General features: G+C 59.3%; 50 protein-coding genes and 2 tRNA genes (1 of these 52 running past the window's edge). 30 read left to right on the top strand and 22 right to left on the bottom strand.

The genetic code is table 11. The features are described from left to right. Nucleotides 1–109 precede the first annotated feature (109 nt). Nucleotides 110–196 (bottom strand) — tRNA-Leu (locus KORLAC_RS16480). A 214-nt stretch (nt 197–410) separates the two neighbouring features. Here KORLAC_RS16480 and KORLAC_RS16475 point away from each other — a divergent pair. Continuing rightward, nucleotides 411–1,367, top strand: a complete 957-nt coding sequence (locus tag KORLAC_RS16475) for a complex I NDUFA9 subunit family protein (protein ID WP_068308572.1) — start codon at nt 411–413, stop codon at nt 1,365–1,367. On the opposite strand, the gene KORLAC_RS16470 is transcribed toward KORLAC_RS16475, so the two are convergent. Continuing rightward, nucleotides 1,364–1,813 (bottom strand): MarR family winged helix-turn-helix transcriptional regulator, encoded by a 450-nt coding sequence (locus KORLAC_RS16470; RefSeq protein ID WP_068308570.1) that lies wholly within the window; start codon nt 1,811–1,813, stop codon nt 1,364–1,366. The genes KORLAC_RS16475 and KORLAC_RS16470 overlap by 4 nt on opposite strands. 87 nt (nt 1,814–1,900) lie before the next feature. Between KORLAC_RS16470 and KORLAC_RS16465 the strand changes: the two genes are divergently transcribed. Next, on the top strand, nt 1,901–2,551 hold the full coding sequence (locus KORLAC_RS16465; protein WP_068308569.1) for a glutathione S-transferase family protein: 651 nt from the start codon (nt 1,901–1,903) through the stop codon (nt 2,549–2,551). On the opposite strand, the gene KORLAC_RS16460 is transcribed toward KORLAC_RS16465, so the two are convergent. Then, nucleotides 2,548–3,378 carry an undecaprenyl-diphosphate phosphatase gene (locus KORLAC_RS16460; protein ID WP_068308568.1) on the bottom strand — a complete coding sequence of 277 codons (831 nt, stop codon included), beginning with the start codon at nt 3,376–3,378 and terminating at the stop codon, nt 2,548–2,550. The two genes, KORLAC_RS16465 and KORLAC_RS16460, sit on opposite strands and share 4 nt — an antisense overlap. A gap of 377 nt (nt 3,379–3,755) precedes the next feature. On the opposite strand from KORLAC_RS16460, the gene KORLAC_RS16455 reads away from it, so the two are divergent. From KORLAC_RS16455 to KORLAC_RS16435, 5 genes are all read left to right on the top strand, one after another. Then, nucleotides 3,756–5,183, top strand: coding sequence for an NAD(P)-dependent oxidoreductase (locus KORLAC_RS16455; RefSeq protein WP_068308567.1), 1,428 nt, complete (start codon nt 3,756–3,758; stop codon nt 5,181–5,183). A gap of 18 nt (nt 5,184–5,201) precedes the next feature. After that, complete coding sequence (gene gltB / locus KORLAC_RS16450) at nt 5,202–9,710, top strand: glutamate synthase large subunit (protein WP_068308565.1); 4,509 nt, start codon at nt 5,202–5,204, stop codon at nt 9,708–9,710. A 152-nt stretch (nt 9,711–9,862) separates the two neighbouring features. Continuing rightward, entirely contained in the window at nt 9,863–10,531 is a 669-nt protein-coding gene (locus KORLAC_RS16445; protein WP_068308563.1) for a glutathione S-transferase family protein, read from the top strand. Beyond that, complete coding sequence (gene queG, locus KORLAC_RS16440; protein WP_068308561.1) at nt 10,532–11,596, top strand: tRNA epoxyqueuosine(34) reductase QueG; 1,065 nt, start codon at nt 10,532–10,534, stop codon at nt 11,594–11,596. Nucleotide 11,597: 1 nt separating this feature from the next. Further along, nucleotides 11,598–11,900, top strand: a complete 303-nt coding sequence (locus KORLAC_RS16435) for a hypothetical protein (protein ID WP_068308559.1) — start codon at nt 11,598–11,600, stop codon at nt 11,898–11,900. A gap of 6 nt (nt 11,901–11,906) precedes the next feature. Here KORLAC_RS16435 and KORLAC_RS16430 read toward each other — a convergent pair whose 3' ends face one another. From KORLAC_RS16430 to KORLAC_RS16420, 3 genes are all read right to left on the bottom strand, one after another. Then, the gene (locus tag KORLAC_RS16430) at nt 11,907–13,181 is read right to left on the bottom strand and encodes a hypothetical protein (protein WP_068308558.1); all 1,275 of its coding nucleotides are present in this window, start codon (nt 13,179–13,181) and stop codon (nt 11,907–11,909) included. A 62-nt stretch (nt 13,182–13,243) separates the two neighbouring features. Next, nucleotides 13,244–14,809, bottom strand: a complete 1,566-nt coding sequence (locus KORLAC_RS16425) for a DEAD/DEAH box helicase (protein ID WP_068308557.1) — start codon at nt 14,807–14,809, stop codon at nt 13,244–13,246. 288 nt (nt 14,810–15,097) lie between these two features. After that, nucleotides 15,098–15,871, bottom strand: coding sequence for a DUF1223 domain-containing protein (locus KORLAC_RS16420; protein ID WP_068308555.1), 774 nt, complete (start codon nt 15,869–15,871; stop codon nt 15,098–15,100). Between the two features lie 177 nt (nt 15,872–16,048). On the opposite strand from KORLAC_RS16420, the gene KORLAC_RS16415 reads away from it, so the two are divergent. Further along, nucleotides 16,049–16,570 (top strand): hypothetical protein, encoded by a 522-nt coding sequence (locus tag KORLAC_RS16415; RefSeq protein ID WP_068308553.1) that lies wholly within the window; start codon nt 16,049–16,051, stop codon nt 16,568–16,570. Nucleotides 16,571–16,628: 58 nt separating this feature from the next. On the opposite strand, the gene acnA is transcribed toward KORLAC_RS16415, so the two are convergent. Beyond that, nucleotides 16,629–19,310 (bottom strand): aconitate hydratase AcnA, encoded by a 2,682-nt coding sequence (gene acnA / locus KORLAC_RS16410; RefSeq protein ID WP_068308551.1) that lies wholly within the window; start codon nt 19,308–19,310, stop codon nt 16,629–16,631. A 218-nt stretch (nt 19,311–19,528) separates the two neighbouring features. On the opposite strand from acnA, the gene KORLAC_RS16405 reads away from it, so the two are divergent. From KORLAC_RS16405 to KORLAC_RS16390, 5 genes are all read left to right on the top strand, one after another. Next, nucleotides 19,529–22,309 (top strand): bifunctional aconitate hydratase 2/2-methylisocitrate dehydratase, encoded by a 2,781-nt coding sequence (locus KORLAC_RS16405; RefSeq protein WP_068308549.1) that lies wholly within the window; start codon nt 19,529–19,531, stop codon nt 22,307–22,309. Between the two features lie 160 nt (nt 22,310–22,469). Next, the gene (locus tag KORLAC_RS19205) at nt 22,470–22,604 is read left to right on the top strand and encodes a hypothetical protein (protein WP_277620384.1); all 135 of its coding nucleotides are present in this window, start codon (nt 22,470–22,472) and stop codon (nt 22,602–22,604) included. Beyond that, on the top strand, nt 22,601–23,437 hold the full coding sequence (locus tag KORLAC_RS16400; protein ID WP_068308547.1) for a DUF4846 domain-containing protein: 837 nt from the start codon (nt 22,601–22,603) through the stop codon (nt 23,435–23,437). Before KORLAC_RS19205 ends, KORLAC_RS16400 begins: the two co-directional genes overlap by 4 nt. Then, nucleotides 23,398–24,315, top strand: a complete 918-nt coding sequence (locus tag KORLAC_RS16395; RefSeq protein WP_139167394.1) for a hypothetical protein — start codon at nt 23,398–23,400, stop codon at nt 24,313–24,315. The genes KORLAC_RS16400 and KORLAC_RS16395 overlap by 40 nt, the downstream gene beginning before the upstream one ends. Then, nucleotides 24,312–24,563: a DUF3303 domain-containing protein gene (locus tag KORLAC_RS16390; protein WP_206594993.1), complete on the top strand. Its 252-nt coding sequence runs from the start codon at nt 24,312–24,314 to the stop codon at nt 24,561–24,563. The genes KORLAC_RS16395 and KORLAC_RS16390 overlap by 4 nt, the downstream gene beginning before the upstream one ends. Here the strand turns inward: KORLAC_RS16390 and KORLAC_RS16385 are convergent. Then, nucleotides 24,560–25,321, bottom strand: a complete 762-nt coding sequence (locus KORLAC_RS16385; RefSeq protein WP_068308543.1) for an ABC transporter substrate-binding protein — start codon at nt 25,319–25,321, stop codon at nt 24,560–24,562. The genes KORLAC_RS16390 and KORLAC_RS16385 overlap by 4 nt on opposite strands. A gap of 16 nt (nt 25,322–25,337) precedes the next feature. Continuing rightward, nucleotides 25,338–25,607 carry a BolA family protein gene (locus tag KORLAC_RS16380; protein ID WP_068308541.1) on the bottom strand — a complete coding sequence of 90 codons (270 nt, stop codon included), beginning with the start codon at nt 25,605–25,607 and terminating at the stop codon, nt 25,338–25,340. Between the two features lie 155 nt (nt 25,608–25,762). Between KORLAC_RS16380 and cobS the strand changes: the two genes are divergently transcribed. From cobS to KORLAC_RS16365, 3 genes are read left to right on the top strand one after another with little or no spacing between them, the layout of a single operon-like run. Beyond that, nucleotides 25,763–26,770: a cobaltochelatase subunit CobS gene (cobS, locus tag KORLAC_RS16375; RefSeq protein ID WP_068308539.1), complete on the top strand. Its 1,008-nt coding sequence runs from the start codon at nt 25,763–25,765 to the stop codon at nt 26,768–26,770. A gap of 21 nt (nt 26,771–26,791) precedes the next feature. Next, nucleotides 26,792–28,651 carry a cobaltochelatase subunit CobT gene (gene cobT / locus KORLAC_RS16370; RefSeq protein WP_068308537.1) on the top strand — a complete coding sequence of 620 codons (1,860 nt, stop codon included), beginning with the start codon at nt 26,792–26,794 and terminating at the stop codon, nt 28,649–28,651. Nucleotides 28,652–28,657: 6 nt separating this feature from the next. Next, nucleotides 28,658–29,653: an esterase-like activity of phytase family protein gene (locus tag KORLAC_RS16365; RefSeq protein ID WP_068308535.1), complete on the top strand. Its 996-nt coding sequence runs from the start codon at nt 28,658–28,660 to the stop codon at nt 29,651–29,653. Between the two features lie 90 nt (nt 29,654–29,743). Here KORLAC_RS16365 and rpmB read toward each other — a convergent pair whose 3' ends face one another. Together rpmB and KORLAC_RS16355 are read right to left on the bottom strand one after the other, a co-directional pair. Further along, complete coding sequence (rpmB, locus tag KORLAC_RS16360; RefSeq protein WP_068308533.1) at nt 29,744–30,031, bottom strand: 50S ribosomal protein L28; 288 nt, start codon at nt 30,029–30,031, stop codon at nt 29,744–29,746. A 187-nt stretch (nt 30,032–30,218) separates the two neighbouring features. Beyond that, a complete protein-coding gene (locus KORLAC_RS16355; protein ID WP_068308529.1) occupies nt 30,219–31,970 on the bottom strand; it encodes an amidase in 1,752 nt (583 codons plus the stop codon). A 187-nt stretch (nt 31,971–32,157) separates the two neighbouring features. Between KORLAC_RS16355 and KORLAC_RS16350 the strand changes: the two genes are divergently transcribed. From KORLAC_RS16350 to KORLAC_RS16340, 3 genes are all read left to right on the top strand, one after another. After that, entirely contained in the window at nt 32,158–35,115 is a 2,958-nt protein-coding gene (locus KORLAC_RS16350; RefSeq protein ID WP_068308527.1) for a helicase-related protein, read from the top strand. 120 nt (nt 35,116–35,235) lie between these two features. Next, on the top strand, nt 35,236–35,628 hold the full coding sequence (locus KORLAC_RS16345; RefSeq protein WP_068308525.1) for an RNA-binding S4 domain-containing protein: 393 nt from the start codon (nt 35,236–35,238) through the stop codon (nt 35,626–35,628). 130 nt (nt 35,629–35,758) lie between these two features. Continuing rightward, nucleotides 35,759–36,196: a universal stress protein gene (locus KORLAC_RS16340; RefSeq protein ID WP_068308523.1), complete on the top strand. Its 438-nt coding sequence runs from the start codon at nt 35,759–35,761 to the stop codon at nt 36,194–36,196. Nucleotides 36,197–36,281: 85 nt separating this feature from the next. Here KORLAC_RS16340 and KORLAC_RS16335 read toward each other — a convergent pair whose 3' ends face one another. Beyond that, complete coding sequence (locus tag KORLAC_RS16335; protein WP_139167395.1) at nt 36,282–36,749, bottom strand: hypothetical protein; 468 nt, start codon at nt 36,747–36,749, stop codon at nt 36,282–36,284. A 242-nt stretch (nt 36,750–36,991) separates the two neighbouring features. Here KORLAC_RS16335 and fdxA point away from each other — a divergent pair, with 242 nt between their 5' ends. From fdxA to KORLAC_RS16320, 3 genes are all read left to right on the top strand, one after another. Next, on the top strand, nt 36,992–37,327 hold the full coding sequence (gene fdxA / locus KORLAC_RS16330; protein WP_068308518.1) for a ferredoxin FdxA: 336 nt from the start codon (nt 36,992–36,994) through the stop codon (nt 37,325–37,327). Nucleotides 37,328–37,750: 423 nt separating this feature from the next. Then, entirely contained in the window at nt 37,751–38,251 is a 501-nt protein-coding gene (locus tag KORLAC_RS16325) for a CarD family transcriptional regulator (RefSeq protein ID WP_068308516.1), read from the top strand. A gap of 193 nt (nt 38,252–38,444) precedes the next feature. Beyond that, the gene (locus KORLAC_RS16320) at nt 38,445–39,323 is read left to right on the top strand and encodes an RNA polymerase factor sigma-32 (protein WP_068308514.1); all 879 of its coding nucleotides are present in this window, start codon (nt 38,445–38,447) and stop codon (nt 39,321–39,323) included. A gap of 65 nt (nt 39,324–39,388) precedes the next feature. Here KORLAC_RS16320 and KORLAC_RS16315 read toward each other — a convergent pair whose 3' ends face one another. Then, nucleotides 39,389–40,192 carry a thermonuclease family protein gene (locus tag KORLAC_RS16315; protein ID WP_068308512.1) on the bottom strand — a complete coding sequence of 268 codons (804 nt, stop codon included), beginning with the start codon at nt 40,190–40,192 and terminating at the stop codon, nt 39,389–39,391. A 90-nt stretch (nt 40,193–40,282) separates the two neighbouring features. Here KORLAC_RS16315 and KORLAC_RS16310 point away from each other — a divergent pair, with 90 nt between their 5' ends. Beyond that, nucleotides 40,283–41,215, top strand: a complete 933-nt coding sequence (locus KORLAC_RS16310; RefSeq protein ID WP_068308510.1) for an aminotransferase class IV — start codon at nt 40,283–40,285, stop codon at nt 41,213–41,215. Further along, nucleotides 41,215–41,973, top strand: coding sequence for a sulfotransferase-like domain-containing protein (locus tag KORLAC_RS16305; RefSeq protein ID WP_241493442.1), 759 nt, complete (start codon nt 41,215–41,217; stop codon nt 41,971–41,973). Before KORLAC_RS16310 ends, KORLAC_RS16305 begins: the two co-directional genes overlap by 1 nt. Before the next feature lie 6 nt (nt 41,974–41,979). Here KORLAC_RS16305 and KORLAC_RS16300 read toward each other — a convergent pair whose 3' ends face one another. Next, entirely contained in the window at nt 41,980–43,512 is a 1,533-nt protein-coding gene (locus tag KORLAC_RS16300; RefSeq protein ID WP_068308508.1) for a sensor histidine kinase, read from the bottom strand. A 167-nt stretch (nt 43,513–43,679) separates the two neighbouring features. Here KORLAC_RS16300 and KORLAC_RS16295 point away from each other — a divergent pair. Next, nucleotides 43,680–43,756: transfer RNA gene (locus KORLAC_RS16295), tRNA-Arg, on the top strand. A 53-nt stretch (nt 43,757–43,809) separates the two neighbouring features. Here KORLAC_RS16295 and KORLAC_RS16290 read toward each other — a convergent pair. The 6 genes from KORLAC_RS16290 to KORLAC_RS16265 all read right to left on the bottom strand — a co-directional run bounded on the left by KORLAC_RS16290 (nt 43,810) and on the right by KORLAC_RS16265 (nt 50,492). Next, nucleotides 43,810–45,225: a Dyp-type peroxidase gene (locus KORLAC_RS16290; protein WP_068308506.1), complete on the bottom strand. Its 1,416-nt coding sequence runs from the start codon at nt 45,223–45,225 to the stop codon at nt 43,810–43,812. Next, on the bottom strand, nt 45,225–45,800 hold the full coding sequence (locus KORLAC_RS16285; protein WP_068308504.1) for a hypothetical protein: 576 nt from the start codon (nt 45,798–45,800) through the stop codon (nt 45,225–45,227). The genes KORLAC_RS16290 and KORLAC_RS16285 overlap by 1 nt, the downstream gene beginning before the upstream one ends. Next, complete coding sequence (locus KORLAC_RS16280) at nt 45,797–46,453, bottom strand: hypothetical protein (protein ID WP_068308502.1); 657 nt, start codon at nt 46,451–46,453, stop codon at nt 45,797–45,799. The genes KORLAC_RS16285 and KORLAC_RS16280 overlap by 4 nt, the downstream gene beginning before the upstream one ends. Before the next feature lie 12 nt (nt 46,454–46,465). After that, nucleotides 46,466–47,704, bottom strand: coding sequence for a cytochrome P450 (locus KORLAC_RS16275; RefSeq protein ID WP_068308500.1), 1,239 nt, complete (start codon nt 47,702–47,704; stop codon nt 46,466–46,468). A gap of 123 nt (nt 47,705–47,827) precedes the next feature. Further along, nucleotides 47,828–48,730 carry a patatin-like phospholipase family protein gene (locus KORLAC_RS16270; protein ID WP_068308498.1) on the bottom strand — a complete coding sequence of 301 codons (903 nt, stop codon included), beginning with the start codon at nt 48,728–48,730 and terminating at the stop codon, nt 47,828–47,830. 34 nt (nt 48,731–48,764) lie between these two features. Beyond that, on the bottom strand, nt 48,765–50,492 hold the full coding sequence (locus tag KORLAC_RS16265; protein WP_074519282.1) for a diguanylate cyclase: 1,728 nt from the start codon (nt 50,490–50,492) through the stop codon (nt 48,765–48,767). Between the two features lie 383 nt (nt 50,493–50,875). Here KORLAC_RS16265 and KORLAC_RS16260 point away from each other — a divergent pair, with 383 nt between their 5' ends. Then, entirely contained in the window at nt 50,876–51,493 is a 618-nt protein-coding gene (locus KORLAC_RS16260) for a hypothetical protein (RefSeq protein WP_068308494.1), read from the top strand. On the opposite strand, the gene KORLAC_RS16255 is transcribed toward KORLAC_RS16260, so the two are convergent. Then, the gene (locus tag KORLAC_RS16255; RefSeq protein ID WP_068308492.1) at nt 51,448–52,431 is read right to left on the bottom strand and encodes a hydrogen peroxide-inducible genes activator; all 984 of its coding nucleotides are present in this window, start codon (nt 52,429–52,431) and stop codon (nt 51,448–51,450) included. The two genes, KORLAC_RS16260 and KORLAC_RS16255, sit on opposite strands and share 46 nt — an antisense overlap. 156 nt (nt 52,432–52,587) lie before the next feature. Between KORLAC_RS16255 and KORLAC_RS16250 the strand changes: the two genes are divergently transcribed. Together KORLAC_RS16250 and KORLAC_RS16245 are read left to right on the top strand one after the other, a co-directional pair. After that, on the top strand, nt 52,588–53,220 hold the full coding sequence (locus KORLAC_RS16250) for a carbonic anhydrase (RefSeq protein ID WP_068308490.1): 633 nt from the start codon (nt 52,588–52,590) through the stop codon (nt 53,218–53,220). 37 nt (nt 53,221–53,257) lie between these two features. Then, nucleotides 53,258–54,907 carry a SulP family inorganic anion transporter gene (locus KORLAC_RS16245; protein ID WP_068308488.1) on the top strand — a complete coding sequence of 550 codons (1,650 nt, stop codon included), beginning with the start codon at nt 53,258–53,260 and terminating at the stop codon, nt 54,905–54,907. Nucleotides 54,908–54,987: 80 nt separating this feature from the next. Here the strand turns inward: KORLAC_RS16245 and KORLAC_RS16240 are convergent, their stop codons facing one another. Beyond that, a complete protein-coding gene (locus tag KORLAC_RS16240; RefSeq protein ID WP_068308487.1) occupies nt 54,988–55,851 on the bottom strand; it encodes a crotonase/enoyl-CoA hydratase family protein in 864 nt (287 codons plus the stop codon). Nucleotides 55,852–55,972: 121 nt separating this feature from the next. On the opposite strand from KORLAC_RS16240, the gene KORLAC_RS16235 reads away from it, so the two are divergent. Next, complete coding sequence (locus KORLAC_RS16235) at nt 55,973–56,494, top strand: Mpo1 family 2-hydroxy fatty acid dioxygenase (RefSeq protein ID WP_068308480.1); 522 nt, start codon at nt 55,973–55,975, stop codon at nt 56,492–56,494. A 186-nt stretch (nt 56,495–56,680) separates the two neighbouring features. Further along, nucleotides 56,681–56,936: the 5' end (the start) of an Ig-like domain-containing protein gene (locus KORLAC_RS16230; RefSeq protein WP_068308479.1), read on the top strand. 1,895 nt of this gene lie beyond the right edge of the window; the window shows 256 of its 2,151 coding nt (coding positions 1–256); the start codon lies at nt 56,681–56,683; its stop codon lies beyond the right edge, outside the window.

Here is a 56,936-nt window from a genome sequence, read left to right as displayed (position 1 = left end):
GGAGCTCGGCGGTTTCTTTTTTTGTGGTGCGAGTCTCAGTTCGGAGAAAAACAAATCCCACCATTCGCCCACCAAGTGGTCGATAAGTATTTGAATTTTAGGGGATTTATGGTGCCCAGAAGAGGACTCGAACCTCCACGTCCATACGGACACTAGCACCTGAAGCTAGCGCGTCTACCAATTCCGCCATCTGGGCACGGGTATCAATTGGTCGGCGGGATGTAGCGCGCCCGGGGGGGTGCTGTCAAGCATCCAGTTTCAAAAAAATCACAAATTTTGAAGGGGCCTCCATCCGGATACCCCGGTGGCTGCGTACAGAAGGGAACGCCGGGCCAATTGCAGCAGACCCGCGCTCGGTATACACTGGTCCGGTCGGGACGATTTTTCTTTTGGAAGAAGGGGCTTAGACAATGAAAGAACGGCTTGTCACTGTCTTTGGTGGGTCTGGATTTATCGGCAGATATATCGTGGAACAGCTGGCGCGCGAAGGCGCGCAGGTGCGGGTGGCCGTGCGCCGCCCCAACGAGGCCCTGTTCCTCAAACCGCTGGGTGACCTGGGCCAGATAAAGCTGATGGCCGCGAATCTGAAGAATGAGCCATCGGTGAGGCGCGCGGTCCGCGGCGCGGACGCCGTGATCAACCTGGTGGGCATATTGTTCAACAGCGGCGGCCAGACATTCGAGGCCCTGCAGGCGGAAGGCGCGGGGCTGGTGGCGCGCGTGGCGGCAGAAGAAGGCGTGAAAAACATGGTGCATATGTCGGCGCTGGGGGCCACGCACGCGTCCGACAGCCGCTATGCCCGCACCAAGGCCATGGGCGAAGACGCGGTTTTGGCGGCTTTCCCGACGGCGACGATACTGCGCCCCAGCGTGGTCATCGGCCCTGAGGACGGCTTCTACAACCGCTTCGCCAAGCTGGTGAAACTGTTGCCCGTCCTGCCCATTCCCGGCGCGGATACAAAGTTCCAGCCCGTCTATGTGGATGATGTGGCCAAGGCCGCCGTGATGGCGAGCCATGGCGGCCTGACTTCTGGAGATCGGGCCTTTGAAGGCAAGACGTTCGAGCTTGGCGGCCCGCGGGTGATGAGCCTGCGCGCGCTTCTCGAAGACATGATGGACCGGATCGGTACCCGTCGGCCGATCATCCGTGTGCCGTGGGGCCTAGCCATGCTGCAGGCCACCTTCCTGCAGATGCTCCCCAACCCGCCGCTGACGCGCGATCAGGTGACGCTTCTGCGGTCAGACAATGTCGTGTCGGAAGGTGCCCTGGGGTTCGAGGCCTTCGGCATCAAGCCGACAGGCATCGCGGGTGTGTTGCCGCGTTACAGCCAACAATATCGGCCCAAGGGACAGTTCAAGGCGTCCTAGGGCCGATCATCCGGCCGCAATTGTGCCATGAGGTCGCTCAGGCTTGATAACTGTGCCGGCTCCAACGCGCCGTCGAACCGGGTGCGCAGGAAGGTGCCGTAGCATTCCCACATGGTGGCACGGACACGGCTCCCTTCGGCCGTGATGGTAACGGTGCGGCCGCGTTTGTCCTGTTCCATTTTGGCCAGGGTTATCAGCCCGGCGGCTTCCATGCGCCCCAGCACGCGGGACATCTGATACTGGGCCAAAAGGGTGCGCTGTTCCAGGTCCTGTGGCCGAAGGGTGTCTGCGCCCGCGCGCTCAAGCTCCCAAAGAATGTCATACCACTCCAGGGGCGGCAGCCCCTGCCGCTTCAGCTGCTGGTCAATGTCAGCCAGCAGGCTTCGGCTGGCGCGCATCATGGATATCCAGGCCTTTTGCGCCTGTTTGCTGGGTTCTTTGAACATGCCCTGGTTTCTAGCAGATACATGCATTTGCATCAATATTGATAATATATGCAATTGCATGTATATACGCAGCGAAGGAGAAAACCCATGAAGCTTATCAGTTATGCCCTGTGTCCTTATGCTCAACGTGTTTCTATCGTGCTTGATGAAAAAGCGCGAAGGTTTGAGCGCATAAATATCGATCTCGCGAACAAGCCGGACTGGTTTCTGGCCCTGTCCCCGCACGGCAAGGTGCCGCTTTTGAAGGATGGTGACGCGGTCCTGTTCGAATCCGTCGCGATTCTGGAATATCTGGAAGACACGGTTGAGCCAGCCCTGTATCCGGCAGACCCGGCGGCGCGCGCCCATATGCGGGCCTGGGTGGCCTTTGCGGGCTCCCTGCTGAATGCCATCGGGCGACTATACAGTGCCCGTGATGCGGCGGTATATGAAGGCGCGCGGGTTGACCTGAGGCGGGAGTTTGAAAAGCTGGAGCAGGCAGCGGCGGAAGCCGGGTGGCCGACTGCCGCAGCGTTTAGTTTGCTGGACGCAGTATATGCGCCGGTTTTCCGGTATTTCGACCTGTTCGACCAGCTCCTTGATCATGGCCTTCTGGCGGGGTTGGAGGCGCTGGCGGCCTGGCGGCAGCGGCTGGCGGCGCGCCCATCGGTTCAGCGCGCGGTTGCTGCAACATATACCGACGACCTGCGGGCGTTCCTCTGCCGCCGGAACTCGTTTCTGCTAAAGGCTGCGGCTTAGATAGCGCCTGTGCCGATAAGCGCGAAAAGGCCAATGCCCAGAAGCACCCGGTAGACCACAAAAATGGTCATGTTGGCGCGCTCGAGCCATTTCATCAGGAAATGGATGGCGGCGAGGGCGGCCAGGCACGACAGGCCCGCGCCGATGGCGGCGTCGATCCAGATAACCGGGTCGCCGCTTTCGGCCACGTCCTTGCCGAGCAGCACACCGGCCCCGATGATGGTGGGGATCGACAGCAGCATGGAGAAGCGCGCGGCTTCCTGGCGGCCAAAGCCCAGGTAGCGCGCCGCCGTCATGGTGATGCCCGCACGGCTGGTGCCGGGAATCAGCGACAGGACCTGCGCGAAACCGATGATCAGCGCGGGCTTTACCGCCATGCGGTCCAGCGCCTTCTCGGTTGCGCCCTTCTTGTCGGCAACCCACAGCAGCAGGCCAAAGACGATTGAGGTGGTGGCGATCACAGCCGCGCCGCGCATCAGGTCCGCGAGGCCCGATACCTTCACCGTAAAGCCGAAAATCACTGCCGGGATGGTGGCGATCACGAGCGCCCAGAACAGCTTCGCATATATGGTGTCCGCCACCGCGCGGCGGGCCGGGGCAATGCCGACGGCGCCAAGGGCGGCCAGGAACAGACCTTTGGTATCTTCCCGGAAATAAAGAAGCACGGCGACAAGTGTGCCCACATGCACGGCACCATCCATCGCAAGCCCCTGGTCCGGCCAGCCGGTGAGGGCAGGCACAAGGATCAGATGACCGCTCGAGCTGATGGGCAGAAATTCGGTGATGCCCTGAACAATCGCCAGAACGAAAAGATGCAATGCGGTCACGGGTAACGTCCTCCCTCAGGCCGGTCATACGCGCGCCGGTCTTGATGCTGATTCCTTATATCAGCGCCCCAATCGGGATGCGAGACACTATATGATACCATTATGGTACTAATAATCACCCTAAGGGCTGGAAAAGAATCATTATATTTGGTATATTTAGGAATAATAGGTCAGCTTATTTGTCCTATTATGAATTTTTTACGTGAAATTTGAGATTTTTGAACATATAATGCGCGCAAGCAGATTCGCAGACACTATTATTACGTGACAACCCGAAGGCTCTGCCGACGACCCTGATTGAAGGACCGCCGAAGCCTTTCTTTGTCCCCAAGTGTCTGAAGATTCGAAATAAACCGTGACCAGAAGAAGGGTGATCCATGGCCGACGATCTTTTGAAATTCATTTCGATCGACCAGAAAATGCCGGAAAAGCGCAAAGCTGAAGACCGCGTTGGCGATTTTGATGAGGTTTACGCGCGCTACAATATTGAAGGCGCCAAGGAGCAGGCCAGCCGCTGCAGCCAATGCGGTGTGCCTTTCTGTCATATTCACTGCCCGCTGGGGAACAATATCCCGGACTGGCTGCGCCTGACGGCTGAGGGCCGCCTGGAGGACGCCTATGAAATGGCGGCATCCACCAACAACATGCCGGAAATCTGTGGCCGCATCTGCCCGCAGGACCGCCTGTGTGAAGGCAACTGTGTGATCGAGAAGGATTTCGAGAGCGTCACCATCGGCAGTGTCGAGAAATTCATCACCGACAACGCCTGGGACCAGGGCTGGATCAAGCCCATCACCCCGCGTGTGGAACTGAAGGAAAGCGTTGGCATCATTGGTGCGGGCCCGGCGGGCCTCGCGGCCGCCGAAGAACTCAGGAAAGCCGGTTTCCAGGTCCATATCTATGACCGCCACGACCGCGCCGGCGGCCTGCTGATTTACGGCATCCCGGGCTTCAAGCTTGAAAAGGATGTGGTGGAGCGCCGCACGGGTCGGCTGGAGCAATCCGGCATCACTTTCCATCTGGATTTTGAGGTCGGCGATGAGGCGGGCCTGAATGAGCTCCGTGAAAAGCATGACGCGCTTCTGATCGCGACCGGCGTGTACCGCGCGCGCGGCCTCAAGGTGCCGGGCGTCGGCCTTGGCAACATCCGCGAAGCGCTGGATTATCTGACCGCCTCCAACAAGGTGGGCATGGGCGACGATGTGCCGGAATTTAACGACGGCACCCTGGATGCCAAGGGCAAGAATGTGGTTGTGATCGGTGGTGGCGACACCGCGATGGACTGTGTGCGCACCGCCGTGCGTCAGGGCGCCAAGTCGGTGAAATGTGTGTACAGGCGCGACCGGGAAAACATGCCCGGCTCCGTCCGTGAAGTGCAGAACGCCGAGGAAGAAGGCGTTGAATTTGTCTGGCTCGCGGGCCCTGAAGCCTTTACTGGCGACGAGGTTGTCGAAGGCGTGCGCGTTTACGAGATGCGCCTGGGCGCCCCCGATGCCACGGGCCGTCAGGCGCCTGAGCCTGTGCCCAATTCAAGCTACACGCTGGACTGTGATCTGGGCATCCTGGCGCTCGGGTTTGAGCCCGAAGACCTGCCCGCCATGTTCGGTGCGCCCGAGCTGCGCGTAACCCGCTGGGGCACGGTGACGGTGGATCACAAGTCGATGATGACCAACCTGGACGGCGTTTTCGCCGCTGGCGACATCGTGCGCGGGGCATCGCTTGTTGTGTGGGCGATCCGCGACGGCCGCGACGCCGCCGAGAGCATCAAACAGTATCTTAAAGAAAAAGTGCGCCAAGTAGCGTAGGTCGAGGGAGTTTTATCAATGCAACAGTTTAACGAGCACGTCCCTGGCCCAATCGGTCTTTATGACCCGGTCGATGAGCATTCCTCCTGCGGTGTGGGCCTGATCGCGGCGCTGGACGGCAAGCCGAAGCGCGAAGTGGTACTGCGCGGCATCGAAGCCCTGAAGGCCATCTGGCACCGGGGCGCGGTGGACGCAGACGGCAAAACCGGCGACGGCGCGGGCATCCATGTGGAAATCCCGCAGGAATTCTTCAAGGAACATGTGCGCGCCACCGGCCACACGCCATCCGAAGGCAAGCTGGCCGTGGGCATGGTCTTCCTGCCGCGCGTTGACCTGCCGGCCCAGGAAACCTGCCGCACAATCGTGGAAAAAGAGATTCTGGCCCTGGGCTACACCATCTATGGCTGGCGCCAGGTGCCGGTTGATATCGATGTGATCGGCGAAAAGGCCGAGGCCACGCGCCCCGAGATCGAACAGATCATGATCGAGAACACCAAGGGCGCGAGCGAAGAGGATTTCGAGCGCGAGCTGTATATCTGCCGCCGCCGAATCGAAGCTGCCGTGATCAAGTCGCAGGTCGCTGACTTCTATATCTGTTCGCTGTCGTGCCGGTCTGTGATCTACAAGGGCCTGTTCCTGGCCGAGCAGCTGTCCACTTTCTATCCGGACCTCTTGGACGAGAAATTCGTGTCGTCCTTCGCGCTCTATCACCAGCGTTATTCCACCAACACCTTCCCGCAGTGGTGGCTGGCACAGCCGTTCCGCATGCTGGCGCACAATGGTGAGATCAACACCATCCGCGGCAACGTGAACTGGATGCGCAGCCACCAGATCCGTATGGCCTCCATCGCCTTCGGTGAGCATTCCGAAGACATCAAGCCGGTTGTGCCCAAGGGCGCGTCCGACAGTGCAGCACTCGACGCCGTGTTTGAAGTGATGGTGCGTGCGGGCCGCGATGCCCCGATGGTGAAAACCCTTCTGGTGCCCGAAGCCTGGACCAACAAGCAATCCATGCCGGACGCCCACCGCGCCATGTATGCCTATACCAACTCTGTGATGGAACCATGGGACGGGCCGGCTGCCCTTGCAGCCACCGATGGCCGCTGGGTTATCGCGGGGCTGGACCGGAACGGCCTCAGGCCCATGCGCTTTACCGTCACCAACGACGGCTATCTGATTGTGGGGTCCGAGACTGGGATGGTGGTTGTGGACGAGGAAGACGTGCTGGAGAAGGGCCGCCTTGGCCCGGGCCAGATGATCGCGCTCGACCTCAAGGAAGGCCGCTTCTATCACGACCGTGAAATCAAGGACAAGCTGGCCGCCAGCCAGCCGTTCGAAGACTGGGTCGAAGACATCCAGAAGATTGACGAACTGCCAGGCTTCCGTGGCCCGGAAGAGCCCGAGTTCACGGGGGATGACCTGCGCCGCCGTCAGATCGTATCCGGCCTCAGTCACGAGGATATGGAACTGATCCTGCAGCCGCAGGTGATGACGGCCAAGGAAGCCATTGGCTCCATGGGTGACGATACGCCGCTTGCGGTGCTGTCCTCGAAATACCGTAACCTCAGCCATTATTTCCGGCAGAATTTCAGCCAGGTCACCAACCCGCCGATCGACAGCTTGCGCGAACACCGGGTGATGACACTGAAGACACGCTTCGGCAACTTCAACAACGTGCTGGACGCCGGTCACACGCAGGCTGGTGCCATCGTGCTCGACAGCCCGGTAATCTCGAACCGGGAATGGAATACGCTGATCAGCCACTTCGGTGACGAAGCCCAGGTGATTGACTGTACCTTTGACGCCAAAGGCGGCGACGGCGCGCTCAGGGAAGCGCTGGACCGTATCCGGCGTGAAGCCGAAGACGCCGTGCGCGAAGGCCGCGGCCACCTGTTCCTGACAGACGAGAATATCAGCGCCGACCGCGCACCTGTGCCGATGATCCTCGCGGCGGGCGGCCTGCATACGCACCTTATCAACGAAGGCCTGCGTACCTTCACCAGCCTGAACGTTCGCTCTGCCGAATGCTTGGACCCACACTATTTTGCCGTGCTGATTGGCGCGGGCGCGACCACTGTGAACGCTTACCTGGCGCAAGACGCAATCGCGGACCGGCACGCCAAGGGCCTGTTTGGCGACATGGACCTCAATGAAGCCATCTGGCGTGCGTCCGAAGCCATCGACCAGGGATTGTTGAAGATCATGTCCAAGATGGGCATCTCTGTGATTTCAAGCTATCGGGGCGGGAACAACTTTGAAGCGCTTGGCCTGTCGCGGTCGCTGGTGGCGGAGTTTTTCCCCGGCATGCCGACGAAAATCTCCGGTATCGGTCTCGCGGGTATCCAGCACAAGGTGCTGGAGCAGCACGCCAAGGCGTTTGACGAGGAAGGCGCAAGCCTGCCTATCGGCGGCATCTACCGCTACCGCCGCGGCGGCGAAGTGCATGCCCATGACGGCCAGCTGATCCACCTGCTGCAAACTGCGGTCAGCCAGGACAATTATGCCAAATATCTGACCTATTCGCGCGGCCTTCATAACCTGCCGCCGGTGAACCTGCGTGACCTGATGGATTTCCGCCGCGCCGATGAGCCGCTGCCGCTGGATGAAGTCGAGTCGATCACCCAGATCAGGAAGCGTTTCATCACGCCGGGCATGAGCCTGGGGGCCTTGTCGAAAGAAGCACACGAAACGCTGGCCATCGCCATGAACCGCATCGGCGCCAAATCGGTGTCGGGTGAGGGCGGCGAAGACAGCAAGCGCTACAAGCCCTACGAGAACGGTGATAACGCCAACAGCCCGATCAAACAGGTGGCTTCCGGCCGCTTCGGGGTGACGGCGGAATATCTGAACGCGTGCGAGGAACTTGAAATCAAGGTGGCCCAGGGCGCCAAGCCGGGTGAAGGCGGCCAGCTGCCGGGCTTCAAGGTGACGGAAATGATTGCGAAACTTCGGCACTCCACGCCGGGTGTGACGCTGATTTCCCCGCCGCCACACCATGATATCTATTCAATCGAGGATCTGGCACAGCTGATCTACGACCTGAAGCAGATCAACCCGCGGGCGCGTGTGTGCGTCAAGCTGGTGTCCTCGGCCGGTATCGGCACGATTGCCGCTGGTGTTGCCAAGGCGCACGCTGACGTGATCCTGGTGTCCGGCCATTCGGGCGGCACGGGTGCAAGCCCGCAGACCAGTATCAAATACGCCGGTACACCGTGGGAAATCGGTCTCGCTGAAGTGAACCAGGTGCTGACGCTCAATGGTCTCCGCCACCGGGTGCAGCTCCGCACAGACGGCGGTATCCGCACGGGTCGCGATGTCGTGATCGCCGCATTGCTCGGGGCCGAGGAATACGGCGTGGGCACGGCAAGCCTCGTGGCCATGGGCTGCATCATGGTGCGCCAGTGCCACTCGAACACCTGTCCGGTGGGCATCTGTACGCAGGACGAAGACCTTCGGAAGAAGTTCGATGGCACGGCCGACAAGGTGGTGAACCTCTTCAGCTTTATTGCCGAGGAAGTCCGTGAAATCCTGGCCGAACTGGGCGTGGAGAGGTTGGATGACATCATCGGCCGCACGGACCTGTTGCATCAGGTCAGCCGCGGTGCCGACCATCTGGATGACCTGGACCTGAACCCACTTCTGGTGCAGGTGGGTGGCCGCAACAGGCGTGCTGTGTGCACGCTGGAGGGCCGCAACGAAGTGCCGGACACGCTGGATGCCCAGATGCTCGAAGACGCCAAGGCTGTGTTCAGCAAAGGCGAAAAGATGCAGCTGACCTATTCGGTGCAGAATACGCTCCGGGGTATCGGCACGCGCTTCTCATCCGAGATCACGCGCACCTTCGGTATGACCGGCCTCAAGCCTGATCATGTGACCGTGCGCCTGCGCGGGTCTGCCGGCCAGTCGCTCGGCGCCTTTGCGGTGCAGGGCCTGAAGCTTGAAGTAGCAGGCGACGCTAACGATTATGTCGGCAAGGGCCTTTCTGGCGGTACCATTGTGGTGCGGCCGTCGAACCGGGCGTCGTTCAATTCGAACGACAATACCATCATCGGCAACACGGTGCTGTATGGCGCCACCGCAGGCAAGCTGTTTGCGGCGGGCCAGGCCGGTGAGCGCTTCGCGGTCAGGAACTCGGGCGCGACGGTCGTGGTTGAAGGCTGCGGCGCCAACGGCTGCGAGTATATGACCGGCGGTACGGCGGTGATCCTGTGCGGCGTTGGCGACAACTTCGGCGCGGGCATGACCGGCGGCATGGCCTTCGTTCTCGACGAAGAAGGCAAGTTCGAAGAGCATGTGAACGAGGAAACGGTGCTTTATAACCGCTTGTCTTCCGCACACTGGGAAGCCGTCCTCAAGGCATTGATTGAAGAGCATGTGGCGGAAACCCACTCCCGTTGGGGTGCGACGGTGCTGTCGAACTGGGAAGCCAAGCGCGGTTCTTTCTGGCAGGTTGTGCCCAAGGAAATGGTGAACCGCATCGAGCATCCGGTGAGCGACGCGCCAGCTGAGGAAGCCCTGACTGCTTGATCAGGCGACCAGACAAGAGCGCCTGTCAAACAACAGCCTCAATTTTCGACCATCTTACCCCCGGGGGAGCAACCGCTTCCCCGGGGTTTTTCACGGTCGCTCGCGTTTTCCGGATTGGCGGCGCGCCCACCATCGGCTAATAAGGGGCTGTTATGCCAATACTTTATCATCACTGGCTTAGTCCTTCTGCGCGCTTTGTGCGCGCGCTTCTGGTTGAGAAGCGCGTGGCCTTTGAGCTGCGCCTTGAGAAGGAGTGGGAGCGCCGTCCGGCTTTCCTCGCCCTTAACCCGGCGGGCGAAGTGCCTGTGCTGGTGATGGATGACGGCCACGCCTATTCGGGCACCATGGCCATCGCCGAATATCTTGAAGAGGTGATCCCCGAACCGCCGATGCTGATCGGGGACGCGGAGGACCGGTATGAGATCCGCCGCCTGACCGGCTGGTTCCACAACAAGCTGGGTACGGAAGTCACGCGCCACACCGTGTCGGAAAAGCTGTTCAAGCGGTTCCTGAGAATGGGTGAGCCGGACTCGGAAGCCATCCGCTGCGCCTCCCATAACTTGAAGGTGCATCTGAAGTATATCTCCTACCTGTCGGAGCGGCGTCATTATCTGGCGGGCCCGCAGTTCACCATGGCTGATGCCGCCGCCGCGGCGCATATCTCGGTGGTCGATTATTTCGGCGATATCAACTGGGAAGACTGGCCGCAGGTGAAGGAATGGTATGTGCGGGTCAAGTCCCGCCGGTCTGTGCGCGCGCTACTTGAAGACCGTATCACCGGCCTCAAGCCACCCGCCCATTATTCCGAACTGGATTTCTAGATGCCAGGGGGTCCGACATCCGGGCCCGGCGATATCCGCGCCGCGCTTGAAGCCAAAGCCCGTGAGTTGGGGTTCGACGCCTTCGGCATCACCCGCGCGGAAACCAGCGACAAGGTTGTCGAGGGCCTCAGGAATTTCGTTGCGCTGGACCGGCATGGCAGCATGGCTTGGATGAAGGAGCGCCTGCATCACCGCGAAAGCCCCACCAACCTGTGGCCGGAAGCCAGAAGTGCCATCATGCTGGGCGTCAATTATGGCCCGAAGGATGACCCGCGCCTGCTGCTGGAACAGAAAGGTTTCGGCAATATCTCCGTCTATGCCCGCGGCAAGGATTATCACGACATCATCAAGAAACGCCTGAAGACGCTCGCGCGCTGGATGGTGGAAACCTGGGGGTGCGAGCTGAAGGTGTTTGTGGACACCGCACCCGTGCCGGAAAAACCCCTGAGCGCCGCCGCCGGCCTTGGCTGGCAGGGCAAGCACACCAATATGGTCAGCCCCGAGTTCGGCAGCTGGCTGTTCCTGGGTGCCATCTATACCACCATGGAACTGCCGCTTGACGGCCCGCACCGGGACCAGTGCGGTAGCTGCCGCGCCTGCCTGGACGCCTGCCCGACCGACGCTTTCCCGGCGCCCTATGAGATCGACGCCCGGCGCTGCATCAGCTACCTGACAATCGAGCACAAGGACCCAATCCCTGAGGAGTTCCGCCGCGCGCTCGGCAACCGCATCTATGGTTGCGATGACTGCCTCGCCGCCTGCCCGTGGAACAAGTTCGCGCAGACGTCAGCTGAAGCCGCCTTCCACGCCCGGGTCGAGCTGGGCGCCCCCGCGCTTGAGGATCTGGTCGCGTTGGACGACGCCACCTTCCGCGAGGTCTTCTCCGGCAGCCCGATCAAACGCATTGGCCGCGACCGGTTTGTCAGGAACGTGCTGTATGCCATCGGCAACTCGGGCGATGCGGGCTACCTCACGAAAATAGCGGCGCTCAAGGACGACCAAAGCCATGTTGTGCGCGATGCTGCCGAATGGGCATGGGACACGTTGCAAAATGAGGGGGAATGATATGAAGAAGCTTTTGGTAGCCAGCCTGATCCTGGTAGCAGCTATTTTGGGCGGGCTCTGGACATTTGCTCAAGTACCGGCGAAGCCGTCCATCACCATGGTCGCTGAGGTGGTGAAGCTTGAGGATGTGCCGGGCGGCAAGGGCCGGCGGCTGATCACTGTCCGCTTCGCAGACGGGCAGGAACGCACCATCGAGACGCTCGCACCCTTCTTTTTCAAGCCGGGCTACAAGGCCAAGGTGGGCATTTTTGAGCGTACGCTTTTCCCGGATGTCTATGACATCGTCAGCGACAGCATCGATTAAGTCAGCTTAATCCAGCTTCATGATCGTAGTAGGCGCAACTTCCGCGCCTTCGCGCACGAAACCGCCGGGTTCATATTTCGGCCACTGGCTGCCAGCAACAAAATAAAAGCCGTCCGGGGCGCTGACGCCCAGCGTGGGTTCATCGAAGGTGGGCAGGGCTTTTGCCTTGACCGTAACATCGGTTACCGACTTGCCGTCTGCCGACAGGGTCAGGGCGAGGATACGGTGGGGCGTCACGCCATTCTGGATCGCGATCAGGCTGTTGCCGTGGCGCGCCAATCCGTCGATGCCGTGCAGGCTCACATCTGCGGGAGCGCCGAGGAGCGTGATCTGGCCGCTTTTCCTGTCCAGGTGCCACAGGCCCCGGCCATAGTCCGCCAGGATCAGGTGCCCATCCGACGTTTCAGCCAGCCCCTGCGGGCTCATGAAGCCGTCATGGGCAAACAGCGGAAACAGGGTGTCGCCGGTGATCTGGTAAACTTGCCCGCCTTTGGCGTCTGAGGCGAAGATCGCGCCGTCTTGGGTGACCGTGATATCCGCGAGCTGCTGGTTTTCCGTACCGCCTGGCAAGGTCCAGACGTCTTGGATGTCGCCGGTGTCCGGGTTGATGCGGGCGATACCTGTCTGGCCTTCGCCTTCCGTGTAGCCGAACGTCTGCTCCATATGGGCAAAGGTGGCATAGAGGCTGCCGTCATGGAAGGTCATGCCGAAGAAGCTGCCAAACTCATGCTGCTTGGCGTCAACGATTTGGACCGGCCCCGTGGCGTCCATGCGGACGATCTCGCCCGACACTACCGTGCCGAAATAGAAGCGCCCCTGGCCGTCACGCGCAATGCCTTCCACAAGGCGAAATTCTGTCGGCAGCATGAATTTGGTCGTTGCCGACCCTTGCGCGGCGAGGTTGGCCTCGAATTGTTTTTCAAGTGCTGCCGCTTCGTCGCCCAGCGCGTTTTTGAGTGCGAGCCGGATATCCGCGCCCGGCGCAATGCCCATGGCGGCATAACGTTTCGCTGCCTCCATGGCGTTTTCCCTGTTGCCCGTTTCCGCTGCCAGATAGGCGATATAGCCCAATAGGAGCGGGTGGTTGGGCCGGTGCCTGAAGGCTTCTTCCATATGGGTGAGGGCGGTTTCAAGGTCGCCCTCGCGGAAGGCTGCGACGCCTTTGTTGCGGGCCTCCTGGCTGGCCTCATAGGCCGCGTCGGTTTCAAGGAAAAGGTCGGTCGCGGTGGCGGCGCTCGCCAGCACGACAGCAAAAATGAAAATGCCCAGGATATGTTTCATGGAACACATCCTAGGCACAATTCTTTCAGTCCGCCAAGACTGTCTTTGGATCAGGCCCTGTATCAGGCCCTGCGCTTCAGGGTGTCGAAGCCGCCGCCGGCCTTTTTCGGGCGGGCCGTCTTGGCAAAGGGCTTGCTGCCCCTGCTTGAGCTGCTTTTGGCGGGCTTGCCTTTGGGTTTGCCCAGAGCGGATTTGCCTTGGGCGGATTTGCCTTTCGCCGGCTTGCCAAATGCTGGCTTGCCTTTCGCTGGCTTGCCGGATGCGGGCCTGCCTTCTGCGCGGGTATCCCGTGTGTCACGGGTGTCCTGGGCAGGGCGGCTCTTGAGCGGCTTGCCAGCCGCCTTGGCGGCAGAGCTTTGACCCTTGCGGTGTTTGGTCTGTTTGCCAATTGGCGTCCGGTCCTTGCGGTCCTTGCGCTTCTTGGTGGTGCCTTCCGGGCGATCGCCGAACGGGCGCTTCTGCACCTTCGCCTTGCCTTTGCTTGGCTTGGCCTGCTGCGGGAACGGATGATCGTGGTCGATCTCGATCCGCATCTTGATGACGCGCTCTACAGCCTGCAGCAGGCGGAACTCGTTCTTGGAGCAGAAGGTAAAGGCTTCGCCGCTTTTACCGCCGCGGGCCGTGCGGCCAATCCGGTGGACATAGCTTTCGGCTTCAACCGGCACATCGATGTTGAACACATGGCCGATGTCCTTGACGTCGATACCGCGGGCTGCCACGTCGGTCGCCACCAGGAAGTCGATATTGTCGTTGCGGAACGAGCGGATGATACGCTCGCGCTGGCGCTGCTGCTTGTCGCCGTGGATCGAGTCCACCTTCAGCCCATGCGCTTCCATAACGGCGGCCAATTCGTCGGCCTCACGTTTGGTGCGCACAAAGACCAGCGCTTTATAGACGCGTTTTTCTTCAATCATGTGCAGCAGCAGGTCGTGCTTGTCGTGGCGGGCCACGAACATCACCTTGTGGGTCAGGTTGTCGGCAACGGTTGCCTGCGGCGTGATCTCGACACGCGCTGGGTTCTTCAGCAGCGTGGCCGAAAGGTCCTTGATTTTCTCATTCAGGGTCGCGGAGAACATCACGCTCTGGTGCTCGCACCGGATATTGGCGGAGATTTTGCTGACATCGTCAACAAAGCCCATGTCCAGCATGCGGTCGGCTTCATCCAGAACGAAATATTCAACCTCATCCAGATAGATGTTGCCTTGTTTCATGTGATCCAGCAGGCGGCCCGGGGTCGCGACCAGGATATCTACGCCGCGGCGCAGGATATGGATTTGGGTGCGGTATGGGGCGCCGCCAAAGATGGTGCAGTTCCTGAGCTTGGTATGGCGCGAGAAGGTCTTGATCGCATCCGTGATCTGGATCGCCAGCTCACGGGTCGGCGCCAGGATCAGCGCACGAGGCATGCCGGGTTTCGGGTGCTCGCTATTCTGCATCAGGCGTTCGATCATCGGCAGCACAAAGGCGCCGGTCTTGCCGCTACCTGTCTGCGCGAGGCCAACTACATCGCGACCGCTCAAGAGGAGCGGGATGGTTTGAGCCTGGATTTCAGTTGCAGTGGTAAAGTCTTCCTGGACGAGCGCGTCCAGTACTGGCGCGCTCAGGCCGAGCGTGGCGAAGTCAGTCATTCAGTTTTCCTAACACGGTTAAGGCAGGCCATGAGGACTGCCGCATTCATTCCGAATGAACGCCTTTTCCTCAACCGGGGCAGGAGACCAACTGGTCTTATCGCTGACTGGGCATGTGCGACTGTCGCACGGAAACTTCGTTCAATCACTTGCCCATAACAGCCGGGCATTCTCGCGCAACATGCGCGCGCTGCGGCCACAAATGGCCCGCAGGTTGGCGCGGTCTATGACGGGTTTTGCGCCCAGAGTCAAGAAATGCTTTTTACCTGAAGGCTTGGTGGCCGTGGATCAGCGGGCGCTTGCGACCGTTGTTGAGGCCTGCTTGAGCGGCGCGGATACCGCCCCGACGATCGGGCCGTGGCCATAGTCATCCTGCAGCAGGATGGCGACATGGTCGGCCCCGGCGCCCAGGCCGTCAGCCGGGTCAAGCGTCAGCATGGCGGCGTCGCCTTTCCAGTCCATCAGGATGTCGGAGGCGCGGACAACATTGGTATAATGCAGCGACCGGCCCTGGTTTTCACCGTCACCGATCTGAACTGTGGCATCAGACAGGAACCAGACCACGCGCACGGACACCATGTCACCCACGTCTGCTGCAGGCAGGGTCAGCTGCAGCTTGCCGTCCGGCGCTTCTGCGAGGGTCGGGTTGATTACGGGACGCTCAACAGCGCGCGCTTTTTCAATGGACATGCGCACTTTTTCAGGCTTGGAGCCCACGCACTGGATGCGGCCATCAAGGATCATCTGCGGCGTAAAGACACCGCCGCGACCGAGGCGCTTGTTATAGGCAGCCTGCCGCACGGCATTGTGCGGGTGGGCGAACGTGTCTTCCCAGCCCAGCCGGTCCCAATAGTCAACAGGCCAGGACAGTGTCAGGATACCGGGGCGCCCGCGCAGGCTTTTGAGCGCCGCGTCAGCCGGCGGGCAGCTTGAACAGCCCTGGCTGGTGAACAGCTCGATCACGGTCAGGCGGGGGGCTTTCGCATCATCCGCCTGAACGGACGCAGCCTGCAGGCCAAGCAAAAGGGCACTAGAGAACAGAATTTTGAACCAGTTTTTCATGCTTCCAACTTAACGGCGGCCCGTCTCACTTACCAATCACCTGTGTGTGAGCCTGTCCCTATAGCGCAATTGGACTTGGGATTGAATTATTTTATTGCACCCTGTAATGCTGGGCCTGAGCCGGTGCGCAATACATGAAGAAACGTGCCTAAATCGACTTTTCTGGGGACTGGATGCATGCAACCGCGCCCGCGATTGAAGTTATCTCAAGCTGAAACAGAGCCGAGGCAGTTTGGTACGTCCCATGTCTTTGACCTGAACGAAGGGTTGCCGGCGCTGGATCGGTTCAACGACATCATCGCCCTGTTTGACGAAAAATGGGATGGTAAAACCCTGCCGCAGCGGCTGGATTACCGGTTTCAGGATTTGCGGGGATGGCATTCCCATTTTGCTTTGACGGAAATGAACAGCGATCTTTCAGACGGCAGCTTTCGCATTATGGGCAGCAATTTCGCGCAATTGTTTGGCGGATCGATCACGCAGGGAAGCCGGTTGAGGGACGCCCGTACTGAGCGGGTTGGGGCGCTTATCAGTTTCTTTGGCCGGCTGCTGAACACCCCAGCCATGGGGTATTTCAACGGACGGCTTGGCTATGACGGCCGCGAGCATGTCAATCTGGAGGTGCTGGATATCCCGGCAACCGACAGGCACGGCGAGCTTCGCTATATTCTTTCTTTCGCGCGCGGCATTCGGGCGTAAAGGACAAAAAAGGGCGACCCTGGGGCGCCCTTTCAGATTCTCACTTCTTCGACCAAGGCTATTCTGCCGCGAGGCGCCTGAGCACATAGTGCAGGATGCCGCCGTGCTGATAGTAGCTCACCTCGTCATCGGTATCGATGCGGCTCATGACGGTGATTGACTTGCTGGTGCCATCCTCATAATGGATGGTCACTGCCACGTCCTGGCGCGGCTTGATGGTGCCTTCGATACCAGTGATATCGAACACTTCGGTGCCCTTGAGGCCCAGGCTTTCGCGGCTGTCGCCTTCCTTGAACTGCAGCGGCAGCACACCCATGCCCACCAGGTTGGAGCGGTGGATGCGCTCAAAGCTTTCCACCAGAACCGCTTTGACGCCCAACAGGATGGTGCCCTTGGCCGCCCAGTCGCGGCTGGAGCCTGTGCCGTATTCCTTGCCGCCGACCACCACCAGCGGCGTGCCGGTTTCCTGATATTTCATGGCGGCATCGAAGATGCTCATCACATCACCTGACGGCTGGTGCGTGGTCCAGCCGCCTTCGGTACCGGGCGCCATCAGGTTCTTCAGGCGGATGTTGGCGAAGGTGCCGCGCATCATCACTTCATGGTTGCCGCGGCGGGAACCGTATGAGTTGAAGTCGGCTTTCGCCACGCCTTTGGACTGCAGATACTGGCCGGCGGGGCTGTCGAACTTGATGGCGCCTGCGGGCGAGATATGGTCGGTGGTGATGCTGTCGCCCAGAAGCGCCAGCGGGCGCGCGCCGATGATGTTCCGGGTGGGCGCCACGTCCGTGCTCATGCCCTGGAAATAGGGCGGATGCTGGATGTAGGTGGACTTGTCGTTCCACACGTATGTCTTGCCTTCGGTCACCGGCACGGCCTGCCATTCCGGCGTGCCTTCAAAGACATTGGCGTAGCGTTCGATGAACATCTCGCGGGTCAGGGCCTTTTCAATCTCGGCCTTGACCTCCGCGTTTGATGGCCAGAGATCCTTGAGGTAGACATCCCGGCCGTCGGCGGTTTGGGCGATTGGGTCCTTGGCCACATTGATTTTCATCGATCCCGCAAGGGCATAGGCCACAACGAGCGGCGGCGAGGCCAGATAGTTGGCCTTGATGTCCTGGCTGACGCGGCCCTCGAAGTTCCGGTTGCCCGACAGGACACTGGTACAGACCATGTTGTTTTCATTGATGGCTTTCGAGATCGGCGGGTCCAGCGGGCCTGAGTTACCGATGCAGGTGGTGCAGCCATATCCCACAAGGTTGAAGCCAAGGGCGTTCAGATGTTCTGTCAGGCCCGCCTTGTCCAGATAGTCGGTCACGACCTGGGAGCCGGGCGCGAGAGAGGTTTTCACCCACGGTTTGCGCTTCAGTCCCAGCTTGTTGGCTTTTTTGGCCACAAGGCCGGCTGCTACCAGAACGTCGGGGTTTGAGGTGTTGGTGCAGCTGGTGATGGCCGCGATACAGACATCGCCGTGGTTGAGCGTATAGTCTTCGCCGTCCACCTTATAGTCAGTGTCGTCGCCCTTCTTGCCGAAGCTTTCAAGGACGTCTTCGAACGCTTCTGCGGCGACAGCAAGCTCCACCCGGTCTTGCGGGCGTTTTGGCCCCGCAAGCGACGGCTTGACCGTGGAGATATCCAGTTCAAGCGTGTCGGTGAACACCGGTTCGGGTGACTTTGCGTCGCGCCACAGGCCCTGTTCCTTGGCATAGGCTTCCACAAGCGCGAGCGTATCCGCGTCGCGGCCCGTGAAGTTCATATAATCCAGCGTGCGCTGGGAAATCGGGAAGAAGCCACAGGTGGCGCCATACTCGGGCCCCATGTTGGCGATGGTTGCCTGGTCCGCGAGCGTCAGCTCATCCAGCCCATCGCCGTAGAATTCAACGAATTTGCCCACAACGCCCTTCTCGCGCAGCATCTGCACCACGGTCAGCACCAGGTCTGTCGCGGTGATGCCTTCCAGTAATCTTCCGGTCAGCTTGAAGCCGACAACCTCGGGGATCAGCATGGAGACGGGCTGGCCCAGCATGGCGGCTTCGGCCTCAATGCCGCCGACGCCCCAGCCCAGAACCGCGAGGCCGTTGATCATGGTCGTGTGGCTGTCGGTGCCCACGCAGGTGTCCGGATAAGCGATGGTGCGGCCGCCTTCCTCACTGGTCCAGACGGCCTTGGCGATATATTCGAGGTTCACCTGGTGGCAGATGCCGGTGCCGGGCGGCACGGCATTGAAGTTATCCAGCGAATTCTGGCCCCACTTGAGGAACTCGTAGCGCTCGGCGTTGCGCGCCATCTCCAGGTCGACATTCTGCTTGAAGCTTTGCGGCGTGCCGAATTTGTCCACCATCACGGAGTGGTCGATCACAAGGTCACACTGGGCCAGAGGGTTGATCTTTTCCGGATCGCCGCCCATCTCGGCCATGGCTGCGCGCATGGCGGCAAGGTCCACCACGGCAGGCACGCCGGTGAAATCCTGCATCAGCACCCTGGCCGGGCGGTAGGCGATCTCATGGTCTGAGCGGCGCTTCTTCTGCCAGTCTGCCAGCGCCTGGATATCCGCGGTGGTCACGCTGGTGCCGTCCTCAAAGCGCAGCAGGTTTTCCAGGAGAACCTTCAGGGTGAAGGGCAGGCGCGAGACGTCGCCAATCTGGTCCGCTGCAGCCTTCAGGCTGAAATAGTCATACTCTTTATCGCCGACCTTTAGCGTGCGGCGGGTTTTGAGTGTGTCTTTTCCGATTGTCGTCATGTGATCAAGACCTCCGCTTAAAGAGTTTAACATAGGCCGATTATACGCCTGGAACAGGGCAAAAATTGGCAGAAAACTTATGTTTTTCGGGCCGAACCATCTTGCATGCAGGGGCATGTTGAAATAGTATGCGCGCCGGCCCGCTTTTCCCACGTTCGGCAACCACTCCTGCCGCCCGGGTTTCAAGCTTCTTCTAACACTTTTTTGTCAGGATAGTCATGGGTTTGTACACCGAATATTTGAACGAGATCGAAACTCGCAAAAACCAGGGTTTGAATCCGAAGCCCATCGATGATGGCGCGCTCGTCAAAGAGCTGATCGCCCAGATCACGGATACAGGCAACGAGCACAGGAAACAGTCGCTCGATTTTTTCATTTATAACACACTGCCGGGCACCACGAGCGCCGCGGGCGAAAAAGCCGCCTTCCTGAAGGATATCATCCTCGGCAAGGCCGTTGTTGCGGAAATCACACCGGACTTTGCTTTTGAGCTTCTGTCCCACATGAAGGGTGGCCCATCGGTTGAAGCCCTGCTTGATCTGGCGCTCGGCGACGATGCAGCCACCGCGAAGCAAGCCGCAGACGTCCTGAAATCCCAGGTCTTCCTTTATGAAGCGGATACGGACCGCCTTGCTGCCGCCTATAAGGCCGGCAACGCAGTCGCCAAGGACCTCCTGGAAAGCTACGCCAAGGCAGAGTTTTTCACCAAGCTTCCGGACATCGATGAAGAGATCAAGGTTGTGACCTACATCGCCGCGGAAGGCGATGTGTCGACAGACCTACTGTCGCCAGGTAACCAGGCGCACTCTCGCTCTGACCGTGAGCTGCACGGCAAATGCATGATCTCTGAAGAAGCCCAGGCTGAAATCCAGGCGCTGCAGAAACAGCACCCGGACGCCCGCGTAATGCTGGTGGCCGAAAAGGGCACCATGGGCGTGGGCTCAAGCCGTATGTCCGGCGTGAACAATGTGGCGCTCTGGACCGGCAAGCCGGCCAGCCCTTACGTGCCGTTCGTGAACTTTGCGCCGATTGTTGGCGGCACCAACGGCATTTCGCCGATCTTCCTGACAACAGTAGGCGTGACCGGCGGTATCGGCCTCGACCTCAAGAACTGGGTCAAGAAGCTGGACGCTGACGGCAAGCCGGTTCTGGACGCAAACGGCGATCCGGTGCTGGAGCAGGTTTATTCTGTTGAGACAGGCACGGTTCTGACGATCAACACCAAAACCAAGAAGCTCTACAGTGAAGCGGGCGACGAGCTTGTTGATATCTCCTCCGCGCTGACCGCGCCGAAGGTTGAGTTCATCAAAGCCGGCAGTTCCTACGCAATTGTGTTTGGCAAGAAGCTTCAAAGCTTTGCTGCCGACATGCTGGGCATTGAAACACCTGCTGTTTACGCGGCGTCGAAAGAAGTGTCGCACGCGGGCCAGGGCCTGACGGCGGTTGAGAAAATCTTCAACAAGAATGCTGTTGGTTCCACCCCGGGCAAGGTGCTGCACGCGGGCTCTGACGTGCGCGTGAAGGTGAACATCGTGGGTTCCCAGGACACCACAGGCCTGATGACCTCGCAGGAACTCGAAGCCATGGCGGCGACTGTGATCTCCCCAACCGTGGACGGGGCTTACCAGTCCGGCTGTCACACGGCGTCTGTGTGGGACAAGAAAGCCCAGGCGAACATTCCGAAGCTGATGAGCTTCATGAACAAGTTCGGCCTCATTACCGCGCGCGACCCAAAGGGTGTTTACCACCCCATGACCGACGTGATCCACAAGGTGCTCAACGATATCACAGTTGATGATTGGTCTGTGATCATCGGCGGCGACAGCCACACCCGTATGTCCAAGGGCGTGGCCTTTGGTGCCGACAGTGGCACAGTGGCGCTTGCGCTCGCGACCGGTGAAGCCACCATGCCGATCCCGGAATCGGTGAAGGTGACCTTCAAGGGCACGCTCAGGGACTATATGGATTTCCGTGATGTGGTGCACGCGACCCAGGCGCAGATGCTGAAACAGTTCGGCGACAATGTGTTCCAGGGCCGTGTGATCGAAGTGCATATCGGTACGCTTCTGGCGGACCAGGCCTTCACCTTCACCGACTGGACGGCGGAGATGAAAGCCAAGGCATCGATCTGTATTTCCGAAGACGATACGCTGATCCAGTCGCTTGAGATCTCGAAGCACCGCATCCAGATCATGATCGACAAGGGCATGGACAATGACGCCAAGACCCTCCAGGGCCTGATCGACATTGCCAACAAGCGCATCGCCGAGATCAAGTCTGGCGAGCGTCCGGCCCTGCGGCCTGACGACAACGCGAAATATTTCGCCGAGTTCGTTGTGGACCTGGACCAGATCGTTGAACCGATGATCGCAGACCCGGACGTGAATAACGCGGACGTATCCCGCCGCTATACCCACGACACCATTCGCCCGGTATCTTTCTACAAGGGCGAAAAACAGGTGGACCTGGGCTTCGTTGGTTCCTGCATGGTGCACAAGGGCGATATGAAAATCGTTGCCCAGATGCTCAAGAACCTGGAGAAGCAGGGCGAAGTCAAGTTCAAGGCGCCACTGGTGATCGCGCCGCCAACCTACAATATCGTTGACGAGTTGAAGGAAGAAGGTGACTGGGCCGTTCTGCAGAAATACGCAGGGTTCGAATTCGATGATGACGCGCCAAAAAGCGCGGCACGCACCGAATATGAAAACATCCTGTATCTGGAGCGTCCGGGCTGTAACCTCTGCATGGGTAACCAGGAAAAGGCATCCAAGGGCGACACGGTGATGGCAACATCCACGCGCCTGTTCCAGGGCCGTGTTGTGGAAGACAGTGACGAGAAGAAAGGAGAAAGCCTTCTGGCGTCAACGCCGGTTGTGGTGCTGTCCACCATCCTGGGCCGCACGCCCAAGCTTGAGGAATATGAAGCCGCGGTTGAGGGCATCAACCTCACCAAGTTTGCGCCGCCGCTTGGCAAACCACCGGTGACGCATCAGCTTTAAGGCTTCTGCCACTCGGCTGAATGCCTGAATGAAAGATAGACCGGCAGTGTGCTTTGTGCGCTGCCGGTTTTTTTCTGCGTTACCGAAAACACCGCAATTTCTTCATGGGTTTGCCTTATTTCGGCGTGACATTGGTCGTGTCGGAAAAAGGAAAAGACCAATGACAGACTTGATGGCGATGGACCTGATTATCTTCCCCCTGTTGATCACGCTGACGATCGGCGGCCTTTGGTATGCCCGCGCGCAGGCAAAAATGGCATCGGGGTTCATGATGGGTACCTGGAAGCGCCGGTGACCGCCTTGCGGCTGCTGGCCTTTGTGGGCCTGGTCCTGCTGCAGGCGTCAGCGGCGGTTGCGGCACCCTATCCCTGGCTCGAGGATGGCGGTCAGGCAACTGAAACCCTCAAAGCCCGACACCCGGCCCCTGCGGGGTTCGAGCGCGTCGCGGCCACTCCCGGCAGCTTCGCATACTTCCTCAGGCACCTGCCCATGAAGCCCACAGGCACGCCGCTTCGCCTTTATGATGGCAGCAAAGTGGCCTGGCCCGCCTACGCTGGCGCGATCATTGATCTGGACCTGGGCCCCAGAGACCTGCAGCAGTGTGCCGACACGCTGATCCGCCTCTATGCCGAATATCATTACGCCCAAGGCAGCGCGGAAACCCTTTCCTTCAACTTCACCTCCGGCGACACGTTTCCCTATGCCGACTATTTGTCTGGCCGCCGCCCGGTGGTGGCGGGCCGCAAGGTCTTGTGGCAGCAGGAGGACGCGCGCGACCATGGGCGAGACGCCTTCCGCCGCTGGCTGGATACCATTTTTCTCTATGCCGGAACCGCGTCCCTGGCGCGGGACTTCCCGGGTGTAAACCTCAAGGAGGCCCGGATCGGGGATCTGTTCATCGGGCCGGGTTTCCCGGGCCATACGGTGATGATCGCCGACATGGCGGTGGACGGCGCGGGAAAGCGCAAGATTCTGCTGATCGAAGGCTTTTCGCCTGCGCAGGATGCCCATGTCTTGAGGAATCTGCTGCCCTTCTCGGATGGTGACTGGTATGATCTCACGAACGGCGAAGACCTGATCACACCGGTGTGGCGGTTTACGCCGCGCCAGCTGCACCGAATGGAATAGGGCTGGCTGCGGGATCATCGATGGGGGGCATGATGTTCAGGATAATCTCAATCTTTGTTGCGTTTGCTGTCAGTGGCCTGTTTATGCAGGGTGCTGTCTCGGCATCTGACGAACCGCTCCTTTCGATATACAAGCGCGACCCCTGGCTGATGGTGATCGGGTCTGATTCGCCCGTTTTCAGCTATTATCCAGACGGCACGATCATATTCATGAAGGATGATGACGGTTATTTCACCGCCAATATCGAGGGCACGTCCAGCGAGGCAAGCCTGAAGGCGCTCATGGAAGCGATGCAGCATCGGGAGAAAATGGTGAGGGTCGCATCGGCAACCGATCAGCCCAGTTATGAGTTCTTTGTACATGACGAAAAGGACTGGAAGGCGGCAGCTATCTATGGCGCTTTCGATAAAGCCAGCTTAGATGCACGTCGGGAAAGGTACCGCGAGTGGTTCGAAGAAGAATGCAGCGACAATAACAGCAATGACCGATGCGCCCGCGTTGCACAGATAATCGAGGACGAACCGGACCTGCCTGCGGACATTATTGATCTGTGGGACTTTGCCATGTCGGGACATTGGGAACATGCGGAGCCGTGGACGCCCAGCCATCTGGAAGTGATGTTCTGGCCTTATGAATATGCCCCTGGAAAGTCCATTGAATGGCCAGAAGCATGGCCAGGGCTAGATCACACAACCACGCTTGAACGTAGGGAGGATTCGTTCAGCGTCTATCTTCCATCCTCGGAGGCGGAAGCATTTGAGGCATTGGTAAAATCAATGCCACCCAAAACGGCTGTATTGATTGATGGGCGCAAGATGGCCGTATCCTACCGTTTGCCCTTTCCGCATGAAGTGCCCAGTGGCGAGGAAGGTGAATGACGATGCGCTATATGGTGATTGAAAAATTCAAAAATGGCGCAGGGCCGGTTTACGAGCGGTTCAATACGCACGGCCGGATGATGCCGCTGGGGCTGGAGTATATCGACAGCTGGCTCACGGAAGACAAAACAGTCTGCTACCAGCTGATGGAGGCGAAGGACCCGGACCTGTTCAAGGCCTGGACCGACAAGTGGGCTGATCTGGTGGACTTTGAGATCATTCCGCTGGCCACAGAGCGCAAGCCCTAGCGCAGGCTGGGAAGCAGCTCCTTGAGGGCGCCCGTCCGCTCCATATCGTCAAGGCGTATGTTGATGTGGCTGATCAGGTCCGCCACATCGCCGCCGGACCAGCACATCATGCTTTCTTCGAGCTCGAGTAACGTCAGTGCTGGGTCGTAGGCGAAGCGTGCAGCTGATTTTTCCTGCATCAGCGCCACATCGTTATCGTAAGCGAACACATGGCCTACCCGGCTCTGTTCAAGGAGCGACAGCGCCTCCTGGGCCGTATCCACCTTGACGAAATCGCTGGCCTTGAGGACGTCCGAGTGGAAGCGCAGGTCGAAAAACAGCACCTGATCGACGGCGATTGTTTGCCCCTTCAGGTCCGCCAGGCTATGGGCGGGCTCATCCCCGTCGCGCGTAAGGGCATGAACCTTCAGTATGTTGAAGGGTGTGGAGATATGCAGCGTTGACCAATCCGTCTTTGATATGGCGGTATCGCGGGGCCTCTGGTGCCCGGGTGCGCTGACGCCGCCGAAAACACATTGATGCTCAAATCGCAACCACTGCCGCGGCCCCCTGTAGCCGGGCAGAATCTCGACGCTTGTTGCCACAGGCGAATCCTCAAGCAACGCATCAAGCAGCCGGTTATAGGGCAACTGTTTGTCCGGTTCGATCAGCCCCGGCATTTCCTGAACCACGACGGTGACCGGCGTGTCAGCGTGCGCTGCCCCAAGCGTATCGGCCAGCGCGACAAGGAAACCGAGAATGATCGTAAATCGCCCCATCTGGTCAGTCTACGCTTCAGGCGTCGGGTACGTCTGCCTGGACCGAAAGCGCGTGGATCTGCTCTTTCATCTCGTCCGCCAGGGCCTTCATTACCATGCGCTGGCGCGCCAGCCGGTTCTGGCCTTCAAACGCCTTGGATTTGATCACCACGCGGAAATGGCTTTCACCGCCCTCGCGGTATCCGGCATGCCCCCGGTGGCCCTCTGACTCGTCAATCACCTCAAGATATGTGGGTGAAAGGCTGTCATTCAGTTTTTTTTCGATTCTTTCGGTGACTTTGCCCATAAACGCCTTATTTTCTCTACACAAAAGGTTGAAGAATTTTCGCCTATTTCCAGTGGTTTTCGGTTGACCCAAGGGGCCCGAGACCCCACTGGTAATGCAAATGCTCATTCTTTAGAATGGTTATCAAGAGTTTTTAAGACAAGAGGATGTCTCGTATGAGTGCCGCAACTGCTGAAAAGCTGCCCAATCTGACGCTTCCGGAAAACAAGGTTTCCGTGCGGGAGACGTTTGGGCTCGACCTGGATATGGAAGTACCGGCATTCGAAGAGCGGAACGAGCATGTCCCTGATGTTGATGAAGCCTATGTGTTTGATCATGACACCACGCTGTCGGTGCTGGCGGGCTTTGCCTTCAACCGCCGGGTGATGATCCAGGGCTATCACGGCACAGGTAAATCCACACACATCGAGCAGGTTGCGGCGCGCCTCAACTGGCCCACAATCCGTGTGAACCTCGACAGCCACATCAGCCGGATCGACCTTGTCGGCAAGGACGCGATCGTGCTTCGGGACGGCAAGCAGGTGACAGAATTCCAGGAAGGTATCCTGCCCTGGGCGCTCCAGTCACCGACCGCAATCGTGTTTGATGAATATGACGCCGGCCGCCCGGACGTGATGTTCGTGATCCAGCGGGTGCTTGAGGTTGAAGGCAAGCTCACGCTTCTGGACCAGAACCGAGTGATCCGCCCCCATCCGGCTTTCCGGATTTTTGCGACCTCCAACACCATCGGCCTTGGCGACACCACAGGCCTCTATCACGGTACGCAGCAGATCAACCAGGGCCAGATGGACCGCTGGAATATCGTGGCGACACTGAATTACCTGCCGCACGATACGGAAACCGAGATCATGCTGGCGAAAGAGCCCAGCTACAACACGCCTGAAGGCAAGGAGATCATCTCCAACATGGTGCGCGTGGCGGACCTTTCCCGTGCGGGCTTCATGGCCGGTGACATCTCAACGGTGATGAGCCCCCGGACGGTCCTGACCTGGGCGCAGAATGCCGCGCTCCTCGGTGGTGATGTGGCGTTCGCCTTCCGCGTCAGCTTCCTCAATAAATGCGATGAAGCCGAGCGTCCGATTGTGGCCGAGTATTTTCAGCGTTCGTTCGGGCAGGACCTGAAGGAAAGCGCGTCCAATCTTGTGATGGGTGGTGCGTCCTAAGTACCGCCGGAGTAGTTTTTCATGGCAGACGGTAGCCAGTCAGCAAAAGAAGTGTTCGAGCACGCGCTTGCCGCCGTGACCCGTGCGGTCGCGGACGACCGCAATCTGGAGGTCAAGTTCACGGCGGATGTGCCGGGCATTGTTGCCGGCGAAGCCCGCGTGCCGTACCTGCCGCATGTGGTGCGCGCGAAGGATGTGGCCGAAGTGCGCGGCCTTGCCGACTCGCTCGCGCTCAGGCACCGCTACCATGACACCAAGCTGCATACCAAACTGGCGCCAGGTGGCGCACTCGCCCGCGCCATTTTCGACTCGGTCGAAGGCGCACGGATTGAAGCCATTGGTGCCCGGCAGATGCCCGGTATGAAAGCCAACCTGGCGGCGCTCGCCGAAAAGAAAGCGGTTGAGACCGGTATGGCCCGGCCGTCTGACGACGAAAGCGCGCGGCTCGCGGATGTGCTTGGGCTTCTGGTGCGCGAACGCCTCACGGGTGCCCCGCCGCCCGAAAGCGCGGTGGTTGCCGTTGAAAGCCAGCGCAAGTGGCTTGAGGAATCTGTCGGTCATCTGCTGGATCAGCTTGAAAACAAGGTTGAAGACCAGAAAGGCGCGTCCGTCTTGACCCGCACCATCATTGCCGAGCTGATCGGCAATAATGAAGGCGACAAATCCGACGAGGACCAGGACGACGAACCATCGGACGACGCGCAGGACGGCATGCCCGATACACCGGACGGCGAACCGGGCGAAGACCAGGACGGTGACGCCGACGGCGCCGAAGGGTCTGACGAGCAGGAAGGCGAAACCGCGGAAGACGAGCAATCGTCTGAAGCTGCGATGGATGAAATGGACGACGGCGAGGCCGAAGCCGGCGAAGGCAAGCAGGAAGGTACCATCCCATGGCGCCCGAACCGCCCGCTCGACAATCTGCCCGACACGCCTTTCTATAATGTCTTCACCGAAGAATTTGATGAGGTCGTCAAGGCCGAAGAGCTCTGCGATATCGAGGAGCTGGAGCGGCTGAGGAAATATCTCGACCAGCAGATGGCGCACCTGTCGGGCGCCGTATCCAAGCTCGCGAACCGGCTGCAGCGGCGTCTTCTGGCGCAGCAGCGCCGCCACTGGCAGTTTGACCTTGAGGAAGGCCTGCTGGACAGCGGCCGTCTGGCGCGGGTTGTCTCGAGCCCGACCAAGCCGCTCTCTTACAAGCTTGAAAGCGACACCGAATTCAAGGACACGGTGGTGACGCTCCTCCTCGATAACTCGGGCTCCATGCGTGGTCGGCCGATCTCGATCGCCGCCATCTCTGCCGATATCCTGTCGCGCACGTTGGAGCGCTGTGGTGTGCGGGTCGAGATCCTGGGCTTTACCACCAAGGCATGGAAGGGCGGCCAGAGCCGCGAGAAATGGCTGCAGGCCAGCAGGCCCAAGAACCCGGGCCGCCTGAATGACCTCCGGCACATTATCTATAAGACCGCCGATGCGCCCTGGCGCCGGTCTCGCCGCAACCTGGGGCTGATGATGCGCGAGGGGCTCCTCAAGGAAAATATCGACGGCGAAGCGCTTCTATGGGCACACAACCGCATGATGGCGCGCTCGGAAGAGCGCCGCATCCTGATGGTAATCTCGGACGGCGCGCCAGTGGACGACAGCACGCTTTCCGTCAATTCGGGCACCTATCTCGAGAACCACCTGAGGCAGGTGATCACCTGGATCGAGGACCGCTCGCCAGTGGAACTCATCGCCATCGGTATCGGCCACGATGTCACGCGATATTATAAAAGGGCGGTTACCATCCTCGATGCCGAACAGCTTGGCGGCGCCATGACCGAACAATTGGCGTCCCTGTTTGAGGAAACGCCGCCCAAACCGAAAATGATCAGGTAACGCCCCGTGAAACAGCATCGTTCAAGTATCCTGTTGGTCTTGTGTCTGGCAATTGCCGCGGTGGTATTTGCCTTCAAAAGCGATCTCCTGTCCCAGAGTGTGGGAGAGGCGCTGGCCGCTCCTGCCGGGATTGAGCTGCGGGCTGAACCGGTACCGCTCAGCGAAGCGGACCCGGCGCTCACACGCGTTGGCGCGCTCAAATATCTTGCGGGCTGGGCGCTGACATCACCCCACGACCGGTTCGGCGGCCTGTCCGGGCTGACGATTTCCGAAGATGGCACGCTGGTGGCCATCAGCGACCAGGGCGACTGGTTCACGGGCCACTTCAACCCGGTAGCACCACAGCCCATCACCGATGCCGAACTGGTGCCGTTTGACCTCAATATGCCTGAAGACAGCAAGAAAGGCTTCGATGCGGAAAGTCTGATCCGGTTGGACGACGGCTTCCTGGTGGCGTTCGAACATAGGCACCGGCTGGAGATGGCCAAACCCGGCGGTGTTCCCACGCCCTGGGCGCCGGCCCAGGGGATGGAGTTTGGCGGCATTTCAGACAACGGCGGTATGGAGGCGATCAGCTGGACGGCAGATGGCCAGTTGTTGGCTTTTGCCGAACGCGGCGTGGACGTGCAGGGGCTTTCGCGCGCCTGGCTGGTGGGAGCGGACGGAATTCATGGGCTCTTTTTCAAACGCCCGAAGAATTTTGCGCCTACGGATGCCGCTCTGTTGCCAAACGGCGACATTCTGCTGCTGACACGCTTCTTTTCCGTGGTTGACGGGGTGGCGATCAAGCTTTTGCGCTTCAAGGCGGAGGATATCAGGCCCGGTGCGACGCTGGTGGGCGAAGAACTGGCGCATTTGGCGCCGCCCTTGACGGTCGATAACCTGGAAGGCCTTGAGGTTGGCACGGGTGCCGACGGCACCACGCTGGTCTATATGCTGTCGGACGACAATTTCAGTTCAAACCAGCGCACGCTTCTGTTGATGTTTGCGCTCGAGGGCTAGCCATCCACCCAACAATGCCACCCGCAACGAAAAAGCGCCGCGACATCTCTGTCGCAGCGCTTCATGAAACTGTTGCTTTGCCGGTTGGCCTTAGGCTGCAGCTTGTTTCTTCTTGATTTCCTTCTTCAGCTTCAGCGCCTTGGCAGACAGGTCTGCGTCGCGAGCTTTCAGGAGGAAGTTATCAAGGCCGTTATTGTGCTCAACGGAGCGCAGAGCGTGCGTGGAAATACGCAGGCTTACAGAGCGACCCAGAACATCAGACAGCAGGGTTGCTTTAGTCAGGTTTGGCAGAAAGCGACGACGGGTTTTGTTATGTGCGTGAGACACATTGTTACCAGTCATTACGCCTTTGCCGGTCAGTTCACATACGCGAGACATGATCGTTATCCTTGTTTTTCTACCGGTTTTTCAGTGCCTTAGGCACATCCAGTGAATCTTTATGACCAAATTTCGCTAAGACCGTTTTGGCATTAGCTCGCGGGGGTGTATGCGATTCCCTGCCCCGGGTCAAGCTTTAATGGCTGTTTTCCGCGGTTGCGGCACCGGCGGTCTCTTTGCGGTGGGCTTAGAGCGTCGGGCGGTTCTTGGCGAAATTCAGGTTGCGCTCGAGGAGCCAGCCAAGGCCGATCAGCTGGTCTTCCCGCAGCATATTGCCCCACAATGTAATGGTATGCGGCACCAGCCGTTTGGGGCCGGCCTTGATGTCTTCGCCCGCCAGCGGCATGGTCGGGCGCTCCGTCATGCCCACGGGCAGGGTCAGGCTGGGGTGGCCGGTATAGTTGGTGACCACCAGCATATCTCCGGCGAAATTGGGGCACACAATGATGTCCACCGTGCGGTATTGCTCGGCCATCATTTCCATCACCTGACGGCGGAAGCGGGTCAGCTGCAGATACTCGACCGCTGAATGGAAGCGGGCGGCACGGAAGGTACTGGGCCAGGCGCGGGCTTCCTGCCAGGAAAGTTCCTCATCGCGGCCCGTCAGCGTCAGGTCTTCGAACGCGGCGGCGGCTTCCACCTCAAGTGTACCCAGAAGCGAACTGTAGGGTAGGTCCGGGAGCGAGACCTGCACCAGCTCATAGCCGAGATCCTTGATCTGATTGAGCACCATCCGGTCCAGGTCGGTCGCCTCGTCGCCAAACCAGGCGGGGTCATAGCCCACACGCAGTGTTTCTGCCACAGCGTCCCGGCCAACATAGCTGAAGCCCCAGTCGTAGGAGCTGGGGTCATCCCTGTGCCCGCCATTGATGGTGCCCAGCACCAGCGCGGTATCCTCCACGCCCCGGCAGATGGGGCCGATCTTGTCGAGGCTCCAGCACAGCGCCATGGCGCCGGTGCGGGCGACGCGGCCGAAGGTGGGCCGAAGCCCGGTGGCGCCGCAGCGCGCGGACGGGGAGACAATCGACCCCAGCGTTTCGGTGCCGATGGCAAAGCTGCAGAGCGCGGCGGCCACAGCAGAGGCCGAGCCGGCACTTGAACCTGATGACCCTTCGGCCAGATTCCAAGGGTTCTTGGTGATGCCGCCAAACCATTTGTCGCCATACGCCAGCGCCCCAAGCGTGGTTTTGCCCAGGAGGATCGCCCCTGCTTCTTCGAGCCGTTTGGTCACTTCCGCGTCCGTCAGGGCCACTCGGTCCCGGTGGGTTGTGGCGCCCCATGTGGTGCGCACACCGGCGGTGTCCAGAAGGTCCTTGAGCGCATAGGGAATACCGTGCAGCGGCCCCTTGTAGCGGCCCGAGCGGATATCGATATCGGCGCGGTAGGCGGCCTCGCGCGCGCTGTCGTTGAGTAGCGTGACAAAACACTCCAGCTTGGCCGCATGGGCCTGGATACGCCCAAGGTAAATGTCCGTCAGGCGGCTGGAGGTCAGCTGCTGGGTCTTGACCCAATGGCTTTGGGCGGCCAGCGGCGCGAAGGCGATATCGTCCGCGGAGGCCGGTACTGCGCCAAAGTCGGTCGCGCCAACTTCCACCCGGTTTTCCTGAACCATATAGGTCTCGCCCGGCAGGCGGGGGTCGAACACCAGCGCTGGTGCGTCGTCATTCTCCAGCGGCACCTTGGCGCGGCGGGCGCGCACCCGGTCGATCATATTCTCAAGCTTGTCAAAGAGAAGCGCGCGTTCTTCGGGCGTGTATTGAACCGCCAGCACCCGCTCGGCACCGGCCAGATCCTGGGGGCGCGGCAACGGTGGCTCACTAGGCTGCGGCGCGGGCGCAGCCGTGTCCTGGCCAAGCGCAGCGCCAGCGACAGCCATGCTGCCAAGCGCAGTCGCACCCTTCAATATCTGGCGCCGGTTCAGTTTCTTGTCCTGGCTCATCAGTCTACACTTTTTTGCACTGGCTCAAACGGGAGCAGCTTCAATTTCTACCTGTATTTCAACAGCCTAATGCGCACTGTATGAAGGTTCAATTAATCGATAAAATGCTGCCATATTATTCCATTGTGCTGGGCCGGTCGGTTCTTTAAAACTCGCACCCGTTCCAATGTTCCTGTAGGCGTACCTTATGGCTGGCATCATCAAAGCAGTTTTAGGCCCCACCAATACGGGCAAGACCCATTATGCGGTGGACCGGATGATGGGCTATGCCAGTGGGGTGATGGGTTTCCCGCTCAGGCTTCTGGCGCGCGAGGTCTATGACCGGGTGGTATCCATCAAGGGCAAAAACCAGGTGGCGCTGCTGACCGGCGAGGAACGCATCGTGCCCGAAGGCGCGCGCTATTTCCTCTGTACGGCCGAGGCCATGCCGCGCATGGCGGCGACCGATTTTGTCGCTATCGACGAGATCCAGATGGCCGCCGACCCCCAGCGCGGGCATATTTTTACCGAGCATCTGCTTCATAGCCGCGGCAGGCACGAAACGCTGCTGCTGGGCGCGGAGACCATGCGCCCCTTGATCAGGAAGCTGATCCCCGAAGCCGAGATCATCACCCGCCCGCGCTTTTCCGAGCTCAAGCATATCCGCCCGGCCAAGATGCGCGCCCTGCCGCGCCGCAGTGCGATTGTCGGTTTCTCCTCATCTGATGTTTACGGCCTGGCCGAGCTGATCCGGCGGCAGAAGGGCGGCGCTGCCATCGTGATGGGCGCGCTGTCGCCCCGCACCCGGAACGCGCAGGTGGAAATGTATGCAAGCGGCGAAGTGGATCATCTGGTGGCCACCGACGCCATCGGAATGGGGCTCAATCTTGATATCGGGCATGTGTCTTTCGCCGGGCTTTCGAAATTCGACGGCCGCACCTTCCGGGACCTGACGGCGGCAGAGGCCGCGCAGATCGCCGGCCGCGCCGGCCGCTTCAAGAAAGACGGGACGTTTTCGACCCTTGGCGGTGGCGGTGAGCCCATGGACCCGATGATGGTCGCCCAGATCGAAGAACATGAGTTTGAGCCCGTAAAGCGGCTTTACTGGCGGAATCACCGGCTTGATTTTTCTACGATTCCCCGGCTTTTGCGCTCGCTGGAGGCGCCTGTAAGCACAGACGGCCTGCACCGGGTCAGGGACACGGTTGACCTGTTGGCGCTTAAGGCGCTCGGCGCGGACGACAAGATCGCGAGCCTGGCGACAACCAAGGAATCCGTCGAAAGGCTTTGGAATGTCTGCCAAATTCCGGATTTCCGAAAACTGAGCGTGGAAGATCATACCTCACTTCTCAGGAAAATTTACGTCGATCTGATGGGGCCTGCCGGGACCATCCCGCATGACTGGATTGCCCGTCAGGTGAAGCGGCTTGACAATATTACCGGCGACATAGATACCTTGGCCGGTCGAATTGCCAGTATCCGTATATGGACTTACGTTTCACACCGGAAAGGCTGGCTTCGGGATGCGGCCCATTGGGCCCATGTTACGCGCAGCGTCGAGGACCGTTTGTCGGACGCGCTGCATGAAAAGTTAACACAGCGATTTGTGGATCGCCGCACGGCGGTCCTCATGCGCTCGCTTAGGCACAGGGATACGCTTAGCGTGAGCATTGATAACGAGACAAACCAGGTTTCTGTCGAAGGACATGAAATCGGTGAACTGAACGGTTTCTCCTTCCGCGTGGAGGCTTCCGCCGCCCCGGATGAACAGAAGACACTGAAGGCCGCGGCCGAGACCGCCTTGCAGGCAGAGCTGACCCGCCGCGCGAAACTGTTCGCCAACGTGGGCTATAAAACGCTCTCCTTCGATTTTTCCGAAGGCCTCGCGAACCCGAAAATCATGTGGGAAGGCGCGCCGATCGCGACCGTTCACGACAGCGGCGCCCTGTTTGGCCCGCGCGTGAAGCTGTTGGCCTCAAGCCTTTTGCAGGGCGAAAACGCCGACCTGGTTGTCGAGAAAACGCAGGAATGGCTGGACACGCGGATCGCTGAAAAGCTGGAGCCGCTGATCAAGCTGGCGCAGGAGCTGAACGGCGAGACCGAGGCCCCTGAGGGCGCGGCACCGCTTTCCGGTTTGGCGCGGGGCGTGGCCTACCGCCTTCTGGAAAATTACGGCGTGATGAAACGCACGGAAGTGGATGGCGACCTTCGCCAGCTGGACCAGGACGCCCGCAAGGGCCTGCGCCGGTTCGGTATCCGCATTGGTGCCTCCTCGCTTTATATCCCGCTTGTCCTGAAGCCGCATGCCATTGAGCTCAGGCTGATGATGTGGGCGATGGCAGGCAAGCTCAACGGCCTGCCGGGCCTGCCGACACCAGGCATGGTGTGGGTGGATACGGAAGCCACGGCGCCAAACGCTTTCTATGAGCTCGCGGGCTTCACCGTTGTGGGCAAGAAAGCTGTTCGCATGGACATGCTTGAGCGCCTTGCAGACGCTGTGCGGCCCCTTGGCCAGGGCGGTGACTGGTTCGAAGTGACCCCTGAGATCATGGGCCTTGTGGGCCTCTCGGGCGAGGACTTCGCCGAAGTGATGGCGTCTGCAGGCTACAAGCACGAAGTGCGTCAGGTACCGGCGCCAGCGAAAGAAGAAGCAGCCAAGGAAGAAGCAGCCAAGGAAGAAGCAGCCAAGGAAGAGGCCCCGAAAGACGAGGCATCTGCTGAAGCGGCACCCGAGGCTGAAAAAGCTGGGGAAGCACCCGCTGAAGCTCCGACAGAAGCCTCGGCAGAGGAAGCCAAGCCTGAGGAAGCCGCGGCAGACGCGCCAGCGGAAGAAGCCAAAACCGAAGAGGCACCAACTGACGCCGCAGCACCGGAAGGTGAAGCAGCAGCAGAAGGCGAAGCCGAACTGGTTGAGCGCTATTTCTTCGCCTGGGCGCCGAAGCGCAAGGCCCGCCCACAAGGTGGCCGTCCGCACGGTGACCGCATGCCGGGTGGCGGCAAGCCGCAAGGCAAAGGTGGCGACCGCAGGGGCAAAGGCAAGGGCGGTAAGCCGTCCGGTCCGCGCACGCACACGGCGCGTCCCCCGAAACGCGAAAAGCAGGCCGATCCGGATTCGCCTTTTGCGGCTCTCGCTGGCCTGAAGGACGCGCTTCAGAAGAAGAAGTAAGCAGACCTTGTCGTCATTCGCCGACTTGATCGGCGAATCCATGGCAACAGACAACGCTTCACCAAGAATAGACTCGCCGGTCAGGCCGGCGAGTGACGATCTCTAGGGACGTATCATCCAATGACTGAAACGGGCGATAAAATCCGGCTGGACCTCTGGCTCTGGTACGCCCGTTTCTTCAAGACCCGCAGCAAAGCCAGCCAAGTCTGCAAGGCGCACAAGGTGCGCGTCAACGGCGAGCACTCCAAGAAAGCCTCAACCACCATCACGCCCGGGGATGTGCTGACTTTCCCGCAAGGCCCGCACGTGCGCGTGGTGAAGGTGTTGGCCTGTGGCGCGCGCCGCGGCCCGGCGGCGGAAGCGCAGGCGCTTTATGAAGACCTGGCCCCCGTTGAAGAGCAGAAGCGCGAGCAGGCAGAGGCGCGCAAGTCCGCCCCGGCGCTTCGCCAAGCGGGTGCAGGGCGCCCCACCAAGGCTGAACGCCGCGCCATCGACAAGCTGATGGACCGCTAGCCGCCAATCATCCTTCCCGCATTTTCATCGGGGTTTTAATCCGCGGAAAGCGCTGTCTGCTTGACTTAGCTCAAATCTTTGCGCGCCCGACTCGCCTATTCTGCTGCCAGTTCATATCAGGAGAAATACAGTGAGTGAGCATACGTATCTGGTGGCCGTTGATGGCAGTGAATGGGGCAACCGTGCGGTAGACCAAGCGGTTATGATGGCAAAAATCTCCGGCGCGGCTGTGCGTCTGATCACCGTTGTGCCGTGGTCATCAAACATCAAGCCGATGGCTGTCGATAATGCGGCGCACCGCCGGATTGACAAAGATGAGGAACCGGAAATCAGGAACCGGATTTTCAAGCCGATCCTGGAGAGGCATGAAAACTCGGGCGTCGAATTGAGCTCCGAGGTTCACTGGGGTGATCCGGTCGATACGATCAATGAACGCGTCAGGGCCAACACTGTCACGCATGTGTTTGCAGGCAGACGCGGGCGTTCCCGTGTGGCTGACCTGGTGGTCGGCAGCGTCGCAAACTCGCTCGCGCACACGGTGGATAAACCCATCGTTCTTGTGCCTTAGAAGACAAGGTTAGGCGTTGGGGCCCGTTTAGCCGGGGCCCGGCGCCGCGCCACCGACACGCTGATGGGCGGGTAAAGGGTACGGTTCAAAGCACTGGATTTAGGCGGGACACCCGTTTCGAAATCCAGAATGCGCCGCCAAGGCTAAGAAAGAAGAAGGCGCCAAAGACCAGCTCTTGATCGTCTGTTTCCTGGAAGGACTTCTTTTGTAACGTTACGATCAGGCCTGATACCCTCCAGACGGCAAAGACATAGGCACAAAAGGCAATGATTGCGGGTGTTGCGGTGAAAGCTGCATCATCAGGGGATGCATTGGGAACAAGTGCCGGGGTCATGGCACTCAGGAAGGCGCAAGTCAGACAGTAGCGTTCGATTTTTGCAGAGATAAAATCGAATTTCTGCTCAAGGTCATATGCCAGTGCCGCTGGCCAAAGACACATCAATCCCGACAAAAGAATGAGGCCAAAGGAGTTCTGAACGAGCAGTGCGATTGCTGCCCAGATGAGCGTCGTCCATGCCGGAGCCCTGCTAATCCCTTCCCAAAAATATTGCACACATACCCCCTTTGATTTCCTCGCTTAATGTAGGCATGTAGCAGATAGGAAAGTAAAGCATCTATGCCGGATGTATAATTTGGCTACCAAGCAAGCCAAACAATCGCGTGAGTTAAGAATCGCTTGCACATAAAGGCGTTGCGGGCCGCTATTGTTTTGGGCATAAAGCGAACTAATGATTATATCGCATCGCCGCCTTCCAGCCCGGCAGACTGCGAACAGGCACAGTTAAGGAGACACTCATGACCTATGTTGTCACTGAGGCATGTATCAAATGTAAATATATGGACTGCGTGGAAGTATGCCCTGTGGACTGCTTCTATGAAGGTGAAAACATGCTGGTTATCAACCCCAACGAATGTATCGATTGCGGCGTTTGTGAACCTGAGTGCCCGGCTGAGGCCATCCTGCCAGACACCGAAGACGGCATGGAAGAGTGGCTCGAGCTGAATACCAAATACAGCGAAGAATGGCCGAACATCACGGTCAAAGGCGAGCAGCCCGCTGACGCCGACGACTGGAAAGGCAAAGACGGCAAAATGGAGCATTTCTCCGACAAGCCGGGTAAAGGCGACTGATTTAGCAGTTTCCGTTATTGCTTTTGCAGCAATGGTTTATCAGAGGCTCGGCCATCCCGCCGGGCCTCTTTTTCGTGTAAAAACGTCTAAAATCCAGCAATAGAGCCAAAGTGCGGCATCTTTCCACTGTCATATTAGTGAAATTTGTGGTATACAATAGGGATTGACGCGGCAAAAAGGGCGCCAAGCCTTTCGCCGTGTGGTGGCTGGAACCGCCTATAATTGAAACGCTTTTTAAAGCCTGTTTGCGCTCCTGGAGCTGGGGCAGCAACGGTTTTTTTTGGCCCAGTGCAGGGTCGGCGCAATTTTATTGCCCGCCCGGACATTCTCTGCCGGACCCTTATGGGAAACCGTGCATGCCCGAGAGGACGTCCAACCCTACACAGGTAGGCCGGCTAATGTAAAGAAGGACAAAGGACCACTATGGCAAAATCCACAAAACATCCTTACTCAGTTGGCGATTACATTGTTTACCCGAAGCACGGCGTAGGCCGGATCACCGAGCTTGAGACCCAGGAAATCGCGGGCCTCGCACTGGAGCTCTATGTCATCCGGTTCGAGAAAGAACGCATGACGCTTCGTGTCCCAACATTGAAAGCTGAAGCCAGCGGCATGCGCCGTCTGTCCTCGGACGCCACGCTGAAGGAAGCCTTCACAACACTTAAGGGCAAAGCACGCATCAAGCGCACCATGTGGAGCCGTCGGGCCCAGGAATATGAAGCAAAGATCAATTCCGGTGACCTGGTTTCCATCGCGGAGGTCGTCCGCGACCTGCACCGCGGCGCTGATCAGCCTGAGCAGTCCTACAGCGAACGCCAGATCTACGAGTCGGCCCTTGGTCGTCTTGCCCGTGAGCTGGCCGCCGTTGAGGACATCGACGAAGCAGCAGCGATGGTCAAGCTCGAGAAAGAGCTGGCTGCCTAAGCGCATCTGCTTAATCGGTTTTAAAAAGCCCGTCCCCGGTGATCCTGGGGGCGGGCTTTTTCGTACTGAGGTACACAATCCTGTGACATTGGAGGACTAAATTAAATCTAAAAAAAAAGTTGCTGCATTTTGAATCGTTTAGGGCCATAATGCGCTTCATTAATCGATCACATTAATTCTTGGGAGGGAATGAATGAGTCGTGGAAACTGGGCCACCGGCGATGACCGTAGGCTAATTCGTTTCGCAATGAAGGTTCCAATGCTGGACCGGGAAGAGGAAGGCGAACTGGCCCTTTCCTGGCAGCAGGAGCGCGACGAGCACGCGCTGAAGACGCTGACCGAGGCACACCTCCGCCTGGCCATTGCCGCTGCCAGCAAGTACCGCCACTATGGGCTGCCCGTCGCTGACCTCATCCAGGAAGGCACTGTTGGCCTGATGGAAGCCGCCTACCGGTTCGAGCCGGAGCGGGATGTTCGTTTCTCCACATACGCAAGCTGGTGGGTTCGCGCCGCCGTTCAGGATTATGTCCTGAGGAACTGGTCGATCGTCCGCACCGGGACGACAAGCGCGCACAAGGCCCTGTTTTTCAACCTGAAACGCCTGAAAGCCCGCATGGGGGTTGACCCCGACCGGCCGCTTTCCATGGGGTCCCGCAACCAGATCGCCGATGAAATGGGTGTGCGCCTGAAGGACGTGGAAGCCATGGAAGGACGCCTCTCGGGCGTTGACCGGTCGCTGAACGCGCCTGTGGCTGACGAATCGGCCCAGGAATGGCAGGATCTTCTGGTCAGCGAAAGCCCGCGTCCCGATCAGGAATATATGGAAAATGTGGACGGTGCCAAGAAAGCCGCGCTTATTGAAAAAGCCATGGGCAGCCTGACCGAACGCGAAAGCTTCATCATCCGCGAGCGCCAGCTTCGGGAAGAAGGTGTAACCCTTGCGGTACTTGGCAGCCAGTTGGGCATCTCCAAGGAACGCGTGCGCCAGCTTGAAGCGCAGGCGCTTGGCAAACTGAAGCAGGCGCTGATCGCCGAAGTGGGCGACCCCCGCTTGGCGGGCCTGGCTGGCTGATACACGGCACTCCCAAAGAGACGATCAGAGAGACCATCAAGGCCGGGCGGCACAGCCCGGCTTTTTCATTGCGCGGTTTTGTCTTTCATGAGGCGCAGCTGCCCGGGGCCTTGCAGCAACAGCCTTGGCCCACCCTTGAAATCGATCCAGCCACGCACTTCCACCCGCCGGCCTTCAAATGTCAGCGGGTCGATTTTGGCTTTCCCGAAATGCCGCAGGGCGGTACTGGGAATTTCCACCGTAAAGTCTGTGCGCCAGTCCTCGCCGAAGTTCAGGTAAAGGGTTGTCCCCACCTGGTTGGCCGCCACCACAGAGCCTTCAACAATCTGGAACCAGCCGGTGCGCACGCCCGAGCCCAGCGCGTCGACGGTTTTCATATTGTCATACGCCCACAGGCCCTTGCCTTCCGCCCGTGCTGCATCTTCCGTGCGGTAGAGGGTCTCAAGCCCGCGCCGTCTGGTCGGGCGAGGGAAAACGAATACGTTGCCGCCCTCCACCAGGACATGCTGCAGCCAGCGGCCGTCCGCGAGCAGCGCATGGGCCACCAGTTCGCCTTCGCGGTTGGTCTTGCCCCCTTCGCAGTACAGACTGATTTCCTGACCGTCCGTTAGCGCGATCAGCGCGTCGCGCGCGGCTTCAGCGTGGGGCCAGCTTCTGTAGGGATCACCTTTTTTCCAAAGCTCCGGCGCCTTCACCAGCGCCAGCTTGACCACCTGTCCGCCATTTGTGGTGAAACGCGCCCCGCCGATGGCGCCTTGGGCCGTAACCGTACCGCAGTCTTCAAGGCCCGTCAGGTCCAGCTCTACAGCACCCGCGGCTTGCCCCGCCAGCATCGCGCCCAATATAAGGATTGCCCTCAGTGGCATCATGTTTCATCCTCCCCGTGGATCAGGTGATCATAGCCTGATTGGCACACGCCGAGAACGATAAAACAACACAGAGAACCACAGAGAGACGCTATGGCTCACGGTACCCACGACTATGAAGACGACCCGCGCAACCGGGACATTTTGATCAATGTGAATGGCGAATATTTCGCGCGCGAAGACGCCAAAGTGTCTGTGTTCGACAGCGGCTATATCCTGGGCGACGGCGTGTGGGAAGGCCTGCGGGTACATGGCGGCGTTATCGCGTTTCTCGACCGGCACATGAAGAGGCTGTATGAAGGCGCCAAGGCCATCGATATGGATATCGCCCTAACGCGCGACCAGCTCAAGGCCCGGCTCTATGAGACCATCGACAGGAACAAGATGCTTGAGGGCGGCCATATCCGCCTGATGGTTACCCGCGGCATCAAGGCCACGCCCTATCAGGACCCGCGCGTGACCATCGGTGATCCGACCATTGTGATCATCCCGGAATTCAAATCACCGCTCAAGACCACGCTTGAGAAGGGCCTGAAGCTGTTCACCGTGCATGTACGCCGCGGCGCGCCGGACGTGCAGGACCCCAAGCTCAACAGCCACTCGAAATTGAACTGCATCACCGCCTGCATCCAGGCCGCCAAGGCGGGAGCGGATGAAGCCCTGATGCTGGACCCACACGGTTTTGTCGCCACCTGCAACAGCACCCACTTTTTCATTGTGCGCGACGGCGAGGTCTGGACCTCAAGCGGGAAATACTGCCTGGGCGGAATCACCCGCTCAATGGTAATCGAATGCGCCCGCGACGCGGGCATTCCGGTCTATGAAAAAGATTTCAGCCTCACGGATGTTTACGGCGCTGACGAAGCTTTCGTCACCGGCACCTTTGCGGGCCTTGTGCCTGTGGGCGATGTGGACGGGCGGACGCTTGGCGAAGACAGTGCCCCAATGCCCGGCCCGATGGTTGAACGCCTGCGCGGCCTCTATAGGGCGCGGATCGAGGCCGAGGTCGCGAAGGGGCGCAGCTGATGACGGACCTGATGACCGGCGACAGCATCCGGATCGCCATGTGGTCGGGCCCAAGGAATATCTCGACCGCCATGATGCGCTCGTTCGAGAACCGGGCGGACACCATGGTTGTGGATGAGCCCTTCTATGCCGCCTTTCTGAAGGAAAGCGGGCTCGACCATCCGGGCCGGGACCTGATCCTGAAGGAGCAGCCCATAAGCTGGCAGGCGGTGGTGGACGACCTCTTGGCGCCTTTGCCGACCGGCAAGCGCATTTTTTACCAGAAGCATATGTGCCACCACATGCTGCCCAGCTTTGGCCTCGATTGGACCGACGGTTTCCGGAACGCCTTTCTGGTGCGTGATCCGCGTCACATCCTGGCAAGCTATGTCAAGTCACGCCCCGACGTGACGCTTGAGGATCTGGGCGTGGAACGCCAGCTGGATATGTTCCGCATGATCGCTGACCGTGAGGGCAAGGCCCCGCCGGTGATCGACACCGCCGAAGTGCAGGCCGCGCCGAAGGAGACGCTGACGCGGCTCTGTGCGGCGCTCGATATTCCGTTCGACGCGGCCATGCTGTCGTGGCCCAAAGGCTCGCGGGACAGTGACGGTGTGTGGGCGCCCTGGTGGTATGCCGGTGTGGAGCAATCGACCGGGTTCGCGCCCCCCAATGATGCGGCCCGAACGGCAGAATTTAACAGCTTGGATGACGACCTTAAGCGCATTGCAGACGCTGCCATGCCGATCTATGAGGAAATAAGCCGCTACCGGGTCTGACCAGCTTCAGCTTTTCTTGATATAGAGCGGGAAACCGAGCGTAACGGTTGTGCCTTCGCCAGGGACAGAGCTGATGGCGAAATCGCCGCCCAGCAGTTCCATGAAGCGGCTGACAAGCGGCAGGCCCAGGCCTGTGCCTGTGTGGCTGCGGGCATATTCGCCCTGCACCTGGCCAAACAGCGAAACAGCTTTCTGGATTTCATCCTTTGACATGCCGATGCCTGTGTCGCGCACCACCAGTTGATAGCGGTCCTCCACCGTATGGCCGGAAATCATGATCTGCCCATTGGGCCGGGTGAATTTCACCGCGTTTGACAGCAGGTTGATCAGCACCTGGCGCATGATGCGCTCATCGCTAAACAGCTCTGCACTCTCGCACTCTTTGGTAATCTCGATGGATTTTTCATCTGCCTGCGCCTGGATGATTTTGCTGCTGGCGTCTACCACCAGGATGGGGTCGACCTTCTCGGCATAAATCTCAAACCGTTCGGCCTCCAGCTTTGAAATATCCAGAATGTCATTGATGATGGACAGCAGATGTTCGCCACTTTGGCGAATCAGGGTCAGATATTCCTTGTTCTTTTCGCCCTCAACCTTGCCGTAAAGCTCCAGCGAGATCAGCTCGGTAAAGCCCAGAATGGCATTCAGCGGTGTCCGGATTTCATGGCTGGTGGATGCAAGAAACGCTGATTTTGCCTTGTTGGCCCCTTCAAGCTCGCGGAACAGCTGGTTTGCGCGCCGCATGAAGCGGCCCAAGGCCAGCACCACAATGATCAGCAAGACGATAGCCGGGAAGATCATTTTGCTGACCATCTCCGACCCGGGCGCTGCCGTTTTCCAGACCAGGTAACGAATGGGGTTGCCGTCAAAGTCCAGAACCGGCAGCGATGCGTTGCTGCCGCCCGGATCATTGGTAAGGGACAGGGTGTGGATGGCGTTTGCGGTGCCCATCTCCTCAAGGTGTTCAGCCGTCAGTTGGGCTACAAAGATAATCGCGGAATGGCCGTTTTCCGCCACCACATCATCAAGCTGGTTGATGCCGGAGTTTTGTACCAGGCTCGCCCCAAAGGCCAACAACTGGCCCTCTGCCAGGATAAAGCCTGACCGGCTTATCGGTTCTCTTGGCTTCGGTTTGGGGAAGGTGCGTATAAGCTTCTGAAAACCCGCATCAAGCAGCACGTGCGGCGCTGGCAGGTCCTGAACAAAGTTGGCATAAATCAGGCTGGCGTCAGGCCGCAGCACCAGTACACCGTGAATGTCCTGGATGCCATTGACAGATTCACCGATGGTGGTGTCGATCCAGTCGATATCTTCTTCGATCGTGATATTGTCGACGGACTCGTCCCACCAGGCATTGTCCTCTGCCAGCACGGCCAGAGACTTGTGGATGGACGCCATATCCTGTTCGATCACCTTGGCCTCGGCTTCGAGCGCGGCTTCATCCTGAAGCGTCGCCGCAACAATCACAACACCGACGAATGCCGCAATACTGGCGGCAACCGCAATGAAGACCGGTGCGACAAGTCGGTGAAAATTCACGCTGATTCCTTAAACAGAGCTCCTAGGGTATCAGACGCCGAATTGGTTAATATTCTGTAAGAAACCCGCTGTTTTCTGCATTTTTTGATTGGCCTGCCTGCAGCCCGGTTCGACATGGTTGACCCGGTACGGGATTGCCGCTAAACCGCATAGACATGCCAAGGCATGGCCCCGTAGCTCAGCAGGATAGAGCACCAGATTCCTAATCTGGGGGCCACAGGTTCGAATCCTGTCGGGGTCACCACCTTCCACAATGTATGTTGCGCGCGCTTGGCCGGGTCAGGCCGGGGGCGCATTTTACCGCCGCCAGCCTTGGCTGTCGGATGCAAGGGCCTCGAACGCGCTGATGCTGGGCAGGAAGAAATAGTCGCCGCCCTTGCACACCACAAACTGCTGCAGGTTATCGCATACCATGGTGTCGCGCCCGGCGGCATTGTCGCCCGGGATTACCATCTGGTCCTCGCCGCACTGGGTGCCGATGATCGGGTCGCGGTCATTGCCCTGGTTGAACTCGTTGCCGTAATTCACCCACTGTTGCTGCACGAACTCGAACTGGCGCGAGATGCTGGCGTTCAGCACGATGAACATCAGGCCCTGGCCGTCCTCGCCGTTCACCTCTTCCTGCGTTTTGCCTGTGGGCACCAGCTCACCATAGGTGATGGCGCGCCTCAGGATGCGGTGCCGGTCCACCAGAAGGGACCCGAAGCTGGCGCCAGAGCTGTCACGCGGGTTTGTGCGCCGCATGTGCGATCCCATCGGGCACACCCGGCCTTCAGGGTCCGATGAATAGCGGAAATCGAAATCGTCATGCGCTGGCATCAGGGGTGTGCCGTCCCGGCGCCTGCCGACCATGCGGCTGGCGATATCGTCTGCGTCGGCGTTGAGCTTCGACGCCTGGCCCTTCAGGTAATCCCGCCACAGGTCCACATCCTGCGCCAGCTTCCTCAGCACCATGAAGGACCCGTTCCTGGCGAAGGCATCGGGCTTTGGCGCGATCGGCATTTCACCGTTGGTGTCCACATGCCCCAGAATGAACTCGCCCGCCGGGAAATCGGCCCATTCGCCCTCCGGTGTGATGCGCCCGCCGCCGGTGATGTGCTTGTCATTAAGGCCCTTGATCGGCGGGTTGCCGATGCCGTCGCGGAAGCCGAAATGCTCCAGCAGCACGGGCTTTTCGGGCTGGCTCGTTTTGTCCTCGATATACACCGGCACATCGGGGCTGGAGACAATGCGACTGACATCCTGGCTGCCGACAATGGCAACACCCTTTGTCTTGGCAACCCAGGTAGTGAAGGCCTTGTCCCAGTCTTTTAGAAGCGTGTCGGTGCGGGAATAGACGCCCACCCACAGATGCACCTGATGGTCTGACCAGATGTCTTCCCAATGCTCGGGCGCGCTTGCGCCAGCGTCGCCATTGATTTTCGCGCGCCTGCGCATGCCGTCGCGGAAGTCTTCCGGCAGGCTGTAAAGAAGGTCGTTGTCCAGCTTCAGGCCTTCAAGCCCTGCGCAGGTAAAGGCGGCGTTTACGCACACGTTGGGTTTGACCGATTTGAGGTCATGAAAGCTGGTGAGCGGCATCAGGTGCCTGATGAGCGCCCGGCCCGCCTTGTCGTCATCATAGCGCAGGAAGAAGAAGCGCCCCTTGGGCCACGCGAGGCCAAAGCCCTTGAAGATGCCCTGAACGTCCTTGGTGTTGATCGTGGTGCTGCTCATCAAAATGTTCCTGGCTTTGGCAGATCGGGATTTTTGAGGCTTTCGCGGTTTTTCCGCCACGCCGCTTGCAGTTCCTTGTCCGACAGTCCCTGATGGTCGGAGACAAAGTCGGCCAGCGCATTCTTGCGCCTAAGCTGCAGGAGCGTTTCCCCGACGCTCAAGGGGAAGCCGGCATAGCCAAGCGGATTATGGAAGCTGCAGGCGTCGATATAGCGGCGAAAGAAGACAGCCCCCCGGAAGTCGGGATAGCCGATGCACTGGCCCCACACATTATGAACAAAGTCTGCATCACGCCGGTAGAGGGCATCGAGAAAATCATCGACGCGGCCGTCGATATCGGCGGCGAAAATCAGATATTTGGTCTTGAGCCCAGAGCCCGAGACATCCCCCATGGGCGGCACCAGCTGGTCCAGTATCTGCACGCGCGCCATATGAACCATCGGGCAATCGGCGAACGGGCTGTCGTCCTGCTCGTGGCTCAGAAGCGTCTTGCGGATGGTAGCTTCGCGGCCATCGGGGTCGTTGCGGCGGTGTTCAATGGGCGAGAAGGCGGTAAGGAAACTGTGCTCGGTCATTGGCTCAACTCCAGCGGACGGGCGCGGTGGAGGAGCGCTTCATGCTCTGGCTCCAGCCCCGATTTGCCAAGCCAGGGCGAAACCTGGTTCACGAAAGCGCGGTAGCGGCGGCCAAACTCGGCGTCGTCCATCTCGTTTTCCGTGTCCGCGAGGAACGCCTCAAGCTCTGTGTTCAGCCTTGTGGATGCATCGATATCGCGCACCGTCGCGCCGGGGTAGGCGTTATAATAGAGATGCTGTTCATTCTCGAAATAGTGGATATAGCGCTTGAAATGCCGCATCGGCCACGAGCCTTCAAAGCCCCGGCTGGTGTACCACAGCATGTTGAGGCCTTTTGATACCGCGTGGATGCGGCCGAACGCATCAATATACTGGTCCCACGGCCCGTTGAAATTGGTGGTGAACAGATACAGGTCATAGGGCCATTTGTCCTCGACCGGCTGATCCGGGCTCAGGCGCGGTAGCTTGTTGCCCTCAATGAGTATCCAGCGGGCAAAATGGATGAATGCCAGTTCCTTGACCACGCCAAGCGGCAGGTGGTGGAAGATGAACAGGATCACCTTGGTCAGGAACCGGCCCCAGCCCCTTTTAACCGGTGTGATCACCGTCATGGGGTTGGACTTCCCCTTGAAATGAATGGGTACAAGCGGCATGGCGGGCCCCCTTTATTTTTCGTAGGACAGGAAGAAGTTCCAGGGGAAGTTCCCGTTATAGACCATCTTGCCGCCCGCCTTTGGCTTGCGTTTGAAGATGGCCGTGAAAATCTCTTCCATCATGGTGTCGGCAATCTTGTCGCCGACGCAGTAATGGAAGTGATAGCCGTAGACCATATAGACGTCCTTTGACCTGTTCGGGTCGAACCTGTTCGGGTCGGCAATCCGGCGCTTGTCCTTCATGGCCGACATGCCGGAGATATAGACCAACTGGTCCTTCTTGATCTTGTAGGTCTTCTTTGAGCCGATCCCGATCTCCTGGTCCTCGGGTGCGGTGCGCCACAGGCCGGGCAGGATATAGCTGATCCGAAGCGCTTCATGGACACACTTCAGGATCATGCCGCTATCGTCTGCCGCCGCCGCATCACACGCCGTCTGATAGCCTGTGCGGTTGTTCATGATCACATCCAGCGCATGGCCGTTTGCCAACGTGTTGGTGGGCAGATAGCCCATGATCATGCCCATCAGGTAGGACCTCAGCGCCTGGTCATCGACAATATTCTGGGCGTGGCAGCGGCCGATGATGGTGGTGTCCGGCAGCGGGTTCTTGCGCGCGGCGGCGATGGCATCGTCGATTACCTCCCACACGACCTTGACGGCGGCCTGGGCGCCCGCGACAACCTTGGGCGCGGTGGACTGGGCACCAAACAGGAAGCCGGCCACATGCATGCAGCCGTTGAAGAAGTCCTGGCGTTTTTCCGATGGGATCGGCACGCCATAGTAGCGGTCGATCACTGCTTCGGTGACGGGCACCATCAGGCCCTGAATCGCGTCAATCTTGCCGCCTGCCTTGTCGAGCGCCTGCTGGCTGACTTCATTCGCGATCTGGCCGACGAACTTCAGGTCCTCGGTGCGCCAGAGCTCTTTGACATTCTCGAGCGTTTCCCAGTAGGCGGGCGTGTCTTTCATCGCCAACAGGAAGGTGGGTTTCCAGTCCAGATAGTCCACCTGGCGCTGGTAGGGCACCGGGAAATCCTTCTGGCGGCTGAACACTTCCTGCACCAGGTCGAAACTGGTGACGATAACAGTGTTGGTGAAAGGGAACCGGAATGCTGGGGCGAAACGCCTGAGTATGGCGAATGTGCCCGGAATGATCCGGCGGACGAGTAATGTGGTCAGGAACTGGGCGATAGGCCCAGGCCGTTTATCCTGAAGACTGGACAGCTTCTCTGTCCCCGCAGCTGGCTTCATGCGGTAACCCCCAATATGTGCGCCTATCCATATGCCGCCCCCACGGCAGGTGTGACATACCATCACAGGGTGAGCCTATCCAACCCATGCGCGCCTGTCCAGCTTCCTGAAAAGGGGGTGGCTTCAGAGGGTTGTCCTCATGCCGGGATCGTCGTCGAAATAGCGCTGTGTAGCCTGATAGCCAGAGGTATAAAGCCGGTCGAAATTGGTGGCCGAAAGGTCGAGGTCTGTTGCCTTGAAGCCCAGGTCGTCAATCAGGACACTGCGGCGGACCTGCTCCGGGTCGCGGTCGAAATCGATGGCCTGGGCGCTCAGAAGTGTCGCGAACAGGCTTTTGGTAAACTCGAACAGATTATCGAGTTCAAGATGCGCGGGCGCACTGTCGGCCCCGCGTGTGAAACAGAAGCCCAGCGTGCTGTCTGTGATATCCCGTTCGCCGTCAAACGCACTGATCGGATAGTTATAGACCGTGCCGCCATCCACATAGAGATGATTGTTGGGCTTGCCGTCCGGGAACTGCCAGGCCGCATACATCAACGGGATCGACATGGAGGCACGCACGGCGCCCACCACGGATGCATCGGGTGTCTGTTCGGCAGAAAACTCGCGGGTGTTGCGGATGGTCAGGTCGGTGGCGAACACCTTGAGCTCTCGCTTTCCCTCGGTTGCAAGATCGGCAAATGTCAGGCTTTCAGGCAGTCCGAGATCGGTTACCTGGCGGGCGATCCAGTCATAGAGCACTTCGCCCTTATAGAGGCCATAGTGGGTTGCCACCCGGATCGGGTTGGGCTTGTCCTCCAGCGTTTTGAACTGCATCGCCTTCAGGGCGTCCTTCAGGCCATCGGATGAATAGCCCAGGCTCAGGAGCAGGGCGACGAAAGCACCTGCGGACGACCCCGCCACACGGCGAACGCCCTCCATCATGCCGCGCTCTTCCAGCAGCTTCAGCGCGCCTGCATAGGCAATGCCGCGCACGCCGCCGCCTTCAAACACAAGGTTTTCGATGTCGGTTTTACCAGATGTCATGCTCGCCCCCCGAGGTGTCTGCCGGTCGCTGCCATCAGGCCAGGGCACCGTCCACGTCGCCTGTCGGGTCGGGCTTTGGCGCCGCATCGCGGCGGTGGACAGCCACGCAGTCGCGGCCTCTGTCCTTGGCGCGGTACAGGGCTTCGTCTCCGGCGTCGAAGAAATCTGAGGCAGAGGCAAAATTGTCGTCCCGGCGGCTGACAACGCCGACGCTGATGGACACTTTCTTGTGCGCCATATCCATGGCCACATGGTCGCGCAGGCGTTCCGCCAGGATAACCGCTTCTTCGCTGCCAGTCCGCGGCAGCAGTACCGCGAACTCCTCACCGCCATAGCGGTAGGCGGCGCCCGGGCGGCGGATGCGGGTTTTGAAAATACGGCCCAGCTCGCGCAAGACTTGGTCACCGATGGCGTGCCCAAACTCGTCATTGAATTTCTTGAAGTTGTCCACGTCGATCACCAGCAGCGACAGGTCAGCTTCCGGGCGCGCGCTGAAGTCGAATTCGGCCTCAAGCTCTTCGTCAAAATGACGACGGTTCGCCAGGCCCGTCAGCGGGTCGATATGCGATTGGTGGCGCAGCTGCTTGACGCGTACGCCAAGGGCCGCGGACAGGAAGATGAATTCGAAGAAGGACCCAACCTGGAAGCCATAATGGGTGATGAAATTATGGGGCAGCAGGCCAAACACTTTCAGGAGGTAAAGAAGCAGGCCGACCAGGAAGACCGACCAAGCCATCAGATAGTAGCGCGCGGCGGCTTCGCCCCGAATATGGGCCACAATGCCCATCGCCAGGACAAGGCCAAGTGCCATCAGGTTGAGGACGGCAAGTGGCATCACCAGGTTGCCATAACCGATGAACGGCACGGACAACAGGATTGGCACCAGTATCAGCTGCAGGCTGGTGACGGCCCGGTGCAAAAACGGCGACAGGCGCTTGATGCCCAGCAGCGAGCGCGAGAATTGCAGCAGGAAGATGATCGACAAGGTCAGGAGCACGGGCCGGCTGATCTGGCCGAACTCCGGCGCGTCGGGCCACAGATACTGGAAGGCCAGGCCATTGAAGGCCATCATATAGCTGCTATAGCTCAGGATGTAGGTCAGGTAATAGAGAAACGCCAGGTGGCGGTCTACCAGATACAGAAGCGAAATACACAGGGCCAGCAACAGGAAGCCGCCAAAATAAGCACCGAACGCCATATATTCGAGTTCGATTTTCGGCAGCAGCGTATGTTGATCATAGAGCGACAGACCAATGTTCACCGGCCCTTCCGTGCGTACGCGCATATAGACGGTCTGTTGCTCGCCGGCCGCCAGTGTCAGCGGGAAAAGGAAATCACGGTGCCGGATCGGGCGGCTGCCAAAGGGGCGCCTGTTGCCTGTTTCCCAGCTTTGTACCTGTTCCTTGCCCGAGAGGACCCAGACATCGACATAATCGAGCAGTGGATAATCAAGTTTGAAGGTAACCTTATCGGCCTTGGCGCCACTGTTCTTAACGGTGAAGCGCACCCACCAGTCGGACCGTGAAAAGCCATAATTTGCGGCGCCCCGGTATAGTGGCTCGAAGCGGGCATTGAAAAGCCCGTCGCGCAGATCATCAGCAGTGAATTCGCGTTTGGGATCTTCAAGAACGTGCAGGTAAGGCGTTACATCGACGACAGACTCGAGGCCATCTATTTCGAGATGATTTTTGGCGAGACCGGGCTGCGACAGTGTCAGAAGCACAAGCCAGAGGGACGCGAGGGTAAATTTCCAAAAAGCCATAGTCGCTTTACCAAACATTGTTCATCACACAACAGGAACAAGGGTCCCGAAATCCGGCCTCATACGAATACTGATGCCCCCACCAAGGTCTTGGAGAGGCCAATCTAGCAAAACTATTTGATAAAGCCGCATATTTTTTTGGTATTAGGGACTAAATCTCACCATTTCTGTAGTAATTGCACCGGAAATGGAACCAGCTACCATGGTGTGACCCCTGTTTAGGCAGTCTTTTTGTTGAGTTAACGCAATCTATTGTCCAAGAAACGCAACTAACGCGGCATTTCGGGCCGTCCATCACTTGATGGGAGGGTCAGCAACGGTGTGACAATAAGCTTGCACTATGCCAGATTGCTGTTGAAGGCTTTTACGAAGGGGGAAAGGCGATGGCGGGCCAGGGAAAATCACGCTTCAACATAAAAGATGCGGCACTTGAAATTACCGGCATTGTCTTTGCCGTTTTGCTGGCGCTGTGGCTGGAGAGCTGGCGCGACGATATGGAGCTTCAGCAGCGGGCCGATGTTGCCCTGTCGCGCATTCAGTTGGAGGTTGAGACCAACCGGCGGGAAGTCAGGGCGTCCATTGCTGAAAACAATGCCAATATCGCGGCCATCACAGCAGCGCTGAAGAACAACACAGGTGCAGACGAAAATAGGCCGCCCCTGATCGACCGGATCGGCCCCCATCTCGCGATCTCTTCCAGTTCATTGAGCGATTCGGCCTGGACGTCAGCCAAAATGACAGAAGTGCTGGGCCGCATGCCGGCAGATCATGTTGCCCGGCTTGCCGGCGTCTATGACACGCAAAGCTATTACCGCGATTACGCCCGCTTTTTCATGCGCGAATATACCAACCTGACCATTGATATTCAGTATGACGAGGTATCGGACAAAGCGGCCCGCAAATTTGTCCAGCATCTGGCGCTGTTGAACAGCATCGGGGATCAGCTGCTGGCAGCCTATGATGGGTATTTGTCGCCGTCACCGGGCACCGACGTGGACTGAGGCGCTGCTACATGCAGGCAATCCGCCAGCTTGTCGCGGCAAATCCGCCGCATCTGGCTGGCGAGCGACCGGTACAGCTGGCGTTTGGCCGCAGTCGGCCGCCAGGCCAGTACCACATCCCTGTCTGATGGGGTTTCGCTCATTTCCAGCACTGTGACGTCATTCCGGGGGGCAATCTCACTGCGGATATAGAGGGCCGGCAGGAACGCCAGGCCAAACCCCGTGCCGATCATCTGCCGCACCGTATCCAGGCTGGTGCCTTCATAGTCCCGCATCAGTCGGGCGCCGAACTGGTTGGCCATGGCCTGCATCTGCTCGAACAGGCGGTGGCGTTCCTCGATCGCCAGCAGGCGTTCGCCCTTGATGGCGCTGGCATCCACCTTGCCCTTGCCAACAAGCGGATGGTCCGGTGGCGCGCACAGCTTGAAGGGTTCGCCGAACAGGGGTTCGACCACCAAACCGCCGATCTCAACCGGCATGGTGGTGAGAATCAGGTCGTAGCGACCGTCCAGAAGGCCGTTTTCAAGCTCGCGCGGGGTCCCTTCGCGCACATAAAGCCTGAGGGTCGGGTCCGTGGTGTGCACCTCTGACAAGACTTCCGGCAGGAAATAGGGCCCCAGGGTGGGCGGTACCCCCAGCCTGTGAACCCCACTGCCGCCGGTGCTGGCAAAGCGCGCCTGTTCGCGAATGCCGTTCACTTCTGTCTCGATGTTGGTGATGTGCGGGATCAGGTCGCGCCCGGCCGCCGTGGGGATCGTGCCAGACCGCGACCGTTCCAGCAGCACCATGCCCAGCGTCTCTTCAAGCGCGGCAATCTGCGAGGTGATTGTGGGCTGCGACACCCCCAGTTTCTGGGACGCAGCCCGGAAGCTGCCTTCCTTTATCACAGCCTGCAAATACATAAGTTGTTTGAGCGTGGGGTATCCAATATCTGCCATGAGGGCCTCTTTTGTGTGATAGATATTTTCTATCACTATTTATGAAAATCTGCCAATTGAATTATCACCTACCTGCGAATACATCCAAGCCACGGAATTTTTCGCCACCGCCAACCCTTCCCCATGGGCGGTGGCTCACGAACGCAGGAGAGTATGATGGACAAAATTGTTGATGGCGTGCTGAAGTTCAAACACGAGGTGTTTCCCGAGCGCAAAGCGCTGTTCGAGGACCTGGCATCGGGCCAAAGCCCTGAGGTGCTGATGATCACCTGTGCCGACAGCCGCATCGACCCTGGCATGATCACCCAGGCCGAGCCGGGTGATCTGTTCATCTGCCGTAACGCAGGTAATATTGTACCGCCGCACAGCACCCACACTGGCGGCAACACCGCCTCCATCGAGTTTGCCGTCGCCGTTTTGGGCGTGACCGACATTGTCGTATGCGGCCACACCGATTGTGGTGCCATGAAAGGCGCCATCAACCCGGAAGCGCTGACAGAACTCCCCCACGTATCCAACTGGCTGGCGCACAGCCGGGCTGCTGTGGCTGTTGCCCGCCGCAAGTATCCAGACCTTGAAGGCAAGGATTTCCTCAAGGCTGTGACGGAAGAAAACGTGCTGCTGCAGCTTCAGCACCTTCGCACACACCCTGTTGTGGCCGCGGGCCTCGCAGAAGGCAAGATCACCCTGCATGGCTGGGTCTATGATATCGGCCACGGTGAAGTGCATGCCTATGACGCAGCCACGGGCAGCTTCAATGCCCTCGCCCATAAAAAAGCCGTCGCATAAAGCGGCGGCCTCCCCCTGAGACAGCAGGACAAGAAAAATGAAATTCCTTGATACTTCAAACATCCGCGGCGACGTGATGGGCGGCCTGACGGCCGGTATCGTTGCATTGCCGCTGGCGCTTGCCTTTGGTGAAGCGTCTGGCGCCGGCCCGATCGCGGGTCTGTACGGCGCTATCATCGTTGGTTTCTTTGCCGCCCTCTTTGGTGGTACCGGCAGCCAGATTTCCGGCCCGACCGGCCCAATGGTTGTTGTGTTCGCGGGCGTGTTCGCCAGCCTGTCGGGTGAACCCGCGCTGGTTTTCGCGGCCGTGGTGCTGGCGGGCCTGCTGCAGATCCTGTTCGGGGTCTTCAAGCTTGGCCAATTTATCCGCCTGGTGCCGTACCCTGTAGTGTCCGGCTTCATGAGCGGCATCGGCGTGATCATCATCGCGCTCCAGCTGGCGCGTCTGTTCGGTCATGAGCCGGAAGGCAGCGGCACCATCCCCGCTATTGCCTCCATTCCGGGCGCCGTGATGGACCCGAACATGGTCGCGCTTGCGCTTGGCCTGCTGACGCTTGCAATCGTATTCTTCTGGCCGAAGAACCTGGGCAAATGGGTGCCTGCGCCCCTGGCGGCGCTTGCGATCGCCACGGGCCTTTCGGTAATGATCTCCGGCGCGCCGATCCTGGGTGACGTACCAACCGGTCTGCCGTCCTTCATTATGCCGGCCTTCTCTGGCGATACGATCTTCATCGTGCTTGAAGCCGCTGTGCTGCTGGCGCTTCTGGGTGCCATCGACAGCCTTCTGACCTCCCTTGTGGCCGACAACATGACGCGCACGCGCCATGATTCGAACCAGGAACTGGTGGGTCAGGGCATCGGTAACACCATCGCAGGCCTCTTTGGTGCTGTGCCGGGCGCGGGTGCTACCATGCGGACAGTTGTGAACATCCGCTCTGGCGGCCAGTTCAAGCTTTCCGGTATGATCCACGGTCTTGTGCTTCTGGCAGTCGCGCTGGTGCTGGCACCGGTGGCAAGCCTGATCCCGCATGCCGCCCTCGCCGGTATCCTGATCAAGGTTGGCTATGACATCATTGACTGGACCTACCTGAAGCGTGCCCACAAAGGCCCGCGCTGGGACCTGGCATTGATGGCTGTTGTTCTGGGCCTGACTGTGTTCGTTGACCTGATCACTGCCGTGGCGGCTGGTGTGGTGCTGGCGGCTCTCGCCTTCATCAAACAGCTCTCCGAGCAGCAGATCAAGAACCTGCAGGTGATTGACCGTGAAGTGGCTGACCCAGAGGAGCGTGCGCTTCTGACCTCGCTGAGGGACCGGGTTTCCGTGTTCGACTTTGGCGGCCCGCTTTCCTTCGGTGCAGCAGCTGACCTGGGTCACCATGTACGCGAGAAAGCCGATGGCGCCACGCGTATCCTGATCATGGATTTCACCCGCGTGCCGTTCCTCGACCTTTCAGCTGCCAAGGCTGTGGAAACCATCGTCGAGGACGCCCGCCACGCAGGCAAGGGCCTGTTCTTCGTGGGCGCATCGGCTGACGTGCGGTCTGTGATCGACGGCCTTCAGGTGGCGACCGGCATGGCAGACGCCCACTGGTTTGACAACCGCATGGTTGCGCTGACGGAAGCAGCGAACCTGATCGAAAAGGATGAAACCGATACGCTGCGCATGGCGGCTGTACCGGCTGAGTAATTCACTTTTCCTATCCACCTTGGGCGCCCTTTGGGGCGCCCATTTTTTTTGCCGGAAATCAGTCTTTCAGGACTTTGGGTCTAGCTGAAGTCCGGTTCGGCGTTCCAGTCGAAGCCTGCAGGCGGGCCATCTGACACGCTGTCTTTGAAGGCCGGGTCGCGTTTTTCAAGGAAGCTTTGAACCCCTTCCTTGCCGTCGCGCATGCTGGTGTGCAGCATGGTGCGGCTTTCGGCTTTGTGGGCCTCCATCGGGTGGCTGGCGCCCATCATGCGCCACAGAAGTTGCCGGTTCAGCGCCACAGACATGGCGCTTGTACGCGCCGAGAAGCTTTCCGCGATTTCATGGGCGCGCGCCAGAAGCGCGTCGGGTTTGACAATCTCTGAAATCAGCCCGCCCGCCAGCGCCTCGTCCGCCTTGAAGACGCGGCCCGTGTAGGACCACTCGGCTGCTTTCGCGATGCCCACCAGGCGCGGCAGGAACCAGCTGGCGCAGCTCTCCAGCGTGATGCCGCGCTCGGCGAACACGAAGCCGAACTTGGCGAAGGGCGACGCGATGCGCACGTCCATCGGCAGCTGCATGGTGGTGCCCACGCCTACGCTGGCGCCGTTGATGGCACCAATCAGCGGCTTTTTCATGCGGTACATGCGCAGGACCACCCGTCCGCCGGTGTCGCGGTTCTTTTCCATCTCGGGCGATGTGGGGTCCACGGTTTCATCCAGCCCGAACACATTGCCGTCAGCCGACAGGTCCATGCCTGCGCAGAAGGCCCGCCCGGCGCCGGTGAAGATCACGGCGCGCACGCTGTCGTCATTGTCGGCGCGGTCCAGCACCTCTTCCATTTCCCGTCCCATGGTGGGGGTGAAGGCATTCATTTTGTCGGGCCGGTTCAGTGTGACGGTCACAACCGGGCCGTCCTGGTCATAGATCAGTGTTTCATAGCTCATCTTGGCGCTCCCTGTTTGAAGTGATCATAGGGCGGTGCGCGGCGGAGGAAAGTGCGCGCCCGCTTGCCTTTCCAGACTGTTCAGTCCATTTTAAGTGAAATCCTTGGGGAGGGAGGCTTAAATGAAAACCTGGTTTCTGGAACAATTGGCCATGTATTCGGCCTATCACCGCGATGGCCGCAACCAGGCCACGCATCATATCGGCGTGCCGATGATTGTCTTTTCGCTTCTTGTGCTCACCAGCACCGTGCCGCTGATGACGCTTGAGGTGGGCCGGATCACGCTGGCGGCTGCCCTGATTGGCGTGCTGCTCCTGTATTATATCGTCAATGCACCGCTGATTGGCACCATCGCTGCGCTGATTTACGGCCTGCTGCTGTATCTCGCCGAAATTTTGGCGCTTGAAGGTGTGGCCTTCGCTGTCAAAAGCTTTGCGGTGCTGTTTATTGTGGGCTGGGCCATCCAGTTCACGGGCCATATTTTTGAAGGCCGCAAGCCGGCGCTTTTTGACAATCTGACTCAGGTCTTTATCGCGCCCGCCTTCCTGATTGCAGAGGTTCTGTTCATGATGGGCCTGGAAACAGGATTAAAAAAAGAAGTTGAGGCGCGGGCCGAAAAATATATGCCTGAAAAAGACGGTTAATTTTCCACCGGAAATAGAATCGTGAAAGTATGCCGGGTAAGGCGTAAGTCGTTGATTTTATTTATGGTTAACGAACAACTTTACCTAAAGTTTAGGCGCTTTATCCTGTATACTCCTCGTCACCCGAGAGGTTGATATTCCGTATTTGAAGCTGCGGTTGGGGCATACGGAAAGCTGGGTATCGACATGCCAAAGGGTGGTAATGGTGGCGTAGACAATGGCACCGACGATGATGATGTCATCGAAGCAACGGAAAACAAAATCAATGGTGGTGATGGCAGTGACATCATCACGGGTACAGACGCCGACGATCGCGTCAATGCGGGCGACGGCGATGACACAGTCACAGGTGGCGCCGGGGACGACACGCTGTATGGCAACGACGGATCAGACACGGCCGTATTTTCAGGCGACGTTCGTGACTATTCATTTGAAGATGGCA

It is taken from the genome of Kordiimonas lacus (assembly GCF_001550055.1).
GTDB lineage: Bacteria > Pseudomonadota > Alphaproteobacteria > Sphingomonadales > Kordiimonadaceae > Kordiimonas > Kordiimonas lacus.
This window is presented reverse-complemented; position numbering and strand designations above follow the sequence as displayed.

Excerpts from the sequence above, each read along its gene's own strand:
- KORLAC_RS16475 (WP_068308572.1), top strand. The coding sequence starts at position 411 with ATGAAAGAACGGCTTGTCACTGTCTTTGGTGGGTCTGGATTTATCGGC.
- KORLAC_RS16470 (WP_068308570.1), bottom strand. The coding sequence starts at position 1,813 with ATGTTCAAAGAACCCAGCAAACAGGCGCAAAAGGCCTGGATATCCATG.
- KORLAC_RS16465 (WP_068308569.1), top strand. The coding sequence starts at position 1,901 with ATGAAGCTTATCAGTTATGCCCTGTGTCCTTATGCTCAACGTGTTTCT.
- KORLAC_RS16455 (WP_068308567.1), top strand. The coding sequence starts at position 3,756 with ATGGCCGACGATCTTTTGAAATTCATTTCGATCGACCAGAAAATGCCG.
- gltB (WP_068308565.1), top strand. The coding sequence starts at position 5,202 with ATGCAACAGTTTAACGAGCACGTCCCTGGCCCAATCGGTCTTTATGAC.
- KORLAC_RS16445 (WP_068308563.1), top strand. The coding sequence starts at position 9,863 with ATGCCAATACTTTATCATCACTGGCTTAGTCCTTCTGCGCGCTTTGTG.
- queG (WP_068308561.1), top strand. The coding sequence starts at position 10,532 with ATGCCAGGGGGTCCGACATCCGGGCCCGGCGATATCCGCGCCGCGCTT.
- KORLAC_RS16435 (WP_068308559.1), top strand. The coding sequence starts at position 11,598 with ATGAAGAAGCTTTTGGTAGCCAGCCTGATCCTGGTAGCAGCTATTTTG.
- KORLAC_RS16430 (WP_068308558.1), bottom strand. The coding sequence starts at position 13,181 with ATGAAACATATCCTGGGCATTTTCATTTTTGCTGTCGTGCTGGCGAGC.
- KORLAC_RS16425 (WP_068308557.1), bottom strand. The coding sequence starts at position 14,809 with ATGACTGACTTCGCCACGCTCGGCCTGAGCGCGCCAGTACTGGACGCG.
- KORLAC_RS16420 (WP_068308555.1), bottom strand. The coding sequence starts at position 15,871 with ATGAAAAACTGGTTCAAAATTCTGTTCTCTAGTGCCCTTTTGCTTGGC.
- KORLAC_RS16415 (WP_068308553.1), top strand. The coding sequence starts at position 16,049 with ATGCAACCGCGCCCGCGATTGAAGTTATCTCAAGCTGAAACAGAGCCG.
- acnA (WP_068308551.1), bottom strand. The coding sequence starts at position 19,310 with ATGACGACAATCGGAAAAGACACACTCAAAACCCGCCGCACGCTAAAG.
- KORLAC_RS16405 (WP_068308549.1), top strand. The coding sequence starts at position 19,529 with ATGGGTTTGTACACCGAATATTTGAACGAGATCGAAACTCGCAAAAAC.
- KORLAC_RS19205 (WP_277620384.1), top strand. The coding sequence starts at position 22,470 with ATGACAGACTTGATGGCGATGGACCTGATTATCTTCCCCCTGTTGATC.
- KORLAC_RS16390 (WP_206594993.1), top strand. The coding sequence starts at position 24,312 with ATGACGATGCGCTATATGGTGATTGAAAAATTCAAAAATGGCGCAGGG.
- KORLAC_RS16385 (WP_068308543.1), bottom strand. The coding sequence starts at position 25,321 with ATGGGGCGATTTACGATCATTCTCGGTTTCCTTGTCGCGCTGGCCGAT.
- KORLAC_RS16380 (WP_068308541.1), bottom strand. The coding sequence starts at position 25,607 with ATGGGCAAAGTCACCGAAAGAATCGAAAAAAAACTGAATGACAGCCTT.
- cobS (WP_068308539.1), top strand. The coding sequence starts at position 25,763 with ATGAGTGCCGCAACTGCTGAAAAGCTGCCCAATCTGACGCTTCCGGAA.
- cobT (WP_068308537.1), top strand. The coding sequence starts at position 26,792 with ATGGCAGACGGTAGCCAGTCAGCAAAAGAAGTGTTCGAGCACGCGCTT.
- rpmB (WP_068308533.1), bottom strand. The coding sequence starts at position 30,031 with ATGTCTCGCGTATGTGAACTGACCGGCAAAGGCGTAATGACTGGTAAC.
- KORLAC_RS16355 (WP_068308529.1), bottom strand. The coding sequence starts at position 31,970 with ATGAGCCAGGACAAGAAACTGAACCGGCGCCAGATATTGAAGGGTGCG.
- KORLAC_RS16350 (WP_068308527.1), top strand. The coding sequence starts at position 32,158 with ATGGCTGGCATCATCAAAGCAGTTTTAGGCCCCACCAATACGGGCAAG.
- KORLAC_RS16345 (WP_068308525.1), top strand. The coding sequence starts at position 35,236 with ATGACTGAAACGGGCGATAAAATCCGGCTGGACCTCTGGCTCTGGTAC.
- fdxA (WP_068308518.1), top strand. The coding sequence starts at position 36,992 with ATGACCTATGTTGTCACTGAGGCATGTATCAAATGTAAATATATGGAC.
- KORLAC_RS16325 (WP_068308516.1), top strand. The coding sequence starts at position 37,751 with ATGGCAAAATCCACAAAACATCCTTACTCAGTTGGCGATTACATTGTT.
- KORLAC_RS16320 (WP_068308514.1), top strand. The coding sequence starts at position 38,445 with ATGAGTCGTGGAAACTGGGCCACCGGCGATGACCGTAGGCTAATTCGT.
- KORLAC_RS16315 (WP_068308512.1), bottom strand. The coding sequence starts at position 40,192 with ATGATGCCACTGAGGGCAATCCTTATATTGGGCGCGATGCTGGCGGGG.
- KORLAC_RS16310 (WP_068308510.1), top strand. The coding sequence starts at position 40,283 with ATGGCTCACGGTACCCACGACTATGAAGACGACCCGCGCAACCGGGAC.
- KORLAC_RS16305 (WP_241493442.1), top strand. The coding sequence starts at position 41,215 with ATGACGGACCTGATGACCGGCGACAGCATCCGGATCGCCATGTGGTCG.
- KORLAC_RS16290 (WP_068308506.1), bottom strand. The coding sequence starts at position 45,225 with ATGAGCAGCACCACGATCAACACCAAGGACGTTCAGGGCATCTTCAAG.
- KORLAC_RS16285 (WP_068308504.1), bottom strand. The coding sequence starts at position 45,800 with ATGACCGAGCACAGTTTCCTTACCGCCTTCTCGCCCATTGAACACCGC.
- KORLAC_RS16280 (WP_068308502.1), bottom strand. The coding sequence starts at position 46,453 with ATGCCGCTTGTACCCATTCATTTCAAGGGGAAGTCCAACCCCATGACG.
- KORLAC_RS16275 (WP_068308500.1), bottom strand. The coding sequence starts at position 47,704 with ATGAAGCCAGCTGCGGGGACAGAGAAGCTGTCCAGTCTTCAGGATAAA.
- KORLAC_RS16270 (WP_068308498.1), bottom strand. The coding sequence starts at position 48,730 with ATGACATCTGGTAAAACCGACATCGAAAACCTTGTGTTTGAAGGCGGC.
- KORLAC_RS16265 (WP_074519282.1), bottom strand. The coding sequence starts at position 50,492 with ATGGCTTTTTGGAAATTTACCCTCGCGTCCCTCTGGCTTGTGCTTCTG.
- KORLAC_RS16260 (WP_068308494.1), top strand. The coding sequence starts at position 50,876 with ATGGCGGGCCAGGGAAAATCACGCTTCAACATAAAAGATGCGGCACTT.
- KORLAC_RS16255 (WP_068308492.1), bottom strand. The coding sequence starts at position 52,431 with ATGGCAGATATTGGATACCCCACGCTCAAACAACTTATGTATTTGCAG.
- KORLAC_RS16250 (WP_068308490.1), top strand. The coding sequence starts at position 52,588 with ATGGACAAAATTGTTGATGGCGTGCTGAAGTTCAAACACGAGGTGTTT.
- KORLAC_RS16245 (WP_068308488.1), top strand. The coding sequence starts at position 53,258 with ATGAAATTCCTTGATACTTCAAACATCCGCGGCGACGTGATGGGCGGC.
- KORLAC_RS16240 (WP_068308487.1), bottom strand. The coding sequence starts at position 55,851 with ATGAGCTATGAAACACTGATCTATGACCAGGACGGCCCGGTTGTGACC.
- KORLAC_RS16235 (WP_068308480.1), top strand. The coding sequence starts at position 55,973 with ATGAAAACCTGGTTTCTGGAACAATTGGCCATGTATTCGGCCTATCAC.